A 57,259-nucleotide genomic window follows, 5' to 3' on the forward strand; every position below is an offset into this window, starting at 1 on the left:
GTTGCGCGAGTCCAGTGAACGGGAAGTTCGTGAAGCCCATTATGACCATCACCTGAAAAACTCGGTGCGCCACGGCGGCAATATCCCGGCCATCTGGGCTTACGCCAGCGGCGTGCAGACCCGGGTGCTGGGGCTGTCGTGGAGTGATGAGGTGCAGTTGATCCTGACCACCGCCGAAAGCGGCGTGAAGAGCATCCGCGATCTGAAGAATCGGCGATTCGGGGTGCCGAAATGGGCCAACGTGCAGATCGATTTCACCCGCGCCCAGGCGCTGCGTGGGCTGGAAAACGCGCTGAAGCTCGAAGGCCTGGAAGTGTCCGACGTCGAGTTGGTGGATTACCCGTATGGCGGCACCTACAGCGACGACCAGAAGCAACATGTGTTCGGCTCGGAAGTCAGCCTCGGTGTCACACGCTTCAGCCGCCGCAACAACGAATTGATCGGTCTGTTGCGCAACGACATCGACGCGATTTTCCTCAAGGGCGCGCACGCGGTGCACCTGGCCAACGAATTCGGTTTGCAGGTGGTGGTCGATACCGGTTCACATCCCGACCCACTGATTCGCTCGAACAACGGCACGCCCCGGACGCTTACCGTCGATACTCACTTGTTGCATGAGCATTTCGACGCCAGCGTGAAAATTGTCGATACCGTGCTGCGCACCGAGCAATGGGCCTGGGCCAACCCGGACGAAACCCGGCGTTTTCTTGCCCGTGAACTGAACACCAGCGAGTACTGGGTCGCCGCCGCCTACGGTGAAGATGCCCACCGGCGTCTGCGTACCACGCTCGATGCCCGCTCCATTGAAGCGCTGCAGGACTTCACCGATTTCCTGCATCGCTGGGATTTCATTCCGCGACGTTTCGACGTGCGCGACTGGATCGATTTCAGCGTGCTGGAACAGGTCATCGGCTCCACCTCTCGCGTGGCGGTCTGAGGTTATTTGTCGATTGTGAGGTCGCCATCGCCAGCAAGCCGGCTCCTACAGGTTTGCGCATGATCTGTAGGAGCCGGCTTGCTGGCGATGGCGTCCGCCAGACCAACAACTCTGCTTGCCTGGCAACACCCTTGCGCCCCACTCCTGCTGCTCCAGCAACACCCGCCAAACAACTTCCTGCTGAATACAAGACATGCACTTCGTACGCGACTGGATCCAACTAGTGCGACCACCGAAAAACCTTCTAAACTCAAACTTTTATAACCACTTAAATACATAATTTTCAACAACTTACCAAAACTAACACATCGATAAAAACACTTGGCACGATCTCTGCTCTTCCCCACTAGTGAAACTTTATTGGGGGAGACTTAAATGCATAAACTTAATCCAATTACGAAGAGTATCTGGCTGACCTTGTTGCTGGCCGGGGGTGGTGTCAGCGAGGGATTGCTGGCAGCAGAAACCACAGAAGCCGACAGCAAAACCACCACCGAACCGTCACTCAAGACCGTGACCGTCACCGCGCAACACCGCGAAGAAACCCTGCAAGAGGTTCCGGTGGCGGTGTCGGCGGTACAGGGCACCAGCCTGTTCGCCGATGGCGTGCGCAACATGGGTGACATCACCACCTTCGTTCCCAACGCTTCGGCGAAAAACCCGGATGGCGACGGTCGACCGCGTTGGTACATCCGGGGCCTGGGCACCGGGGATACCGGTGCCGCGACCGTGTACCCGGTGGGTATCTATGCCGACGACGTGTATCTGAACGCGCCGATTGCCGGCGGCGGGCCGTTGTTCGACCTGGAGCGCATCGAAATCCTGCGCGGGCCGCAAGGCACGCTGTACGGCAAGAACACCACCGCGGGCGCGGTCAATGTCATCTCCAAAAAACCGACCTTCGACACCGACGGCTTCGGCACAATCGGCTTTGGCACCAAGAACGAACGCATTGTCAGCGGCGCTCTGGGGGGAGCGTTGGTGGATGACAAACTCGCTGCCCGGATCGCACTGTATTCCGAAGAGCGAGACGGTTTCCAGGACAACCTGGTGGACGACAACACCTACGGCGACGTCAACAAGAAAGCCGTACGCCTGCAGTTTCTTGCGCAGATCAATGATGATCTCGAGGCGCTGCTCAAGATCCACAGCCGCGAATACAAAGGCGATGGCAGCAACGGCTCGCTGAGCGTAGGGCGCTACTACAACGTCGGCTACCAACGGCCCAGCGGGCGCGATATCGCAATCAATGTGAATGAAGACTCCAAGCTCAATCACGACGGCACGTCTCTGACCTTCAATTGGAACCTGGGCGACTACACCCTGACTTCCATCAGTGCCTATGACTACATTCGCGGACAGTCGACCAGCGACGCTGACTACACGCCTTATGAGGTCAACGGCGCGGCGATTGCCGATAACAAATACGCGCAATACTCGCAGGAATTGCGCCTGGCCTCGCCGCAACAGGAAAGCTTGCGCTGGTTGCTGGGTGCGCACTACTTCCACGAGGATCTCGACAGCTCTGCACAGCGCATCATCACCCCCGGCCCCACGCCTAACGGCACGGGTTCGAACCAAACCGGCGGCGCGACCGACTTCCGTGATCTGAGCTACGACCACACCACTGACAGCTACGCGTTGTTCGGCAACCTGACCTACGACTTCACCGATAACCTCTCCGTGACCGGCGGCCTGCGCTGGACCCAAGAGAAGAAAGACATTGACCTCGACCTGACCCAGCTCACCCGCCTTACCGCCAACGGCCCCCTGGTGCCGCTGGCCGGTGTGGGCACCAATGGCAATCGGCAGGAAGACAAGACCTGGGAAGCCTGGACCTACGACCTGACGCCGGAGTACCGGATCAACGACAACCTGCGCGTGTTCTTTCGCTATGCCCACGGCTTCCGTTCCGGTGGTTTCAACACCGGCCTGTCGACCAGCCTGTCGCAACTGACGACGGTGGATCCGGAACAGCTCGATGCGTATGAAATCGGCCTCAAGTCTGAATGGTTCGACCATCGCCTGACGGCCAACGCCAACATCTTCTATTACGACTATTCGGACATTCAGGTGAACCTGTTGACGGTCAACAACGGCGTGCTCACCACGGCGCTGACCAACGGTGCCAAGGGCAAGGTAAAGGGCGCCGAACTGGAACTCGAAGCCCAGCCCACCGACTACCTGCACCTGCGTGCGGCCGTGTCGTTCCTCGACACCGAATACACCGACTTCAAGAACACCAACCCCAACACCGGGGCGGTCACCGGTGATTACAGCGGTAACAGCTTCGTACGTTCGCCGCGCAACGTGGTAGCGCTCGGTGCCGACTACACCTTCCCGCTGGAGATCGGCGGCAAACTGGTGGCCGGCGGCGATGTGAGTTACCGCGACAAGGAATACTTCCTTGCCGACCGTCAGAGCAGCGCCGACAAGACGCTCAGCCAGCCGCACTACACGCTGGCCAATACCCGCCTGACCTGGTACAGCCCGGATGAAAAACTCAGCGTCACCGGCTTCGTCAACAACGTCACCGACCGCCGCTACCAGGTTCACGGCCGTCCGAACGGCACGTTGGGCCAATACGTCATCACCTACGGCGACCCGCGCACCGTCGGCCTGAGCCTGACCAGCCGCTTCTAACCCCAACCCGTAGGAGCCGGCTTGCTGGCGATGAGGGACATGAGCCTTGCATCGCCCCAACGGCCACCATCGCCAGCAAGCCGGCTCCTACAGAAGGCATTCGATTTCCGGGCTTCCGGTATCCACACACTCACCGTAGGAGCCGGCTTGCTGGCGATGAGGCCCTTGAGCCTTGCATCGCCCCAGCGGCCGCTATCGCCAGCAAGCCGGCTCCTACAACGTCTGGAAGGAATTAATTCATGTTTCACCAAACCCCGTTGGCCGGTGCTATCGCGCTGGTCATTGGCAGCCTTGCCGTGCCTGCGGCAGTTGCCGAAACCCAGCCCGCCGCCAGCGGCGATTACCTGGACACCGTGGTCGTACTCGGCACCCGCCGAAGCGATGTCACGGCACTGGAAAGTGCCGCACCGATTGACGTTTTGTCTGCAGCGCAACTGGAACAGACCGGCGCCAGCGACCTGTCCGGCGCCCTCTCCGCCCTGTCGCCGTCGTTCACCTATCCGCAATCACCCCAAGGTGCCTTCGCCGGATCCATCGCCCAAGGCGCGTCGTTGCGCGGCCTGGCATCCGATCAGGTGTTGGTGCTGGTCAATGGCAAGCGTCGCCACACCAGCGCCAACGTCACCCGGCAAAGCCTGGTCAATGGCCGTGGCGCGGCGGCGGTCGACTTGAGCCTGATCCCGTTGAGCTCGATCCAGCGCGTGGAGATTCTGCGCGACGGTGCGGCCGCGCAATACGGCTCCGACGCCATTGCCGGCGTGATCAACATCGTGCTCAAGGAAAAGGATGACGGCGGCAACCTCGGCTACCGCTTCGGCGGCTACGACAAGGGTGACGGCATCCAGCGTAAACTCAGCGGCTGGAAAGGTTTCGCCCTGCCCAACGACGGATTCCTGACCCTGGGTTTCGACGCCGGCAGCCAGGATCCGGCCAGCGACACCAACCCGGACAACCGGATCTTCTACCCCGGTTCCACCAGCATCAACACGCCGCGGGAGCAGAACAACCGCTACCGCACCTGGCGCTGGGGTTCGGGCAACATATCCGACCAATACAACTTCGCCGCCAACAGCGAAATCGGCATTGGTGAGGGTCTGACGGCCTACGGCTTTGCCACCTACTCGCACAAGAATACCGACGCCGAAGGGTTCTTCGACCCGCCCACGACGTTGCGCAACAACTACAGCAGCACCGCGTTGCAGCGCTACCCGGACGGCCGCCTGCCAATCACCCGCTACTCGCTCCAAGACTATGCGCTGACCGGCGGCCTGCGTTACGAAGATGACCTGCTGGGCAAATTCGATGTCGCCGTGAACCATGGCGACAACACCCTGAAGTCCACCGACCGCAACGCGATCAACCCGAGTTGGGGCGCCACCAGCCCGGAAAAAATCTACACGGGCGAACGCGACGCCGATCAGACTAACGTCACCCTGGACTGGGTAAGGGATTTGCCGACTGATCTGCTGTTCAAACCGCTGACCCTCTCGGCCGGCCTGGCCTGGCGCCAGGAAAACTACAAGTTGAGCGCGGGTGAAGCAGCCGGCTGGCAGAACGGTCCGTTGTTCAATACCGTCGACCCCGTGACCCGGCGGCGCATTCCGGGTTACTACTCGGGCATCACCCAGGTCGATGCCGCCTCGCTGGAGCGCAACGTCTTCGGCGCGTACATCGACATCGAAGGGCAGGTCACGGAAAAATTCCAGGCCGGCGTCGCGGTGCGAAGCGAGCACTATTCAGACTTCGGCGACACCACTAACGGCAAACTGTCCCTGCGCTATGATTTCACCCCCGAGATCGCCGCACGGGCCACCGCCAGTACAGGCTACCGTGCCCCTTCGCTGGTGCAGAGCGGTTTGTCATCGTTCAGCGTGCAGGTAGTGGAACAACCGCCCGGCAGTGGTAACTTTGTCGAAGTGCAGCAACGCACGTTGCGCGCCGACAGCCCGGAAGCGGCGCTGCTGGGTGGCCAGTCGCTGAAGCCGGAAGAGTCCACCAGCTACTCCATGGGCCTGGTGTGGCGCCCACTGCCCAATGCTTCGGTGACCCTGGACGCCTACCGTATCGACATCGACAATCGCATCACCCTGTCGGACCAGTTGCCCGCGTCGGTGGTCTCGCCGATCTTCGCCGGGACACCCTACTCGAACATCCAGAGTGCGGCCTTCTACACCAACGTCGCCGACACCCGCACCGACGGTGTGGAGTTGTCAGGCAACTATCAGCTTGACCTGCAACGCTGGGGGCAGTTGAACCTGAACGCCGGTGTCAGCCAGAACAACACGAAAATCACCGCGCTGCGCGACGTCGGCAACATTCCAGGTTCGCAGATCGTCGGCCGCACCACCCAGGGCCTGATCGAAGATGGCACTCCCGAAACCAAGCTGATCCTCAGCGCCAACTGGCTGTATGACGGCTGGGGTGTGACCGTGTCCCAGCGTCGTTATGGTGAATGGAAAAGCCTCAACTCCACCAACCCGAGCCTCGACCAGACCTACAGCCCCCAGTGGGTGACCGACCTGGACCTTTCGTACACCTTCAACAAAACCCTGAAGGTTTCACTGGGCGCGATCAACCTGTTCGACACCCATCCGGACAAGGCTGAGGGCGCGCAGCTGTACGGCGTGCCGAAATACTCGATCACCAGCCCGGAAGGCGCCCAGGGCGCGTTCTACTACACCAGCGTCAGCTACGACTTCTGATGAGACTGCTGGTGGGGTGTTGCTGGGGCAGCAACGATTGTTGATGAAGCACCAAAGCCGTTGTAGGAGCCGGCTTGCTGGCGATGGTGGACAGCACGATTTGTAATGTTGCACCGCCGCTATCGCCAGCAAGCCGGCTCCTACAGAAGGCAGCTGATTTCCGGGCCTGCGGGACCCACACACCCACCGTAGGAGCCGGCTTGCTGGCGATGAGGCACTTGAGCCTTGCATCGCCTCGACGGCCGAAATCGCCAGCAAGCCGGCTCCTACAGGTTTCATACAGTTTGATTTTCCGGCACTGGCACAGCTCTTGCGATACCCCTTCAGTACTTCGCCGAAATAAGACTTGCCATGCGTACTCAACGACTCTTGTCCTCCCTGACCTGGCTCATCTCCCCCCTGGCCCTGCTGGTGCTATGGGCTGTAGTGGCCGAGGCCGGAATCTTTCCGCGCAACCTGCTGGTGCCACCCGTGCAGGTGTGGCAGACCCTTGGACAGTTGCTAGCCAGCGGTGAGCTGCTCGAACACCTGCTCAACAGCCTGTCACGCCTGGGCCTGGGATTTTCCATCGGCTCGCTGCTGGGCCTGGCGTTCGGTGTGCTCATGGCCTTGTCGAAACATGTCGAGATCTACTGCTCGCCGCTGTTCCACACCCTGCGCCAGATTCCGAGTATCGCGCTGATCCCGATGTTCGTGCTGCTGTTCGGCATCGATGAAACCTTCAAGATCATCATCGTCGCCAAGACGGCGTTCTTCCCGGTAGCCCTGGCGGCCAGCGAAGGGGTCAAGGCCATTTCACGCAGCTACTTCGAAGTGGCCGACGTCTATCGCCTGCGCTGGCCGACGCTGGTACGCGAAATCGCCCTGCCCGCCGCCGCGCCGCCGATCATCACCGGTTTTCGCATCAGCCTGACCCGCGCCTGGGTAGTGCTGGTCGCCACTGAGCTGCTGGCCGCCGACAGCGGCCTGGGTCAGATGATCGAAATGAGCCGGCAGATGTTGCGCATCGATGTGGTGATGGTCGGGATCGTCGTCACCGGCCTCATCGGTTTCACCCTGGACTTCACTTTTCGCCAACTGGAACAGCGGCTGTTCCGCTGGCAGACCCGCTAGGAGTCGCTGATGTCTCGAATACTCGCCAAATCCCGAGGCCTGCTGTTGCCGCTGTTGCTGATCGGCGGCTGGGAATACCTGTCGCGCCAGGGTGCTGCCGGTGCTTACGCGTTCGTGCCGTTGTCGTCCATCGGCGCGGCATTGATCGAGTTGTTGGGCAACGGCGAACTGCTGATCAACCTCTGGGCGAGCCTGGCCCGCACCAGCACCGGCCTGGCCCTGGGCATCCTGTCTGGCGTGTTGCTCGGGGTGCTGATGGCGCTTTCAGCCATCGCCAACCGTTTGATCGGACCGCTGTTCCACTCGATTCGCCAGGTGCCGATGCTCGGCTGGATTCCACTGATCGCCATGTGGTTCGGCAACGGCGAGTTTTCCAAGGTGCTGATCGTCAGCCTCGCGGCGTTTTACCCGATGGTCCTCAACACCTATCAAGGCTTCAGTCATGTCGAGCAGCGCTACCGCGAAGTCGGCCATGTGCTGGCGCTGAGCCGCTGGCAACGCTTTCGCCACGTGCTGTTGCCAGCGGCGCTGCCGAGCATCGCCACCGGCGTGTTGCATGCACTGGCGTTTGCCTGGGTCACCGCCGTGGGCAGCGAGCTGTTCCTGTCATCCGGCGCCGGCCTGGGCAACCTGATGATGAATGCCGAGGCCGGTTCACGCATGGAAGTCATCGTCCTCAGCGTGCTGTGCATCGGACTCTGCGGTTACCTGATGACCCTGCTGTTTACCCTTCTGAGCCGCCACGTGCTGCGCTGGCGCAACATTCGTTGAAAGGTCACACCATGAACGCCATAGCCCAACATGCCCAGCTACACAGCACTCCATTGCAGTCCGGGGCACTGCAGATCCGCGGCCTGAGCAAGTCTTACCGAATCGAAGGCCAGCCACTGCCGGTGCTGCAAAACATCAACCTCGACGTGCGGCCCGGCGAATTCGTCAGCGTCGTCGGCGCCAGCGGCTGCGGCAAATCCACTTTGCTGCGGCTGATCGTCGGACTGGAAGCCGATTACCAGGGCGAGATTGTGCTGGACGCCAAACGCGTGGTCGCCACCAGCCTGGAACGTGGGATCGTGTTCCAGGACCACCGGCTCTTTCCGTGGATGACCCTGAGCCAGAACATCGCCCTGGCGCTGAAGAACCACCCGCTGTCCCCGGCGGAAAAAAAGCGGCTGGTGGCCGAACACATTGCCCTGGTCAACCTGCAAGGCTTCGAGAACGCCTATCCGCACCAGTTGTCCGGCGGCATGGCGCAACGGGCAGCCATCGCCCGGGCGCTGATCAACAAACCGAAAGTGCTGTTGCTCGACGAACCGCTGGGCGCTCTCGACGCCTTGACCCGTGTTCGCCTGCAACACGAGTTGCAACGCATCTGGGTGCAGCAACGCTGCACGGTGATCATGGTCACCCACGACATCGAAGAAGCGTTGTACCTGGGCGATCGGGTGATCGTCATGGACGCCCATCCAGGGCGGATCAAGCATGAAATCAGGGTCGACCTGCCCCATCCCCGGGACCGTACTTCAACGGTACTGCAAGGCTACAAGGAACAACTGCTCGAGGAGCTGGTGGGGCATTGAGCCCCACTGCACAGGCACGGCCAGTCCGTCGAAACGTGAAAAACTGTAGGTTCACAGGAGTTAACACATGGGCAATGTCCAAAGCCCCGCAATTCTGCCGCGGATATTCCAGCATCCGGAGCCGGGCGAGCTACTCAACCTCGGCCGGGTCTTCCGCGAGCCCCTGGCGTTGTCGCGCCTGCACAGCACACCCAAGCGGGTGTTGAGTCGCCGCGAAGTGGTGTTGCTGGGAGTGTTCGCACTGGTGTTGCATGGCGCAGTCATTGTCTGGGTCAACCAGACACCGGCGCCGCAGCTGCCGGTGGTGCCGCCGGAGATTCCGCCGATGACCATCGAGTTCTCGCAGCCGGCGCCGCCGGTGGTGGAGCCACCACCGCCCGAGCCGATTGTGCAACCGGTGGTCGAGCCGCCACCGCCGGTGGAAGATGAACTGGCGGTAAAACCACCGCCGCCCAAGCCGATTCCCAAGCCCAGGCCGGTGGTCAAACCGGTGGCAAAACCCGTCGCCAAACCGGTACCTCAGCAGCCTGCCCCGCCTGCGCCACCACAGCCGGTCGCCGCACCACCGGCTCCGCCCGCGCCTGCGCCGATTACCCCGGCTTCAGCCAATGCCGGCTATCTGCACAACCCGGCACCGGAGTACCCGTCAATCGCCATGCGCCGAGGTTGGCAGGGCACGGTGCTGTTGCGGGTACATGTGTTGGCCAGCGGCAAGCCGGGCGAAATCCAGATTCAGAAAAGCAGTGGTCGCGATCAACTCGATGACGCGGCGCTGGCGGCGGTAAAACGCTGGAGTTTCGTCCCGGCCAAGCAGGGCGATGTCGCCCAGGACGGCTGGGTCAGCGTGCCCATCGATTTCAAGATCAAATAGCGATCAGAACCGTACAAACCCTGGCAACAGCGGGCCACCCTACAAAAGGAGCACCGCCACTCAAGCACTCAACATCAGAGAACACCGACCATGAATCTTATCGCATCGCCTTTCGAATCCATCGAACACGCCGTTATCTGGCTGTTGATCATCTTCTCCGTGGCAACCTGGGGCCTGGCCCTGTTCAAAGGGCTGCAATTCGTCCGGCTGAAGACCCAGGACCGTAAATTCCATAAGCAATTCTGGGCCGCTTCCAGCCTGGAGTCGGCCGCCGAATTCGCCAACAGCCAACCCGGCGCAGCGGCTCGCGTGGCGCTGGCCGGCTATGCGGCAATTCAGGTGAGCGACCAGCAGAACACCGACCTGAGTCAGTCCATCAACCATCAGGACCGGCTCGAACGCGCCCTGCGCCAGCAGATCGTGCGTGAGCGACGTTCGCTGGAAAGCGGCCTGGCGATTCTTGCCAGCATCGGCAGCACGTCGCCCTTCATCGGTCTGTTCGGCACCGTGTGGGGCATCATGTCGGCGCTCAAAGGCATCAGCGCGGCGGGTTCGGCGAGCCTGGAAACCGTGGCCGGGCCGATCGGTGCGGCGCTTGTCGCCACCGGTGTCGGCATCGCCGTCGCGGTACCGGCGGTGCTGGTTTACAACTATTTCCTGCGGCGCCTGAAACTGACCGCCGCCGACCTGGATGACTTCGCCCACGACTTCTACAGCCTGGCGCAGAAGCATTCGTTCCGCGTGCTGTTGCATCCGGTATTGAGCAAGTCCGGCGCCACCGTCGCCGGGCAGAAAGTCAAGGAGGCTTCCTGATATGGCCTTCTCGACCCAGGACAGCGATGAAGTGCTGAGCGAAATCAACGTCACGCCGCTGGTGGACGTGATGTTGGTGCTGCTGGTGGTGTTCATCGTCACCGCGCCGCTGCTGACCAATGCGATCCCGATCAACCTGCCGAAGACCGAAGCGGTGGCGCCGGTGGAACAGAAAGATCCACTGGTGGTGAGCATCGACGACAAGGGCAAGGTGTTCATCAACAAGGATGAAATCCAGGCCGACTTGCTCGAGTTCAATCTGCAGGCAGCCAAGGCGAAAAACCCCGATGTGCGCGTGCAACTGCAAGCCGACAACGGGGTTAACTACGGAGAAGTGGCAAGGGCCATGGCATCCATCGAGCGAGCCGGAATCACCAAGTTGTCAGTGATAACCGCGAAATAAACCGCCCAAAACCACATCGCCAGCCAGCCCATCCCCCTTGTAGGAGCCGGCTTGCTGGCGATGCTGTCTTGAGCGCTCGTAGCGCCCATCATGGACGCACAGCGGCTATCAGCAATGCGCCCCGGCATGCTCCAGGCGATGAAACAAGCGGTTGAAATACACCAGGCTATCGCGCGGCTCGCGCACGCCGACCTTCGTCAGTTCCACGAACATCACCGAATGCGAGCCCACTTCCTTGCACTCGCTGATGCGCCCTTGCAGCTGCACCAGGGCATCGCGCAGTACCGGCACATCGGCGGCGCCGTCATCCCACAGGTCCCAGGCAAAGCGTTCTTCCATCGGCACCTTGGTCATGCCGGCGAAATGGCGGGCCAGCTCTTCCTGCTCGCCGCACAGCACGTTGACGCACAGATGGCCGTTGGTGCGGAACACGTCGTGGGTAGCGCTGTTGCGGTTGACGCAAACCAGCACGGTCGGTGGTGAATCGGTCACCGAACATACGGCACTGGCAGTGATGCCGCAGCGTCCGCCGGGGCCGTTGGTGGTGATGATGTTCACCGCAGCAGGCAGCTGCGCCATGGCGTTGCGAAAGTCGATTTGCTGCTGGCTCAGGTCGGCCATGTCGATGCCCCTTCCTTCAGGAGGACCGCCATTTGCGGCCCGTAGGTGATGGAACAAGACTAAGGCGGTAGCCGCGAGGCAACCATTCTGACGATCCCCATGGTGAGGTTGGGTTTCCGCTAGTCGACTAGGTGGTTTCTTTATCGCAAGGGCCGGCGACAGTGGGTATCCTGCTGACAGGCTCCAAAAAGATGAGCCGATGCGTGCCGCGCGTTCGCGTGCGAAAACAATAATTAGAAACTTTCGTGGCAGCCCTGATGGAAACCCGCAAACCGATTGTTTACATCGTTGACGACGACAAGGACCTGCGTACTTCACTGGCGTGGCTGCTGGAGTCCGTCAGCGTGCAGGCCCAGTGCTTTGCCGGCGCCGAAGAGTTCCTCAGCCAGTACGACCCACGGCAGCCCGCCTGCCTGGTGCTGGACGTGCGCATGCCGGAGACCAGTGGTTTCCAGCTGCAGGAGATCCTCAACCAGCGCGGCAGCACCCTGCCGACCATCTTCGTTTCGGCCCATGGCGACATTCCGATGTCGGTCACGGCGATGAAGAACGGTGCCCTGGACTTCGTCGAGAAGCCCTACAACCCGCAGCAGATGATCGACCGCATCCAGGCCGCGCTCAAGACTGCGGTGCACGCCCAGGCCGATCAGCAACAGCGGCAGAACCTGCAAGGCAAACTGGCGTTATTGACCAGCCGTGAACGGGAAGTGCTGATGCTGGTGATCGATGGCAAGGCCAGCAAGGTCATCGCCCGGGAGCTGAACATCAGCGTGAAAACCGTCGACGTGCATCGCACCAAGATCAAGGAAAAGATGGGCGTGACCAGCATCGCCATGCTGGTGCGCGAAGTGCTGCATCTGCCGGTTGAAGAGCCGGTGCGGCATTGAGGGATTTGTGGCGGTCACGAGGCCGCCATCGCCAGCAGGCTGGCTCCCACAGGGGATCTGCAGTGAACACAAATTCTGGGTACAACCGAGATCAACCTGTGGGAGCCAGCCTGCTGGCGATGAACGATAACGCGGTGTCAATGCTGGCTATACCGCTTGCGATAAGCCCCCGGCGATACGCCAAAGCGCGATTTGAAGGCTGACGAGAAGTAGCTCGAATCCGAGAACCCCCACGCATAACACAACGCCGAGAGCTTCAGCTCGACGTCGGCGCGGCGCAGGTTCTCCGCGCAGAAGTCCAGGCGACGGTGCTTGATGTATTGCGCCACCACCAGACCGCGCTTGGAGAACATCCGGTACAGGCCTCGCACCGAAACGCCGACCTCACGGGCGATCAGTTCGGGGCAGAGTTCTTCGTCGCGGATGTGCTGGTCGATGAAGGCGATGATCTTGCGAAATTGCCGCTCATGGGCGTCGCCGCCGCTGTCCTGGACGCTGATGCCCGGCAGCAACAGGCTGGCCAGCGCATCGAGCACGGCTTCGCTTTCCTGCATGTCCAGGCCTTCCTGCTGCCGCGTTTCCAGAACGAGTTTGTTGGCCATCGACGCCAGAGGGCTGCTGGCGGCGATGCGGGTGGCGCAATTGAGTGCGTTGAAATGCGACCCACGCTCGAACACCTGGCGCGGCAGAATCAGTGACAGCTGTCGGCAATCATCGTTGTAGATCATGTCACTCGGGCGGCTGGCGTCGATCAGGGCGATGTCGCCACAGCCCAGTTGGGCGCGGTTGTCGCCCTGTTCCAGCCGTGAACTGCCGCGCATCTGGAACACTGCGTAATAGTGGCCGTCGCTGCTGGTGCTGACATCCTTGCTGGTGCGGTACAAATGCACGTGCGCCATGTCGACCACACTGAGGTTGATTGCACCGCTGCGAAATTCCGCCAGTTCGCCGTAGAAGTCGGTGTCCAGCGCCCGGGCATCGAAACGCCCACAGGCCTGGTTCACCTGGCTCAACCAACTTTCGAACGCCTCGTTGCGCACCGTCGATGCTGTAGTCATGTCCGCAAAGCCTCACGTGTTTTTGTTGTTATTGCCGACCGCTTCGTCGAGCGGTTCGGTAAACCTGTTGCGTCTTGCACCATCGCCTCCCTCGATGGCCGCCGGGCGCCATTCAACAGGCTCCGGCGCACGCTTTCCAGTGAAGAAAGCGCTTAGATGTCCAATACCAGACGAGCGGAGAGCGCTCGGGAAACACAAGCGCAAATCTGCTTGTTGGAGGCCTTTTCCTTGTTCGACAGGCAGTTGTCGCGGTGCTCCGGCACGCCGTCCAGCACCTCGACGATGCAGGTGCCGCAAATGCCTTCACGGCACTCGGTGTCGATGTCGCAACCGTGGGCTTGCAGCACGTCGACCAGGCTGGTGTCGGCCGGTACTTGCAGCACCACGCCGGAGCTGGCCAGTTCCACTTCGAACGTGCCAGCCGGGGCGCTGTTGGCTGCCGGGTCCGCAGCGAAGTGTTCCAGGTGGATGGCATCGTCGGCGCGGCTGCGCGCGGCGACTTCCACCACTTTGTTCATGAACGGCGCCGGACCGCAGGTGTAGACGTGGGCTGCCGGACTGGCGCGATCCAGGCACGCACTCAAGGCAGCGTCCAGGTCCGCAGGCTCGATGCCGTAGTGAAATTCCACGTGATCGGCGAATTGCGTGGCCAACAGTTCGGTAAACGCTGCGTACTGCGCCGAACGCGCGAAGTAGTGCAAGCGATACGGCTGACCGCTTTCCGCGAGTTTATAGGCCATGCTCAGCAGCGGCGTCACGCCAATACCGGCGGCGAACAACACATGTTCGCTGGCACTTGCATCGAGACGGAACAGGTTGCGCGGCGCGCCCATTTCCAGCTCCATGCCCTCTTCCACTTGCTCGTGCAAGGCCAGCGAGCCACCGCGCGATTGCGCTTCTTTTTTTACCGCCACCAGATAGGCACGACGGTCCTGTGGCGGACTGCACAGTGAATACTGGCGGGTCACACCGGTCGGCCCGGTCAAATCGACATGGGCACCCGGCTCATAGGTGTCGAGCGGCTGGCCGTCACTGCGCACGAGGCGAAAGGAACGGATATCCAGCGCTTCGTCGACGATCCTTTCGATCTTCACCTTCATCATTGCATCACCTGAATTTACGTTGTTTGGTTATGTCTTGGGTCGTGCACGGATCTGTAGCCAGAAACTGACCTGTGGGAGCGAGCTTGCTCGCTCGCCACAATGGATCGAGTCATGGCAACAATCAGCGCATGAACAGTCCGCCATTGACGTCCAGGCATGCGCCCGTCACGGAAGTGGCGTTGTCGGCGATCAGCAGCAACACGCTGTCGGCGATGAACGTCGGATCACCGAGGGTGCCGGCCGGGATGATCTTGAGGATCTGTTCCAGACGCTCTGGAGCCACGGTTTCGCGGACCACCGGCAAGTCCAGCGGCCCCGGCGAAATGCTGTTGACCGTCACACCCTGGGGCGCCAGCTCCCGGGCGAAGACCTTGGTCAGGGTCGCCACGCCGCCCTTGGCCGCCGCATAGTGGGCGCCGGTGGCGGTGCCGCCGTTCTGCCCGGCCAGGGACGCGATGTTGACGATGCGCCCGAAGCCACGCTCGGCGAAGTGCGCGCCGAACACCTGGCAGGCCACGAAGGTGCCCCGCAGGTTGATCGCCATCGACTCGTCGAATTCTTCAGGCGTGATGTCCATCAGGGCCGCGACTTTCGACACCCCGGCGTTGTTCACCAGAATGTCAGTGCCGCCCCAGCGCTCGGTGAGCGTGTCGCGGGCACGCTGAAAATCTGCCTTGTTGCGCACATCCAGTTCGATAGCCATGGCAGTGGCACCACTGCTATCGAGTTCCAAAGCCAAGCGTTGCACGCCATCAAGGCGCACGTCCGCCAGTCCGACGCGATAACCCGCCGCATGCAGACGACGGGCGATGCACTCACCCAGTCCGCGCGAGGCACCCGTTACGAGGGCTACTCGACTCATGATGGTGCCCTCACAAAAGGAAGCCGAGCGCGCTCAGGCTGTCGGTGGAGTTGATCAGGCGCACCACTTTGCGCTCCAGGCTCGGCACGCCATCGGTGAAACGAATGCGGTGGTTCAGGTCGGCCACGAACGGCGTGTGCACGCCGCGCTTGTAGGCATACAGCAACTGCGCGGAATTCACTTCGACGATGTCACCGGCCGCTTCCACCAGGCGGAAACGCGACACCGTGCGAATGGTTTTCGCCGCGTCCACCGCCGACGGCGAGTAGCCGGCGGTCAGGCGTTCGATACGCAGGTCACGCATGCGCGCATCGTCGTAGGCGTAGTTGAGGGTCGCTTCAAAGTCTTCGGTGTCCGGATCGATCGGCACGATGTACTTGCCGCTTTCGCTCCACAAGGTCGCCCATTCGGCGTAGTGCTTGTGGTCAAGCAGTTCGGCTTCGCGCCAGATGAATTCGATGGCCTGGGCCAACGGGCCGGAAAAACCGTTCAGGGTGTCGTGATTGCTCATTGGCTCATCATCCTTTTCCACATGTCGTAGGCACCGCGCATGCCGCCCTCGTCGGTGGCGTGGCTGACCTTGTCGCCGTTTTCGGCAGTGATTTCGCGGTTCAGGCCGCGGTTGACCAGGATCGGCGCGTCGACACCCGCGTACGAACCGCGCTGCACGCGGTCCCAGGCTTCGGCGTCGTCAGGGCTGCCGAAACCGAACGGGCCCTGGAAGTGTTCGTGAATGCGCATGCGTTCGCGGTTGGCGATTTCCGGGCCGCCGTCCATGCCCAGGGCCACGTGGCGGATCTCGGTTTCAGTGACCGACACCGGGCGCAGCACCCGGAAGAACGACATCGACATCGCCACGTTGGGGAACAGGTTCAGGTTGAAACCGGCGCCGTGCAGCGAGCGCACGATGCGCCGCACCTGATCGGCCGGCAGGGTTTTCGACAGCTCTTCGGTGACGTGGGCGAAGCGTTCCTGCAACTGTTCGGTGCCGTCGTCGTGATCGAGATCGACGTGCTCCGGCACCATCACCATGACGCTGTGGCCGTTGCCCAGCGAGTGAGTCACGGCTTGTTCGTCGGTCATGAAGGAAAGCATTTCCGAGGTTTCTTCATCCACCGACGACATGAACGACTTGTGCACGATCGGGAAGTGATAGCCGTCGGTGGTGTTTTCCAGCTGGATCTTCCAGTTGCCCTTGAAACTGAACTTGTGTTCGCCCTGGGTCTTGATCGGGTAGCCGGCGCCCTGCTTCATGAACAGGTCCATCCAGTGTTTGGCGCCGCCGAGGAAGTCTTCCAGCGGTTCGATCTCGTCGTTGTAGCTGGCGAACACCATGCCGGCGTAGCTTTCGACGCGCAGGCTGGTCAGCGGCAATTCGGATTTTTCCAGGATGCCTTCGTAGCCATCCGGATACGGTAGCGCTCGCAGCTTGCCGTCCAGGCCATAGGACCAACTGTGGTAGGGGCAAGTGAAACCGGTGGCGTTGCCCTTGTGCTTCTCGCACACCGTGGCGCCACGGTGCCGGCAACGGTTTTCCAGGACATTGATGTTGTTCTTCTTGTCGCGCACCACGATCACCGGGCGATGGCCGATGGTGGCGGTCTTGAAGTCGCCGCTGTTGCGCACTTCGCTTTCGTGGGCGACCCACACCCAGGTGCGGTAGAAAATCTTTTCCAGTTCGGCTTCGAACAGCGCCGGATCGTTGTACAGCGAGACGTCGACACGGTCGTGCTGGACCAGCTCTTCGGGGCTTTTCGACGTCGCGATCAGCTGATATTCATGAGTGCTCATGCGGTTCTCCTCATGGCTTCTTTTTATGATTGATGGGTAGAGGCTTGGAGCTGCGCACCAAAGGCGCAGACCAGCTCGTCCTGGCCTTTACGGCCGATAATCTGCAGGCCGACTTTCAGCCCGCCGCCATCGAGTTCCACCGGCACTGTCAGCGCCGGATGGCCGCTGAGATTGAAGGGGCGGACCAGCGGGGTCATGCCGGCCACGGCTTTACTGCCGGCGCGGGCTTCGCTGAGGGTTGGCGGCAGGGTCGGCAGTGTCGGCAGCAGTAACACGGCAAAGTCTTCCAGCGCCGCATCCACCTGTTGCGTGAAACGCGTGCGCACGGCTTCGGCCTGGGCCAGTTCTTCGCGGGTGGTGCGGCTCGCGGCCAACAGACGGGTTTCGACATCGGCGCCGATCAGACCCTTGCCGGTCAGGTGACCGAAAGCCGCCCAGTTCTCGACATTGATCACCGTCAGGCCGGCGGCGAACGCCGCTTCAAACTCGCTTAAATGCACGTTGCTACGGTGCCAGCCAGCGCGGTCGGCGGCGGCACCGAGGGTCGCTTGCAGGTGCGCGTCGCAAGCCACTTCAAGGAAGCCGACCTTGGCGCCATCACCCGGCAAGCCTTGAATGGCAAAGCCCGGGCAGATCACCTGCATCGCTGCGATCAAGTCGTCCATGGTTCTGGCAAACGGCCCGACACAATCGAGGCTGGATTCCAGCGGATGGGCGCCGACACGGCTGACCCGGCCGTAAGTCGGCTTCAATCCGGCCACCCCGCAGCACGCCGCCGGGACCCGCACCGAACCCCCGGTGTCGGTGCCGATGGCGATGTCTGCCAGGCCAGCGGCGACGGCAGATGCCGAACCGCTGGACGAGCCGCCCGGCACGCGATCCGCTGCTTGCGGGTTGATCGGTGTGCCGGTCCAGTCGTTGATCCCGGTGACGCCAAACGCCAGTTCATGCAGGTTGGTCTTGCCGACGATCTGCCAGCCGGCGCTGAGGATCGCGTCAACCACTTCGGCGTTTTTGCTAGCCGCCGGTGCATCGGCAAACGCGCGGCTGCCCGAGCGGGTCGGGTGGCCGGCGATGTCGATGGAGTCCTTGATGGCCACGCGTTTGCCGCTGCCGCCGAGGAGGAATTCGCTGATGAAAGTACTCATGCATTCAGCTCCTTGTTGAACAGCCGTTGCGTGCGGAAATGCGCGATCAGCCAGACACCATCGACACAACTGAAATCGATGTTCAGTCGGGTGCCGAACAATTCGTTGCGGCCATCGGCGTAGGTGGAAATCTGCTGCATGATCCATTGCCCTTGCGCCCCCTCACCGTCGACCACGATCGATTCGCTGGTGAGGTAGTGCAGGTTCAGCCGGAAATGATCCGAAGGCGGCAGGTAACCACCGACAAATGCGGCCACCGCTTCACGTCCCCGATGCTGGCCAAAGGTCTGCGCGGTCACACTGCCAACGCCTTCCCAGATCGCATCGACCGTGAACAACCGGGCCAGCTCGCTGACAGAGGTCGGCGCCCGCGGCACATCGCACAGGTCCATGTAGCGCGCCATCAGGCGGCGCACTGCGCTTTCCCCTTCGAGCGTCGCCAGACGCTGCAGCACGGCCTCGTTCATGGCTTACACCTTGGCTGCATCGGGAATGGTCAACGGGCGACCGATGCGCGCTTCGATCTTGGCGTAGCGCCACAGGCTGTACTGGCCGACTGGCGTGGTGCGGAACAGGTTGCAGGCGTCGATTACCGATTGATGGCAGTCGACGTCGGCCATGATGTACACGGTCCACGGCGATGTGGTGGACGGGCCGACCATCAAGCGGTCGTCATCCATGGCGCCGAGTACGGTGATGCCGGGCATCGCACCGAGATCGCCCATCATCTGGCTGAAGCCTTTCCACACGCTCAGGCCTTCGCCGGTGGGCAAGTCGAAAAAGTTCTGGGTGATGCCGATGCAGAAGACGACGCGCAGCGGTTCCTGGGTAGCTTGGGACATGCTCTTGATCCTTTGAAAAAGTAATGAAATTCAGACGTAGCCCGGGAACGGCGGCACGCCGAGGAACACCGAGCCGGCGCCGTCGTACAGCCCTTCGCTGAGGAAGGCGTGCTGGGTCACCACCATCGAATCGCGCAGGTAGCGTTGCAACGGGTGGCGCAGGTAAATGGCGGTGGTCCCGGCCAGGCTGTAGGCGCTTTGCACCACTTCGGCACCGGCCTGGGACACGTGAATCGCGGACAATCGCAACAGGCTGGTCTGCTCCGGCGTGACCGGGTTGCCAGCGAGAATCGAGTTCCATACCTGTTCGGTGGCGTTGTAGAAGAAGCCGCGTGCAGCGCTGAGCTTGGCCTCGGCCTTGGCAATCTCGATGCGCACATATGCGCGGTCTGACAGTTTCGGTGCGCCGGTGATACCACTGCCACCCGCCATGCGGCTGATCTCATCGAGAGCAGCGCGGGCCAGGCCAAGGTTGACCACCGCCAGTACTTGCGCGGCATAGGCAATCGACGGGTAGCGGAACAACGGTTCGTCGATGGTCGCCGCACCGCCACGGATGAAGGTCCAGCGCTCGTCGACGCGCTTGTCGCTCACACGCAGGTCATGGCTGCCGGTGCCTTTGAGGCCGACCACGTCCCAGTTTTCAACGATCTCTACTTGTTCCGGGCGAAACACCGCGGTGCGTGGCTTGCCGCCCGCCGCGCCGATGCCGACACCGAGCAGGTCCGCGCCTTTGCAGCCGCTGGCGAACTTCCAGGTGCCATTGACCTGGTAACCACCCTCTACTGCTTCGGCCGGTTGCAATGGAAACAGGCCGCCGGCGAACACCAGGTCAGGGCTGTCGGCGTAGAGTTCAGCCAGGGTTTGCTTCGGCAACGCCGCCAGGTACACGCCGGCGCTGCCAAAACTGGCCACCCAGCCAGCGGAGCCGTCGGCTTCGGAGATACGCTCGATCATTTGCAGGAACAGGGCCGGTGCCAGGGCGTCGCCGCCGAAGCATTTCGGCGTGGCGGCACGGTAGATGCCCACTTGCTTGAAACGCTCGATCATGTCCCGTGGCACATGAGAGACCGCATCGAATTCTTCGCGACGCTGGCGCACTTCATCCAGCACCCGCGCAAAGGCCTGGCTGTCGACGACATTCTCGTCAACGCCGATTGATGCGTCTTGTTGCGCAACCGCTGAACGCAGCATGGGCATTCTCCGTTTTGATTATTGTTAGTAGGGCTGCACCGCACCGCTTTCTGTAGGAGCAAGGCTTGCCCGCGTTGGCACACTTGAGAACGCTATCGCGGGCAAGCCTTGCTCCTACAGAGGTCGGCGTGGAGCCCCTTGCATTGCGGTCCAGTGTAAAAACCGCACTGCGGCGCAACTATTGGTGCGTGCAGCCCCCGGACTAAAGAAAACCCCTAGGCCGACACCCCTTACCTCTGAGCGCATCCCCATGCGCGAGCGGGTATAAAACGCCATACTTCCGGCTCCACCGTCGGAACCCTCTGCCGCCAAGGGCTTTGCGATGTATTTGCCAAAACCGAACGACTTCCATGCGCTGATCGAAGCCATGCCGCTGTGCATCATTCTTCACGATGCGCACACCAAGGAAATCCTCTGGGCCAACGCCGCTGCCCTGGCGGCGCTGGGCTTTACCCTGGAGGAGCTGACACCCCTCAAAGCCCCGGACATGACCCGCGACGCGCCGAAATACCGGCGCTCGGTAGGTTTGCGTTGGCTCGAAGGCGCTGCGCGCACCGGTCAACGCGCCATCGAGTGGTGCTATCGCTCCAAGCAAGGGGTGGAGATTCTGTCCGAGGCCGTCGCGACGCTGGTGCACCTGGATGGCCGCGATGTATTGATGGTTCAGTTCCGCGATATCTCCAAAGAAGACAAGGTCAAACGCGACCTCAAGCGCTTTGAAAGTCGACTCAAGGCGTTCATGCAGGACTTGGCCGAAGGTGTGGCGGTGCTCGGCCCGCAGGGCGATATCCGTTTCATCAGCGACTCCGGCGCACACTTGCTCGCCAGCGAAGTGCGCCAACTGATGAGCAAGAATTTTCTGGCCTGGTGCGACGACGCTTCACGTCAGCGACTGTTGCAACAACTCGCCAACGAAACGCCGGAACACGCGCCGTTCAGCGTGCATTACAAAGTTCAGCGGCGTGACGGCGAGTGGCGCTGGCATGACGCAACCTGCCGCTACATCGAGATCGAGGACGACCTGGTCGGCCATCTGCTGCTGTTCCGCGATGTCACCGAGCAGGTGCAAGCCGAAGAGGCGCGGCGGGTCAGCGAACAGAAACTCGAATACCTGGCGCGTTACAACGCCATGGGTGAAATGGCCGTGGCCATCGCCCACGAATTGAGCCAACCGCTGGCGGCGACCCGCAATTTCATTGAAGGCACAGTGATTCGCCTGGGCAATACGGGCGACACCGACGAGGGCGTTGCCTGGGGTTTGCAGAATGCCGTGCGGCAGATCGAGCACGCCTCGGTGATCATCAAGAGCGTGCGCGATTACGTGGTCAAGCTTGAGCAGTCCGAAGAGCTGGTCGACCTCAATGAGCTGCTGCGCGAAACCCGCTACTTCATCAGTTTGCGCGCCGATCCGAGTCTGGTCCGGGTCGACGTCGTGACCTCCCCCGAGCCGCTGCGGGTGAGCTGCGAAAAAGTGCTGATCGGCCAGGTGATCCTCAACCTGGCCTTCAACGCCATTGAAGAAATGGCCGATCTACCCATCGAACGGCGGTTGTTGCGCATCCATGCCAGTAGCGACAACGGCGTGGCGCTGGTGCGTATCGAGGACTGTGGACGCGGCATCCAGGCCCAGGCGCAGGAGAAGCTGTTCGATGGCTTTTTCTCGTCCAAGGTCAGCGGCAACGGCATCGGCCTGGCGCTGTGCAAGAACATCATCGGTCGTCATCGTGGCGATATCTGGGCGCAGAACCTGGAACCCTGCGGCGCCGTGTTTACCTTCTCCCTCCCCCTCGCCACATGATCGTTCCCACGCTCCGCCTGGGAACGATCATAAATCCTGTGGCGAGGGAGCTCGCTCCCGTTCGATTGCCCAGCAATCGTAAAACCTTCCATCGCCTGCACCCATTCGGGGGCTGCTTCGCAGCCCAGCGGGAGCAAGCTCCCTCGCCACTGTGACACTGGCACAGATACACAAACACTTGGCAGGCAGGGCAATTCCCGGGGTTGGCGGGCGAGGCACTATTGAGTTGTCAGAATCTGCCCACTCACCCGCGATCCGCGTTACCAACAATTCAGGAAGTTCCCCTTATGCGAACAAACAGGATCTCCGTACAGTCAGCGCTAGGCCTGAGCCTGCTTGTACTCGGTTTGAACAGTGCCCGTGCGGACCTGCCCGCCGACACCGGCATCGGCCAGACCACCTTGGCGTTCCCCGCTGAACCGCACCGCGCGTTTGTCGTCGATGTCGAGTTCGAAAGCTTTGTCGCCGGCCGTGTCACCGTGGTCGACCCGGATCAGAAACGCGTGCTGGGCATGGTGCCAACCGGATTCGCCGCGCCTTCGACCCTGAGCCATGACGGCAAGCTGATCTACAGCGCCGACATCTGGTACTCCCGTGGCACCCGTGGCACCCGCACCGACGTGTTGACCGCTTGGGACAGCTCGACCCTGTCGCCGGCCTGGGAAGTGCTGATTCCGAACAAGCGCGCCGAGTCGCTGACCCAGCGCTACGGCCTGAAGACCAGCGGCGATGACCGTTTTGTCTACGTCTACAACTTCACCCCGTCGACCTCGGTGACAGTGGTCGACACCCAGACCAAGGCCGTCGCGACCGAAATCGCAATCCCTGGTTGCGTGCTCAACTACCCGGTCGGCAAACGCCGCTTCGCCTCACTGTGCGGCGACGGCAGCCTGCAAGTGGTGACGATCAACGACCAGGGCCAGGAAACAGCGCGCAACCGCACGCCATTCTTCGATCCGAATGCCGAGAAACTGGTGGAGCGTGCGGTCAACGTCGGTGACACCTACTACTTCACCACCACGACTGGCACCGTGCGCGCCGTGGACTTCTCCGGTGACACGCCGAAAATCCTGCCGAGCTGGTCGCTGACCACCGACGAGGAAAAGAAAGCCGGCTGGGCACCGGGTGGCTGGCAGCTGATGGCTGTCGCGCCGAAACTAAACCGCTTGTACGTGCTGATGCACGACGCTCACGAACCGATGAAGTGGGAAGACCCGAGCACTTTCATCTGGGCCTATGACCTCAAGACCCTGAAGAAAATCGCCACCCTGGAAGCCCCGGCACCGGTGTGGAGCATGCAGGCAACCGGTGACGACAAGCCGCTATTGCTGGGCACCGACGTTGAAGGTGGCTTGCAGATTTTCGATCTCAAAACCAACAAGCACACCGGCAGCATGGCAAAAGTCGCGAAGACCGCGACTCAGGTCATGAGCTACTGAACGAGGTTCGGCCATGCAATCAGATCCGATCTTCATCATTGCCAGCGCACTCGCCATTTCGGCGCTGCTGGCCAGTGCAGCGACCCACAAGCTGCGGGCACCGGCGCGCTTCGCCAAGCAGCTGGCGGACTATCAATTGCTGCCGGCGGCACTGGTGCGCCCGAGCGCACGGTTGATTCCGCTGCTGGAACTGGCCATCGCTTTCGCGCTGCTGGTCCCGTTCAGCCGGGGCTGGGCGGCGTTCGGTGCGGCCAGCCTGCTGGCGCTGTACGCCGCCGCTATCGGCATCAACCTGTGGCGCGGCCGCCGCGACATCGACTGCGGTTGTGCCGGGCCAGACCAGGCGCAACCGTTGCGTCCGGTCCTGCTGCTGCGCAACAGCGTGCTGGTGGCGCTGGCGCTGCTGGCCAGCGTGGCGCCGGTGGTGCGCGACATGACTGTGTTCGATGGCTTCGTGACCGTGGCCGCCGCCGCTGTCGCGCTGCTCATCTACGCCGCGGCCGATGGCCTGCTGGCGAACTCCCCTCTTCTGCTCAAATTGATTGGTAGGTAATCAAAATGGAAGGCTTGATAGTTTCCAACGTTCTGCTCTGGGTGTTGCTGGTGGCCGTGGCGTTTGTCGTCATGGGCCTGGTCCGTCAGATCGGTGTGCTGCATGGTCGTCTCGCCCCGGCCGGCGCGCTGATGGTCGACAAAGGCGTGGCCGTCAACGAAGCCGCACCGCAAATCACCGCCGCTGACCGTAAGGGTCGCCCGGTGAACTTCGGCTACGCCGGGGAAAAATCACAACTGCTGTTCTTCCTCTCGCCGACCTGCCCGATCTGCAAATCCTTGCTGCCGGCGATCAAATCCATCGCCAGGGAAAAGGCCGGCACCCTCGACGTGGTGTTCGTCAGCGACGGCGACATGGACGCCCAGCAAGCACTGATCCGCGAGCACAAACTGGAAGACGCCACCTACGTGGTCGGTCCGGAAGTGGGCATGACCTATCAGATCGGCAAGCTGCCATACGCCGCGCTGATCGACCAGTCCGGCACCCTGCGCGCCAAGGGCCTGGTCAATTCCCGCGAGCACCTGGACAGCCTGTTCGAGGTTGAACACTTGAAACACGCGACGCTGCAGCAGTACCTCAATGCTCAGCCCCACGACCACGCGCATGACCACAGCCACGGCCATAGCCACTGATTAAGGCAGGGAGACCTTCATGAAACTGCTGGATCTGTTGTTCGAGCGCTCGACGCGCCGTGTTGCCGACACCACCTCACGCCGCAAATTGCTGGCGCGCATGGGCTCGCTGATGGTGGCCGGTGCCGCCCTGCCCCTGCTGTTGCCACTGGATCGCACCAGCAAGGCGCTGGCCGCCACTGACCCGAAAGCCGGCGACCCTGGTGACCCGAACAGCTGCGACTACTGGCGCTACTGCTCCATCGACGGCTTCCTGTGCAGCTGCTGCGGTGGTTCGGTGACGTCCTGCCCACCGGGCACCGAAGCCTCGCAAGTAACCTGGATCGGCACCTGCCGCAACCCGGCCGATGGCAAGGACTACATCATTTCGTACAACGACTGCTGCGGTAAGCAAAGCTGCGCCCAGTGCGCCTGCACCCGTAACGACAGTGAGGAACCGGCCTACCGCCCGTTCAACAACAACGACGTGAACTGGTGCCTGGCCGCTAAATCGCACATCTATCACTGCACCGTTTCGATCATTCGCGGCGTCGCCGTTTAAGCACGCAATTTCCGCCGATTGCCCGTGCAACCGGCATTCTTTGCGTGTGTTTTTTCGTAGGCGCCAGGCTTGCCGGCGAAGGCGTTCTCATGGACGCCTTCGCCGGCAAGCCTGGCGCCTACAGGTTCGGTTTTCTCCTGTAGGGAAGATGTCATGCGTAAGTTGCTCATCCTTAGCCTGGCCTGCCTCATGACCACCCCGCTCGTCCATGCCCGGGCCATTCCCAATCCCAACCAGCGCCACGCCCCGGGCAACGAAGAACTGCAAAAACCCATCGCCGAAGCCAATTACAGCGTCGGCGTGAACTATCAATTGCAATGCGCCGGCTGCCATCTGGGCGACGGCAGCGGTTCCGCCGCCAATGACACACCACGGATGAAGGGCTTTGTCGGCAACTTCCTGAAAGTCCCCGGTGGCCGCGAATTCCTCGTGCGTGTGCCAGGCATGTCGCAATCGGCGTTGAACAACGCGCAATTGGCCGACTTGCTCAACTGGCTGATGCGCGAAGACGGTATGGCCGGTAACAGCGTGCCGAAGGATTACCAGCCGTACAGCGCCGAAGAAGTCGCGACTTTGCGGGCCAAGACCATGCTCAACCTGCCTGGCACCCGTGGTGAACTGATCAAGGCCATGCGCGCGCAAGGCATCGCGATTGATGACGGGATGAATTACTGAATCGGCTCGAACGCAACCTGCCTCAGTTGTCGGTACGCCTCGACCAATTGCCCAAGGCTGAACGCCAGGTTTCGCCCGCCGGGATTGGGCAAGACCCACAAAATCCTTGCGCATGAATCGCGCTTTTCGACAGGAGACAAAAACCGAAACCGTCAGCCTGAGCAGACGGTTTCGGTTTTTTCGGCAGCTGCGATCCAGCAGGTTTACGCGGCAGTCAACGGTACACTCGACGGTGCGTCGCGACGCTCGGCCTGATCAACCGCCTGGCCTGGAACGCGATCCACCGCTGGCGTCCACGCCGGCACGCTCGGCATTTCCTTACGCAGGCTGTGAATCAGCGTGTACGACATCACCAGCAGCAACATCGCAATCGGTAAACCGGCGGCGATACTCGCCATCTGAATCGCTTTCAGCCCACCCGCCAGCAGCAGGCCCGCAGCAATCGCCCCTTCCAGAATGCACCAGAGCAACCTGATCCAGTTCGGCGGGTTGGTGCTGCCCAAGGCACACAAGGTGCACAACACTTGGGTTCCGGCATCGGCCGTGGTGACGAAGTGCACACCCAGCAACACGCACACCAGTATCGACAGAACGGCGCCAACAGTAGGGCCATCCAGTGACTGGACCAGCGTGAACATCGCCGCCGTGGTTTCTTTCTTGGTCGCGAGCAGCACTGTGCCGCCTTCGAACTTCGGTTGTTCCTGACCCACCACCTGGCTGGCAACGGATGCCTGATAAGCCTGGCGATCCTGTTGTTCGTTTTTCAGCGCAGCGCCACCGAACACCGACATCCACAAAATGGTCACCATGGTCGGCACCACCAGGGCGCCGATCACCAGTTCACGAATGGTCCGGCCTTTGGAAATTCGCGCAATGAACAGACCGACAAACGGCCCCCAGGTCATCCACCACGGCCAGTAGAACGCCGTCCACCAGTTTTGCCATTCGCTGTCTTTCTGCGTGTCCATCCAGAAACTCAGGCCAACAATGTTCTGTACATAGTCGCCGGTGGATTCAAACATCAAGTTGAGAATGTAACGGGTCGGACCAATGGCAAGTACTGCCAGCATCAAAATGAATGACAAGTACATATTAAGTGTAGAGATTCGCTTCATGCCTTTGGACAAACCGGCCAGTAGCGAAATGCACGCAACAATACTCACAAACAGAATAATGGATAACTGCAAACCAACACTTACCGGAATACCGAATACCTGATGCAGACCGGTATTGATCTGTACAACGCCCAGGCCGAGTGATTGAGAAACACCGAAGGCCGTAATAACGACGCCCATGATATCGACCACATGACCGATCCATCCGTAGATGCGGTCGCCAATCAGCGGATACAGCAGCGAACGAAGCGCCAGCGGCAAACCTTTACGGTAGGCGAAATACGCCAGGCTCAAGCCGATCATGGAGAAGATCGCCCATGGGTGCAGGCCCCAGTGGAACAGCGTGATGCGCATCGCCAGGGTGGCCGACTCGTCCGTCAAACCCTTGGAAAACGGGTTGTCGGCGTAATGCAGCATGGGTTCGGCGACGGACCAGAAGATCAAACCGATGCCCATTCCCGCACTGAACAGCATGGCGATCCATGACGCGAAACTGAACTCGGGCCGGTCGTGTTCAGCGCCCAGTTTGAGATTGCCGAAACGGCTGACGGAGATGTACAGCAGCAAACCGAGTACGCCACTGATCAAGGCGAGGTAATACCACTTGAAGTTATGCAGGATAAATATCGAAGCCATTTCGAAGGCTTTGGCAGCCTGCTCATCCTTGAATGCACAAAATAGAACAAACGAAATCACCGCCAATATCGAAGCGACGGTCACATTCGGGTTCAAGCCTTTTAACATGCCTGATTGCGCACGCATTGTTTTCCCCTTTTGTTTTTGTTTAAGGGTTTTAGAGAGTATTCCGCAACATAGCTATCGCCTGATATCTGACGTCAGCACGCTGTTTATCTGCAGATTTAATCCGGTCTAACTCGGTTTTGGCAGCATCGCCAAGATGATTGAAACCTGACCTTCGTTCAAACCATTTTTAGTCACCGACTCATGAGAAAAACGCATCAATAAAACCGCTCCTCCTTCCTCCATTCAGCGCCGATCCGTGCACTCACTTACGGGGTCAGCCAAAGACACCAGGTTAGAGCTGGCAATGCCGTTGGGTGTCGATGGGTGTTGAAGCGGCGCGTCCTGTTGCAGGTGCTTGCCCGTGACTTTCGCCTGGCCCACGCACAGTGCGAGCAGCGCGGCACTGCCGGCATAGAAAAAGTAAAAACTTGAAGTGCCGAAGCATTCCATCAACACACCTGCAATCAGCGGTCCGAAACAGGCGCCGACGCCAAAGGTGATCAACAGCATGCCCGACAGTGAAACGCGCAACTGCGGTTCCATGTTGTCGTTGGCCAACGCTACACCGAGCGGATACAGGCAGAATTGCAAAAAGCCGATCGCCGAACCGAACCACAGCAGTGTCACGAACGAAGGCGCTTGATTGAAACCCAGCGGCAGGCAGACGAGCACCAGCAAAACTGCCACCGCGCGAATCAGACTCGCACGGGACAATCGATCCGAGAGCCAGCCCAAAGGCAACTGAGCCAGCAAGCCCGCGCCGATGGTCAACGCCATGAACTGGCCAACCTGCGCCGTTTCCAGTCCCTGTTTGCTCGCATAGATCGCGGCCAGCCCGTAGAAGCTGCCGTTGATCATGCCGGACACCAGAATCGTCATCAGAGACTGCGGAATACGCCGCACGAACACCCGCAGGTCGATCGAGGCAGCGGGCACCGCCGTGGGATGTGCACTGCGAGTAAGTGCCACCGGCACCGAGCACAGCGCAAATACCATCGCCACACCCAGCAGAGCGCGGATGCCCAGCCCCTCGTCGAGACTCAAGGCCAGTTGGCCGAGCATCATCCCGACGTAACTGGCGACCATGTACAGCGCCAGCACACTGCCGCGCTGCTCGGTGCGCGCCTGATCGTTGAGCCAGCTTTCCAGCACCATCAATTGGCACATCATGGCCAGCCCGACCAACCCGCGCAGCACCAGCCAGAACGCCAGGGACGTGCTGAACTCATGGGCCAATACCGCCGCTGCAATCAGCCCGGCGCACGCCGCATAGGTTCGAATATGCCCGACCTGTGCGATCAAGCTGCGTCCGACCCAGCCGCCCAACACCATGCCCAAGGCATTGGCGGCCATCAACGCACCACCTGCGGTTTCGCTCGCCCCCAAGGCATTCAGGCGCAGCGCCAGATAGGTCATCAGCAAGGTCGATCCCAACTGCATCAGCAAGCTGGCCAGATACAGCGCACCGAAAGTTTTTGTCAGTCTTATCACCGTGCCGGTCCCCGGATAATTTACAACTCAAGCCAAGCCGTGAAGTTGCTTCCAGTTGCCGGGATGCACCACATACCCGAACAAGGCATGCCCGCCGTACACCAGTTCGGTGCCTTCGGGTATCCATAGCAATTGCCCGGGCGTGACTTGAAACAGCTCGTCGCCGACGCGCAATTCGAAGCAACCCTCGATGACGAAAATCACTTCGTCGTAGAGCACCGTCCAGGCGACCTGCGCGCCTTCCCAGCGGGCGAAGCCCACGCCGATGTTCGGCGAGACTTCGTTGCTGATGGCCCGCGCCACATAAGCGGCGCCGGGCGGACCACCACGGAAGGTGAAGTCCAGGTCGTAATGGTCGATGCGCAGCACCGGACCTTTGCCTTTGGCCAATTGGCTCATAGCTCGCTCCGGCTGTTCCAGGCCGCCAGATGAATGCGCGAGCGAACGCCCAGGCCAAGGAATGGTTCTGGCGGGTTGAGCGACGGCATGCCGGTCACCGCCCGAATATCGTTCAACTGTGCCGAGTCGGCACCCACCGCGAGATCGGCGAGCATCGTTCCGGAGATGGTGCCCCACGCGGCACCGACACCGTTGTCGCAGGCTGACGCATGAACACCCGGCTCCAGCTCACCGAAGAAGTTGGTGAAGTTGCGCGAGATCGCATAGACGCCACCCCAGGTATGGCTGAACGGCACGTCGGCCAGCTGCGGGAAGCGCGCCAGGAATGCCTTGCGGTGCGCATCCCGCACTTTCGAACGCATGCCATCACTGGTGCTGCGACCGTACTTGGGCACGTGCTTGTAGGTGTTGCGGATGATCAACCGACGATCCTGGGTCATGCGCACCGTCGTGCCGGCGTGATCGGCCGGGGTCAGCCCCCAGTCCAGCTGGCCGCCATAAATGGCCAGCTCTGCATCGCTCAGCGGTCGGGTCCAGCTGGCGAAGGTCATCACCGGCAGCAGACGATTGCGCAGATAACCGAACTCCTGGGTGAAGATGCTGGTGCCCAGGAGCAATTGCGGCGTGCGAATCAGCCCCGCCGTGCCGTGCAGAATCCAGCCGCCACGGCCGTCACGTTCCAGACGCTGGATGGGCGACTCTTCGAGCAGCTCGACATTGCCCGGCAACGAGCGAGCCAGCCCCGTCACCAGCGCCGCCGGTTGCATCAGATAGCAGCCGGGCGTGTAGATGGCGCCACTGTAATGGCCAGTGCCCAGGACCTTTGCCAGTTCGGCGGAATCGGCCCTGCGGAACGGCTCTCCAAGGTCACTCATCAGGCGTTCGAAGTGATCGAGATAAGCCAGGCCACGTGCACCGACGGCGCCCTGATACTTGCCTGCATGGGACCATTGGCAATCGATGCCATGGTTTTGCACCAGGCCTTGCAACTGTGAAATAGCGGCGCGGTTGAGCGACAGCAAACGCTGTTTGTGCGCAGGGTCCGGATGCTCCAGGGCAAACTTGTGCGGCAGGTCGATGACAAAACCGGAGTTGCGCCCCGAGGCACCCTGGGCGACCCGTTGCGCATCCACCAGCAGAATACGCGCCTGGGGATGATGTTCGGCCAAGCGACGGGCGGCGGCAAGGCCGGCGAAGCCCGCGCCAATCACCGCGTAATCCGCACGCTGTTCGCCCGACAGACGCTTGCACGCCGGTTGCTCGGGCAATGCTGAATACCAGCCGCAGCTCGTGTCATCGAATGGCAGGTTGATGATGTTTTTCATGGTTCGGGCCTCAGGCTACAGCCTGCTGAGAATGCTGACAGGACTGCAGCAATGCGCTGCGTTGCGTTTGCGCTTGGCGACCGAGCAGGACAAAGCCATTGAGCTTGCCCGCCGCGTCGTAGAACCCGGCACTCAAGCCATCTTCGGTCGGCGTGCAGCGCCACTCACCTTCGCTGGCGATGGCAGGCGCCAACAGGCACAGCGGTGCGGCCGGCGTTTTCACCGTCACCGGCATCAACGGGTAGTCGACAGCCGTGGATTGCCCGAGCAATGTCTTGCTCAACGCCTGAATGCCCTGATTGATCGGTGCCAGGTACGGCAGCAGTTGTCCATCGATCTCGATGCAGTCGCCCAAGGCGTAGATGCCCGGTGCAGAAGTTTGCAACTGAGCATTCACCTGAATACCTCGTCCAACCGCCAGACCGGCACTCTCTGCCAGGCTCAGGTCAGGACGCAGGCCAACCGCCGACAACACCAGATCCGCCTCGAGGGTTTGGCCATTGGCGAGTTGCAGGCGATAACCTTGAGGCGTGGATTCAATGGCTTCCAAGGTGTTTTGCAGATGCCATTTCACCCCCAGATCACTCAAAGCGTTTTGCAGCACCTGCCCGGCCTCGGCCGGCAACAGACGCTCCATCGGCCAACGCCCCAGACCGATGACATCAACGCTGAAACCGTTGTGGGCCAAGTCATTGGCAAACTCGCAACCAATCAACCCATCCCCCAGGATCGCGACACGGCGCACACCGGTCAGGCGCTCACGAAAGCCGTGGTAATCCTGCAAATTATTGACGCTGATCAGCGCTGAGCTATCGCCCTGGATCGGCAAGCGAATCGGTTGCGCACCGCTGGCAAGCACCAACTGGCCGTAAGCCATTTCACCGAAGCTGGTGCGCAAGCGTCGTGTCGAACTGTCGATGCCCAGCACCTTGCAGTGCGGGTACACGCGGATGTTCAAACGCTGTTCGATGGCCAGCGGCGATTCACCGGACAACGCCTCGGCGCTTTTGCCCTGGGACAAACCGATCGACAGTGCCGGTTTCGAGTACAGGTGCCCGGACTCTTGCGTCAGCACGCGGATCTCGACCTTGGGATCTGCCTTGCGCAGCGCCTGGGCCAGGCCGTAACCGGCATAGCCGCTGCCGATGATGACGATCGGCTGGCGCGTTACCGCAGCCACCACAGGCGTCGCCACCGCTGGTGGCGGTGCGCTGACAGCGGTGACCGCCTGCGTGTGTTCACTGATATCGAGCATCTCGAAGTCTGCCTTGCCGACGTGGCATTCGGGGCAGACCCAATCCTGGGGAACATCCTCCCAGCGCGTGCCGGCAAGGATGCCATCTTCCGGCCAGCCCAGCGCCTCGTCGTAGATCAGACCGCAAACGATGCAAAGCCAAGTCTTGAACATGCCGTTCACTCCCCAGCAATCCGGATCGCTACGTTCTTGGTGCGCACGTAGCTGTACAAGGCTTCCTGGCCCTTCTCGCGACCGAAGCCCGACAAGCCGACGCCGCCGAACGGCGTTTCGATGCCGCCGGCGTACCATTCGTTGACGAACACCTGACCGGATTTCAGTTGACGCGTGCAGCGCATGGCGCGGCTGATGTCCTGGGTGAACACCCCGGCCACCAGGCCGAACTCGGTGCCGTTGGCAATCGCGATGGCTTCTTCTTCGGTGTCGAAAGGCATGATCGCCAGCACTGGCCCGAACACTTCCTCCTGGGCGATGCACATGTCGGCAGTGACGTCGCGGAACACCGTCGGGCGCATGAAATGTCCGGCTCGGTCGGCAAACGCTTCGCCACCGGTAACCGCCACGGCGCCGTCTTCCATCGCTCGCCGGCACAACGCCTCGATGCCCGCCAGTTGCCCGGCGCTGACGACCGGCGTGAGGTCGGCGTTATCCTGGCCTACGCCAACGCTGAGGCCTTCGGCCATGGCAACGACTGCCTCGACCACTTCTTCATAAATCTCGCGCTGCACCAGCAACCGCGACATCGCCGAACACACCTGGCCGGCATTGAAGAAAATCCCTGACTGAACGCTCGCCAGCAATTGCTCGCGATCGGCATCGGCGAAGGCAATGGCGGCCGACTTGCCACCCAACTCCATGACGCTCGGAATCGCATGCTGTGCGGCGTCGCGCAGAATCGACTGGCCGGTTGGCACGGAGCCAGTGAACACGATCTGGTCGACACTACGATGGCTGACCAGATACGAACCGACCTCGCGACCACGGCCGCAAATCAGGTTGACCGCCCCATCGGGCAAACCGGCCTTGGCGATGGCGCGGATCAGCACGCACATGCCCAGTGGCGAAAGTTCGGGGGACTTGATCACCACCGCGTTGCCCGCCGCCAGTGCCGGCGCCAGCGAGCGGGCACAGATCGACACCGGGAAATTCCACGGCACGATCTGCGCCGAGACACCCATCGGATCGTACAGGGTGAAGTCCATGTAGCCGTTGCCCAACGGGATCGAGGTGCCCTCGATCTTGTCCGCCATGCCAGCGTAATACTCGAAGTAGCGCGCGGCTTCGATGAACTCGTCTTTGGCGTCGCTCAGGCGCTTGCCGTTTTCCTGGCACAGCACCCAGGCGCCCTCGTTCGCCACGGCGCGGATTTCCTCGGCAATGCGCAGTAGCCAGGTCACGCGTTGCGCCGGACGAGCGCGAGTCAGTACGCCGCTGTCGGCGCAGCGGCGAGCGGCCAGCAACGCACGCTCGGCATCGGCCACGGTGGCCTGGGCGATAGTCGCGACCGGCTCAGCGGTGCCGGGGTTGTTGACCGTCAGGCGCTGGACGCTGTCGCTCCATTGCCCGTCGATATAGTTGAGCCAGTGAGAGGCGATCGGATACATGGACCTCTCCTCAGGCGGACGGCGTGGTGGCAAGCAACTGACGTGCGGCCCACTGGTGGAAGAAATGCGTCGGGATGTCCATTTCCGGTGAGAACGCGCCACCTTTGTAGCCAGGGGAATGCCGGCCTTTCTGCATGCCTTCGACCGAGCTGATGTCTTCGGCGAACACCACTTTCCAGGACTCCAGAATCGCCTCGCGGCAGGCACTGAACTCGTCGCTGCTGGCGGCTTCGTCGCCAACATAGAACAGGCGCAAGTGCTCGATGGTGCGTCCCGGTGCAACCGGCTCAAGCTGCATGGCGAAGGCATGGTCAGCCTGGATGCCGAGCAATACGTTAGGGAAGAACGCGACGTATTCGGCATTTTTCAGACGGTCCAGCGGCCAGGCCGGGAATGTCGGCAGGTGCGTACCGGCGACGTCCGAGAGGTTGTAGGCGTAGCTGCCCTGGCCGGCGAAGTGCTCATCAAAAATAATGTTGTAGTGGTCTTCCAGACGCGAGTAGGAGTTCAGGCTCGGGTGAACCCACGGCAAGTGATAAGCCTCGCAGTAATTCTCGACCGCCAGTTTCCAGTTGCAATTGATGTCCAGAGTGGTGGCGTCGTGGCCCGGGCGGCGGCGCATCAGGCTCATGCCGTCTTCACCGAGGAATTGGGTCCAGCGTTGGGTCAACGGCGCCAGCATGTCTTCCAGCGGCTGCGCATCGCCGGACAGGTTGATGAACACCATGTCCATCCAGATCGCGCTGCGGATGGCTTTCAAGCCATGTTTTTCACAGGCGAAGCGCTCGTCTTTGTGCTGGTCGATGCCGCCAACGTGCGGCGTTCCGCGCAGCCCGCCGTTAAGGTCGTAAGTCCAAGAGTGGTAAGGGCAGCGAATCACGCCCTGCACTTCACCGGCCTCTTCCACCAACTTCATGCCGCGGTGACTGCACACGTTGTGGAACACCTGCACCAGGCCTTCGCGGTTACGCATTAGCAACAATGGCAAGCCCATGAAGTCGATGGGCTTGACCGAACCGGCCTTGCCCAGGTCGCTGGCGAAACCGACGCAGGCCCAGGTCTTGCCCAGGACCTGATCGCGCTCGAGTTCGAAGTAACGTTGCTCGGTGTAGAACTCGTTGCTCAGGCCGGTCGCTTCGTGGATCGGATTGAGGACGGTTTCCAGGTGATGCACAGGAATTTGTTGGATGGTGTTCATTATTGTTCTCCCCTGCTGGGCACGGTATTGAATGATCGGCAGGCTCGTTGGCCAGGGTCCGCTGGCGGCAAGTTTGGGAAAACAGGGTGGGTCTCGACAAACGATATTTCCGGCGCGATTCATGACTTATTGTCATAAATATCGAGCGTATGTTTTTATGCTTGCGAGCATTTTCCCGGGGCAAAAAAAATCGCCCGGCATCGAAATGCCGGGCGATTCAGATTGAAATTCGACCCCGTTGACGGCGTTACAGGACGTCCTCCGCTGGCGGAAGCTGGTTCAACAACCAGCTGCGGAAACGTTTAACGCTCTGGCGCATCCCGCCACGGGCCAAGGGCTCCAGCAAACAGAATTGCGCATCGGTTCTCAATACCGTATCGAGCGGTCGGATGAGTGCGCCACTGTGCAGGTGATCATCGACAAGGTTGGACCAGGCCAGCGCTATGCCCTGCCCGCTGATCGCCGACTGGATCAGCATCGAGTAACTGTTGATATTGATCCGGCGTTTCGGTTCGACCTTTTTCAGGCCCTGGCTGTGGAACCATTCCGGCCAGCCGATCCAGTCCCGTTGCGGGTCGTCGAGAAACAGCCAGGTGCAGGCTGCCAGGTCTTCAGGGGTATTCAAGGCGGGATGCTTGGCAAGATAGGCCGGGCTGCAAACCGGGTAAACCTCTTCGGAAAACAACGGCGTGACCTGCATGTCCCTAGGCGGTGTCTTGCAGTAATACAGCGCCAGGTCGCAATCGAGCCGGGAGAAATCCTTGACCTGATCATGGGCGATGATCCGCAGGTCGATCTCTTCGTTCTCCCGCTGAAACTCGGTCACTTTAGGCAAAAGCCACAACGAGGCCATTGCGGTACTGGTGGCGACCGTCACCTGTTCGGCGCCCTGCCAATGGCGAATCTCACCGGTGGCCTGCGCCACCTGCATCAACGCCGCACGCACCGTTTCATAGTACTGACTGGCTGCCGGGCTCAGTTGAATCGTACGAGTGGTCCGCTCGAACAGAACCTTGCCCAGATAGTCTTCCAGCAAACGAACCTGTCGACTGATTGCACCTTGCGTCACGTTCAACTCATGGGCAGCCAAGGTGAAACTCAAATGACGCGCCGCCGCTTCAAACGCGACCAGACTGTTGAGTGGCGGTAATGGGTGGATTTTCATACAAGGCAGGTCACGTCGTTATTTTGGTTATCGCCGCAGTTTAGCCCTTGGCGCTGGACGTGGACAGCGCAGGTTCCCGACCATACCCCTAATCCTGTAGGGGCATGGCTTGCCCGCGATGGCGTCACGACATTCAGCATCGCTGGTGCCTGACACCCCGCTTGACCCGGCCTACACCCGAGACGCTTCCTTCAATTTCGGCAACATCGGTTCAGTCGTCATTGCAGATGGCGCAAACACAGCCTCAGGCTTTTCCACCTCAACCTCACCATTCAAGGCCTTGTGCATTTTCACCGTGTCCAGCGCTCCGACCCATTTGGCAATCGCCATGGTGCCAACGCCATTACCTATGGTGTTGGTGATCGCCCGCGCTTCCGACATGAAACGGTCGACACCCAGCAGCAACACCATCCCCGCCACCGGAATGGTCCCGAGGGACGACAACGTGGCCGCCAGAATGATGAAGCCGGAACCGGTGACCCCCGCCGAGCCCTTGGAAGTGAACATCAGCACCGCCAGGACGATCAATTGGTCGGTCAGGGTCAGTGGCGTGTTGGTCGCCTGGGCGATGAAGATCGCGGCGATGGTGTAATAGATCGCCTGCCCGTCCGGGTTGAAGGTCAGACCGGAGGGGATGATCATCCCGGCCACGGGTTTTGATACACCAGCCTTTTCCATCTTGGAAATCATCTGCGGCAGTACCGATTCCGAAGAGCTGGTACCCAGCACGGTGAACAGTTCTTCCTTGATGAACTTGAGGAACTTCCACAGGCTGAACCCGCTGTAGCGGCAGATCGGGCCGAGAACAAAGATCACGAACACGGCACAGGTCAGGTACACGCAGGCCATCAGTTTGCCCAAGGAGAACAGCGAGCCGAAACCGTACTTGCCGATGGTAAACGCGATTGCACCAAATGCGCCGATCGGTGCCAGGCGCATGACCATGTTGACGATGCGAAACATGCCCTGCATCAGGCTGTCCAGCGTATCGACAAAGACTTTGCCGCGCGGCCCGACATGCGCCAGGGCGATGCCGAGCAGGATCGAAAAGAGCAAGATCTGCAGTACGTTGCCCTTGGCGAAGGCGTCGACAATGGTGTCGGGGATGATGTTCATGACGAAGTCCATGAACGAAGCGTGTTTCACCGCCGAGGTGTAGGTGGCCAGACTGGAGGTGTCGAGCGTCGCGACATCGATGTTCATGCCCGCGCCGGGCTTGAACACATCGACCACCACCAGGCCGACCACCAGTGCCAGCGTCGACACCACCTCGAAATACAGCAACGCGCGAAAGCCGACGCGCCCCAGTTCCTTCATGTTTTCCATGCGGGCGATGCCCGTGACCACGGTCAGGAAGATCACCGGTGCAAGGAGCATTTTGATCAGTTTGATGAACGCATCGCCCAGGGGTTTGAGCGCCGTTCCGGTTTCGGGAACGAACACCCCGACGATGGCGCCGAGGATCACCGCGATGAGCACTTGTACGTAGAGTTTGCCAAGTATTCTTTTCATGACAGGGCCCTGATTTTTTATTGTTGTCAGGAAATGCCCAGGGGTCGGATCCACCGATCCGCCCCTTGGCGTTGTGCCGCAGTACTACTTTGAATCGCCGGGAAAGATCAGCGGTTGATCAGCGCGAGTACCGCGTCGGTGATCTGGCGGGTGGTGGCGTTGCCGCCGAGGTCCGGGGTGTGCAGACCGCTTTCGGTCACCGCTTCGATGGCTGACATCAAGTGTTTGGCCGCGGCGGCCTCACCCAGGTGTTCCAGCATCATGGCCGCGGTCCAGAACGTCGCGATCGGGTTGGCGACGCCTTTACCGGTGATGTCGAAGGCTGAGCCGTGGATCGGTTCGAACATCGAAGGAAACTTGCGTGACGGGTTGAGATTGGCGGTCGGTGCGATACCCAGGCTACCGGACAGCGCGGCAGCCAGGTCGGAGAGGATGTCGGCGTGCAGGTTGGTGGCGACGATCACGTCCAGGGTCGATGGCTTGAGCACCATGCGCGTGGTCACGGCGTCGACCAGTTCCTTGTCGATCTTCACATCCGGAAAATCCTTGGCCACTTCATAGAAGATTTCGTCCCACAGCACCATGCCGTGGCGCTGGGCGTTGGACTTGGTGACCATGGTCAGGTGCTTGCGTGGGCGGCTTTGCGCCAGTTCGAAAGCGAAGCGGTGAATGCGCTCGACCCCGGCCCGGGTGAACACCGACACTTCGGTGGCGACTTCTTCCGGCAAGCCGCGATGCACACGACCGCCGTTGCCGGAGTACTCGCCTTCGGAGTTCTCGCGCACCACGACCCAGTCAATCTGGTCACCGTTATGCAGCGGACTTTTCACCCCCGGCAGGACACGGGCCGGGCGTACGTTGGCGTACTGGTCGAACCCTTGGCAGATCGGCAGGCGCAAGCCCCACAGGGAAATGTGATCCGGCACGTTGAGCGCACCGACCGCGCCGAAGAAGATCGCGTCGAAGGTTTTCAGTTCTTCCAGGCCACCTTCGGGAATGTAGTAGCCGTTCTTCAGGTAGTTGTCGGAGTTCCAGTCGAAATGTTTGAAATCCAGTTCGAAGCCGGTTTTTTTCGACAGGGCCTGCAGTACCTCGACGCCTGCGGCGATCACTTCCACACCAATGCCGTCACCGGGTACTGCAGCAATTTTGTATGCGCTCATTGTTGACTCCACTCTCATCGATTTCTTGTTGTTCCCGCTGTTCAGGCGGGGTGTGAGCGGAGTATATGTAGTGAACAAATAGCTGTGAGTTCCTCAAAATCACTACATAAATAACTTTGAGTTACGAATGAACCAGACCCTGGATTTATCGTTTTTTTACCTGTTGGCCAACAAAGGCAGCCTTGCCGCCACCGCCCGGGAGCTGGGTATCACCCCACCGGCAGTGAGCAAACGCCTGACGGCGCTGGAAGCCCGGTTGGGTATTCGCCTGGTCAACCGCACCACGCGCTCGATGAGCCTGACGTCCGAGGGCGAGCTGTATTTCTCCCAGGCCGCGCGCATCCTCACCCAGATCAACGAGCTCGAACAGTTGGTGAGCAGCAGCCGGGCCACGCCCAAGGGGCTGATTCGGGTCAATGCTTCGCTGGGCTTCGGCCGACGGCATATCGGCCCTGCCCTCGCCGCGTTCTACGCCCGCTATCCCGAAGTGGAAATCCAACTGGAGATCAGCGACCACCCGCTGGACCTGACCACCCACGGCTTCGATCTGGGGATTCGCTTCGGCACCTTGCCGGATGCCGCTTTCCACGCGCGCAAGATCGCCTCCAACCGGCGCTTGCTATGTGCCTCGCCGCTGTACCTGGACAAGTACGGCACCCCGCAAAAACTCGCGGAGCTGCAGCACCACAACTGCATTTTCATCCGCCAGAACGAATCACCCTATGGCGTCTGGAGCTTCACCAACGGCGGTCACACGGAAAACATCAAAGTGCATGGCGCCCTTGGCTGCAACGATGGAGAGGTAGCGCTGAATTGGGCGCTGGATGGGCATGGCATCCTGCTTCGGGCGGAGTGGGACATCGCCCGTTATGTGCGCAGTGGCCGATTACGCCTGGTGCTGGAAGACCAGACGCCGACCCGGGCCGATGTGTATGCGGTGTACCCGCAGCAGCTGCATTTGTCAGCGCGGGTACGCAGCCTGATCGACTTTCTGATCGAGCGGTTCAAGCACATTGATAATGTCGAGGAAGGTTGAGGTTCACCTCTGCCCGGTGAACTGGACGCTTTCAGGTCCTGGCGATGGTGCTCCCGAATCCGTCGCCAGGACCTTTTTTTACCTAAGCGTCAGCTTGCCATACGCTTGCGCTTTACAGGGTCAGTGCGCCCACTGCGGTGCAATGAGGGTATTGGGGCGTTTGGCTCGCTCAGTCAGCGCCAGCATCGTCAAGAAGCCCAGCACGATCAGCACCGGGTAGGCCATCAAGAGTTCGGAGAGAGAGTATTTCCAGGCCAGCGGTCGTCCGACACCCAGCATGGCGGCATACATCCAGGACACTGCCGACAGCGAACCACAAAAAAGAGCCATCATTCGGGCGCTGAACCCGAGCTCGAGCAAGGAGCCGGCCTTCTGCAGAGCGGGCAATACCAGGCGGTGTAGCAGAATGCCGTTGTAGGTCAGCAGCAAAACAATAATCACTTTGGCGTGAAGCTTCGGATTCATGAAATATTCCGTGCCTTTGCCCAGGTAATCGATGCCGATGATGGCAGCGCCCGTCACCCACAGACCGATCAATGCCAGAACCACAGACTTCTGCAGACTTTCCATGTGCGCATGATCGTGTTCAGTGAATGCCTTGCGTTTCCACATATCCCTGACCATTGCAATGTCACTGGTCAACACCAAACCGATCGCCACGCAACAAGCGACCAAATGAACGTACACCACGCCCAGCCGCAAAAACTCCATGAATTCTTTATGTTCGATCAGGCTCATGATTGTATTTATTGCCACGGTATTTTCTCCACCTTATTCGACAGTACACTTCAGGGGCTTATTAAATAACCCTGAGCGACCTTACTCATACAAGAAAACCAAACCATAGGTTTATTATTTGAAACCCTATTGATTAGATTAGGAAATTGATGTCAGCTTAGTTGTTACCTCTTGAATTCAGGATAAAAAAATCCCCATTTGCAATCACTGCATTTGAGGTCGCGTTTCCACTTCTTTTTTTTACGATTTCGCTAGCATGTCATGATGCCATGCTGGAGAGTCTGAGGCCCGTAGCCGCGAAATGTTCATTTTTCAGGCATGCCACCGACAAGCGGTCGCCAGTTGGAAATACCATTGGCTCCACGTTAAGCGAGCAACTTACTCGTCAAGCCCCATTCTAGCTGAGGCGCTTGAATTACATGACCTTTGACATTACTGATTGGATCCACTAGTTGTCATGACAGCAAAAAAACACGACTGATAGCGAGCCATTGTCATTTACGCCCCCAGCAACTAAAACAGTCATACTATTTATCGAGCCAGATCCACACTCAACTCACGTCGAACAGAGGCAGCGAACTGCGCATTTCCTTCTCAATACTGAGTCAGAGGGATCATAAAGATTGGTGAGCTTCTTTCAAACTTAAACTTACCTTATTGTCGTCGATGAGGTCCTGGCAATACGGCTATTAAAACAACCTTCGCCAGGACCTTTTTTATTTCAACTCAAACGAGCTTGACCTCGACATTAATATTGTTGCGCGTGGCTTTTGAGTACGGGCAGTACTTGTGGCCGGTTTCCACGAGTTTTTGTGCAGTTTCGCGATCCAGTCCCGGCAGGCTGACATTAAGTCGAGCTTGCAACAGGTAACCGCCTTCATTGGTGCCCAGATCGACTTCGGTGTCGACCGCTACATCCTTGGGCAGTGCGACCTTCAGCTCCTTGGCCGCCACCCCCATCGCGCCGATGAAACACGCCGACCAACCGGCGGCGAACAGTTGCTCGGGATTGGTGCCGCCGGCGTTCGTGCCCGGGGACGACAGCTTGACGTCCAGAATGCCGTCGGAGCTGCGGGAGGCGCCATCCCGGCCGCCAGTGGTGTGGGTTTTGGCGGTGTACAGTACTTTGTCGAGCTGGGTCATGATGATCTCCTGATTGAAAGGTTGTTTGCACAATTTCAGGTGAATCAGAAAAACGGGCGTCAGACCCGACGCCTCTCAGTCATGATTAATGCTGAACCTGCGACGGACCCGGCCTTTCAATATAGTCGGCGTGCGTCAACCCGTAGGCCAATCCGACCAAGGCCTGCTTCGGCACTTCATTTCCTGGCCAACTTGTACTTCACACAATCATCATAAAAACTCTGCCGCACCGCCGCCGGCTTGATCCGCGTCGGGCTGTCGTAAGTCTGCTCGGTAATGCCCATCGCCATCATGCGCATCCACGATTTGTCGAACTTGTAGTGCTGGATTTTTTGCCGCGCGGCGTAAAGAGAAACCCCGGACAACTTGAGTTCCTGCGCTCTGGCCGCCGTGCCCGCCCCCCAGCTGCACATATAACGATCATTGGGTTTCAGTTCCCTTGCCTGGGCAGACACAGCCAGCCCCGCAACGCTGACAGCGATCAGCGCGCCCCAAACATTGCGCATATGCGTTCCACCTAACCAACTGAAAATAAAGTGATTCTGGCGACAGACGAGCAATCTGGGGGCCAGCATAATGCCTCTTCTGCAATATCCCTTGAAGACGCATCGGCTGCCGGGCATTTCTTGCGGCATTTCAATACTTTGCTATAGCTAACACTGCTTTGACCAACTAACGAGGCAGCGCATGTCAGTCGCAAAGAAAATGAGTGTGGGGCAACTGACCATGTTGACTGCGGTGAACATGTTGGGCTCGGGGATTGTGTTGCTCCCCTCGAAACTCGCGGAAGTCGGCGCCATTTCGATTCTTTCCTGGCTGGTGACGGCCACCGGCTCACTCGCGCTGGCCTACGCCTTTGCGCGATGCGGCATGCTCAGTCGAAAAACCGGTGGCATGGGCGGATATGCCGAATACGCCTTCGGCAAGGCCGGCAACTACCTGACGAACTACACCTACGGCCTTTCACTGTTGATTGCCAATGTCGCGATCAGTGTCACTGCGGTGGGCTACATACAAGAACTGTTCGATCTGCGCCTTGACTCGCTGCAAGTGGGCCTGGCGACCATTGCGTTGCTATGGATGACCACATTCGCCAATTTCGGTGGCGCGCGGATTACCGGGCGGATCGGTGCGGTCACGGTATGGGGGGTAATTGCGCCGGTGCTGCTGGTCTCGACCATTGGCTGGTTCTGGTTCGACAGCAGTATTTATGTGGCTGGCTGGAACCCCCACGACAAGAGCTGGTTCGAAGCGGCCGGGGCATCCGTGGCGATAACATTGTGGGCCTTTCTGGGCCTGGAATCGGCGTGCGCCAACTCCGACGCGGTGGAGAACCCCGAGAGGAACGTACCGATTGCCGTGCTCGGCGGAACCCTCGGTGCTGCGGTGATTTACATCCTGTCCACCAATGTCATCGCCGGCATCATCGACAATCCTGAGCTGGCCGCCTCCACCGCACCGTTCGGCCTGGTGTTCGCGAAAATGTTCACCCCTGCGGTCGGCAATATCGTCATGGGCCTGCTGGTGCTGGCGTGCATCGGTTCACTGCTGGGTTGGCAATTCACCATCGCTCAGGTCTACAAGAGCTCGGCGGACACCGGTTACTTCCTGCCGATATTCGCGCGGACCAACAAGGCAGGCACGCCGATTGCCGGCATGCTGATCCTGCTGGCGGTACAAACGGCGCTGGGCCTGTTCACCATTGATCCCAACCTGAGTAATCAATTCGACACCCTGGTCAACCTCGCGGTGGTCACCAATCTGGTGCCGTACATCCTCTCCATGGCCGCCTTGATGGCGATACAAAAGGCCCGCGGCGTGCCGGCGCGCAAGGCGCTGACCACCAACATCGTTGCCTGGGTGGCGTCGGCCTACAGCTATCTGGCGCTATTCAGTTCCGGCGAACAGGCGCTGATGCTCGGCGGCGTGGTCACCCTCCTCGGCTTCACACTGTTCGGTTTTGTCAGCAACCGCCTGATCCGCTCTGAATCACTCGATAAAACCCTTGAAAGCCCTATGGGCAAACCCGAACGCAGCGCTCTATGATTGAACCCCATGACCACCTCTGCGCCGATCCGCCAACCCTGTCCGCCCGGTGCCTGCGATTGCGGGCGTGACCCATTGCTCGAAACCCCGGGCGCGGACGTGCGCATCCTGTTTCTGACGCGCACCGAAGAAAAACGCCTGATCGAACGTCTGGAAAACCTTTCGAGCCTTCAGGACCTGGAGCACCTGCAACGGCGGATGTTCGAACAACTGGGCATCCGCGTCGACATCGTCCCGAGTCTCAACGAAGTGCGCACCATGCGCGGCATCGGCATTTACGTCGCTGAACTGCCGGGGTTGTGCCGCAAGACCCGCGCATCGATTCCGGCGGCGATTCGCCGCGCCATGGAAAAGCGCCCGGAGATCGCCTATGAAGTGCTTAACGCCAATGACTTGTTGCGCGATGCCTGAGTAACACCGGGATTTCGGTGAGTTCAGGGCATGGGGACCACGGTGTAGTAAACACCGTTGGCGCCGTACGCAGGGCGCACCCACGAATTGCCGCATTGATAAAAAGTGCCCGCAGACACTGTCCTCAATCCACAGCCCGAAGGAAGACTGGCAAACGTCGCACCCATCGGCATGGTGGGGGGAGCGGACGCCATCATGCCGGCGTTGTAGCCCTGGCTCCAGGCATTGTTATTGACGTTCTGATCAGTCGAGTCAGCGATCGCGCTACCGGCCACGACCCCGGCGGCCGCTGCCGCAGCAGGATTGACGCCGTCATTGTAACCGCAGTAGTAACAACCGCTGCTGGCATACACTGCCGTCGGGGGATGGTAGTAGCTCGTGCCATAGGTCTGCGGACGATAGACCGTCGTGCCATAGCCATCGGCACGGTACCCGCTGGCAGTGGCGCCATTCTCACCTTCGGCGTGCCACGCGCCCTCGCCGCCATAAGCCGTGCCACCTTCGGCACCTGTGCCCCGCCACGAGCCCTCGCCACCTGAGGCGCTACCGCCGTTTTCGCCACTGGCGCTCCAGCTACCGCCACCACCGGAAGCCGAACCACCGCGATAGCCCGAACCACTCCAGCTACCATCACCGCCCGAAACCGAACCACCACGATTGCTTTGACCGCTCCAGCTGCCACCACCGCCTGAAGCCGAACCAAACGCCCCTGAATGGCTCCAGGAGTCAGCGCCGCCGAACGAGCGTCCAAAACCGGCAGCATGGTACCAGGCCGACGCTTGCTCACAACTCAGCAGCGCGACCATCAACCCTGCAAACTTCAATGTGGGTCCATGCATGTTTGAAGCTCCTCCCTCAGGGTCTGGCAACCGGCTGTTTAACCCCTTCAGGGGCACGCAAGTCGGAAGGCGGTGCAAACTGGATGCGGTGCGCATTTTCAATGTGTTGTGGTTTGAAGAAATCTGCCGACAACGCTGATTCGAGCTTCCAGTCACTGAATGCCACCTGATGCCGGGATTGTGTCGGATCATCACGGAACACCGCCCGCAACATGCGCGGCAACTTGTCTTGCGTACCTATCCAGGCCTGGACAAACACCACGTCGTTGGCATAGGCGATCACATCGGTCGCGGTATCGCCGACCACCGTTGACTGACCGATATAGAACGCCAAGCGCATATCCCTGGCCAGATCCTTGTAGGGGTCGGAAACGATCACATCGGTGAAGGGAAAATATATAGCCGCCCGCTGATACGCCGCCTCGAGGGTTGCATCGATGGTGGGCGGTGCGTCAGCTTGCGCCATCAGGTTCTCCTTCGGTTCAACGGCCCAGGCTTGCTTGCCGTTGTAGTAGAACTGGGTCGCAGGGCCATCGCCGGAGGTCAGAACACGCAAGCGATCGGGGCGCTGAACATTGACCAGCGCCACGGTGTTGTACGCCAGGGGTGGCCCCAGACGACTGGGGCGCTCATAAGTGGTGGTAGCTTTGAAACTCATGCCCTGAACGCCGGCCAATCTGGCGCTCATGGCCTTGAGGATCTCCAGCGCTTTGGGTTCCAGCTGATTTTTCGGCGCATCGACCGCAACAGGCTCGGCCGCCAGCAAGGGAACGGCGAGCAATCCGGTGACCAGGCCGAAAAACAACCTCCGAACACGCTGAAGCTGAAGTGACATCGCTTGCTCCCCGAACAGATGAGGTCAGGTTTAAAGCGTAGCAACTGAAATACAGGCGTAACCGAATAATTAACCGACTGATTCCTCCGGTCGCGGTTTCCGTTTGTTGATCGGTGAACGCATTAAACAGCGACACTTGATTGGCAACTCGCTCTGGATAATTCGTGTTTAAAACCTACGCTCTTGTCTCACGCTACGGACGCTGACGCACAGGCGCTGCGGCAACGGCTATGACACTTGGGCGTGACGACGGCAGATGTGCGTGTCGGATGGTAATCGAACATTCACAGTGCATTACGCCAAGAGCCACCTATGCTCTGAACAATGACGTGGCGTTGCTGCTTTCTGCGCCCGATAAAACGATTTCACTCAAGGAGCACACTGCACTATGAACCTGTCCCGAAACCTGCTGATCGGCGTCGCATTGACCGGGCTCCTGCTCGGAGGTTGTACCTCCAAAGTTACCGACAAGGCGCAGTATTCCGGTTACCTGACCGACTACAACAATCTTCAGGAAGTCGAAACGCCCAGCGGCGGCACGGCGATGCGTTGGGTGAGCCCATCGTGGAACCCCGATGCCTATAACACCGTGGCATTCAACCGACTGGAACTGTATCCGGCGCCAAAGCCCAACGAGCGGGTCAATCAGCAAACGCTCAATGACATCCAGAACTACATGACCACAAAGGCGAAAACCACACTGGGACAGAAATACCGCGTGGTTTCCAGCCCGAACGCAGCACCGGCCGGTTCGAAAACCCTGGTCATGCGTGCCGCCATCACTGGCGTGAGCGCTTCCAATGAAGGCATGAAATGGTATGAAGTCGTGCCCATCGCCGCCGTCGTCGGTGCAACGCAAGCCGCTACCGGTCATCGGGATCAGGACACCGAACTGTTTATCGAAGCCGAGTTCATAGACGCCAAAACCAACCAGACCATGGCCAAAGTCGTGCGCAAGGTGTTTGGCAAACAACTTTCCAACGAAAGCCAGAAGATCACGGCGCAGGATTTCAAAGCGGCGATCGACAAACTGGGCACTGATTTCCAGGCGTTCATCAACAAGTAATACCCGGTCTGTGCAGGAACTGCCGCAGGCTGAGAACTGTTGAGCTTGTTGTTCAGATCAACAGATTGCAGCCTGCGGCAGCTTCAACCGGGCACGTCAGGTTTTTTTCATGCCGACCCGTCGCCGCATTTCGGCAGTAATGGTTTGCCGGGTTTTCTTCATGTCCGCCCAAGGCCCGTCGCCCACTTCCTCCAGGCGTTCATGCACGTTGTGGATGTTCCACTGATTGCCGCCCTTGAGCTGTACGATTTCTTCGCGATAGATCGGCACCGACACCGGCAGGCCTTCGCGGGTGCGCGCAGCGTAAGCGCAAATGGTCGTCGCGCCGAGACCGTTTCGCAGGTAGTCGATGAAGATCCGCCCTACCCGATTCTTCGGCCCCGACACCGCGGAAAAGCGCTCCGGCAGCATTTTGGCCATGTGGGTGACGATCGCGTGACTGAAGTCCTTGACCTCATCCCAACCGAGTTTGCGGGTCAGCGGCACCACCAAGTGAATGCCCTTGCCGCCACTGGTCTTGAGAAAGGCCTTGAGCCCCAACTCATCGAGCACCGTCAGGGTCAATTGGGTGGCTTCGATCATGCGTTTCCATGGCAACGCCGGGTCCGGGTCAAGGTCGAGGACGAAGCGATCGGGTTTGTCGAGATTGTCCGAGGTAGCGTTCCAGGTGTGCATTTCCACGGTGCTCATCTGCACCGCACCCACCAGCGCTTCGGCGTTGTTGATGACCATCATCGGCTGGCCCGTCAGTTTCTGGTCCAGGGTGGTGATGCCGGGGATGGCCAGGCGCTCGGCGTTTTTCTGGAAAAACAGCTCACCGGCAATCCCGTCCGGCGCGCGTACCAGCGCCACCGGGCGGTCCTTGAGCTGCGGCAGGATCCATTCGGCGACACTGGCGTAGTACTGCGCCAGTTGCACTTTGGTGGTACCACTCGTGGCATCGATGACCCGGTCCGGATGGGTGATACGCACTTTGCCCTGAGCCAAGCCGATTTGTGACGGCGCCGCTTCAGCTTTCTTCGGCGCTGCAGATGACTTGGCGGCGGCTTTTTTTGCGGAGGTGGTTTTCACGGCTTTCGGACGCTCCTCAGTGATGTCTTGGGCAGGCTTATCGTCACGCAGACCATGGAACACTGCATGCCGTACCGAACCGTCCTTGGTCATTTCTGCGAAGGCCACTTCGGCCAACAGTTGCGGCTTCATCCAATGCACGCCCTTGAATTCCGCCCCGCTCGGTGGATTGACCACGGCCGGTTTTTTCGTTTGCAAAGGTTTGAGTTGTGCATGGATGCTGCCCAGAGTGGCCTCGGTGAACCCGGTGCCGACCTTACCGGCATAGCGCAGCTCGCCGCTGTCGCGATCATGCAGCCCCAGCAGCAACGCACCGAAGGCACTGCGTGTACCTTTGGGATCGGTGAAACCAACGATGACAAACTCCTGGCGGTGTTTGCACTTGAGTTTGATCCAGTCGCTGCTGCGCCGGGACACGTAAGGCGAACCCAGGCGCTTGCCGATCAAGCCCTCCATGCGCATCTGACAGGCACTGTTGAGCAAGGCTTCGGGGTCTTCGCCAAAAGCGTCGGAGAAACGCAGCATCGGATCTTTGCTCGTCTTCAGCACCGTCGCCAGCGCGGCCCTCCTTTCTTCGACCGGCACCTCGCGCAAATCCACACCGTTGAGGTAGGGCAAGTCGAACAGGTAATAAAGAATGTTCACGCTGCGACCGGCGTCAAAGGCGTTTTGCAACGCTTGAAAATCCGGAATGCCCTGCTCATCCGCCACGACCATTTCGCCATCGAGCCATGCCGACTCCAAGCCCAGGCCGGCTAGAGCCTTGGCCTGCTCAGGCAACTTGTGCGTCCAGTCGTGGCCGTTACGGGTGAAGAGTTTGACGTCGTCGTGGTCGATGCGCGCCATGATTCGATAGCCATCGAACTTGACCTCATAACTCCACTGCCCGCCCGGGGCCTTTTCCACCAGCGTCGCCAGTTCCGGTTTGATCTGGTCGGGCAGTTTGGCTTTGTGCGCGCCGGTGAGTGGCGCGGATTTTTCCTTGCGTGCCGGGGGGCCTGGTCGCTTGACCGCCTTGGGTTTGGCTGATTTGGTAATGATGGTGCGCTCGCTGAGTACGCTATCGGGTTCGGCAGCGACGACGTCGTAGTCGCTTTCGGCTCTGGCGGCGCCGTCCTGATGCTTGATCAAGAACCACTGCTCCTGCTTGCCCGGCATGTGAGTGCGCACCAGGTTCCACAGGCCTGCGAGCTTCTCGCCTTGCAGTTCGAACTTGAGCCGCCCCTTGGCATAAGCCTTGGCCGGGTCTTCCTGGGGAATCCACACCCCGCGGTCCCAGACGATCACATCGCCCGCGCCGTAGTGGCCTTCGGGGATGCTGCCCTCGAAGGTGGCATAGTCCAGCGGATGGTCTTCGACATGCACCGCCAGGCGCTTGACCTTGGGGTCCAGTGACGGCCCTTTGGGCACCGCCCAGCTCTTCAGCGCGCCGTCGAGTTCCAGGCGGAAATCGTAGTGCAGGCGCGAGGCATCATGCTTCTGGATGCAGAATTGCAGCGCATGATCCTTGGCTTTCCTGCGGCCGGCTCGCTTGACGGCAGCCGGCTCAGACGTCGCCGAAAAATCGCGCATGCGGTTGTAGTCGTCGAGATTCTTGTTCATGGCTCACCTGCGGGTCGCTGCAGGGCGCTGGATCAGCACGTCCCTCCCTCAGCAGAGCGAGTCATCACGAAAAAAATTCCATCGTCGTCAAAATTACCCGGACCAACGGCCCTGCGGCGCGGCTGTCGGCAGACGTTCAAAGGCCTACAATCGGCAGGTGCAGCCTCATCCCCGGAGAGCAATCATGCGCACGGTTCACGTCCTCCAAGCCCCACCGGCATCGGTCAACGTCGTGGGCGAGACGATCACGGTCCTCGCGGGCGGCGATATGAGCAAACCCTTCGAAATGCATATCCAGGAAGGCGTGCAGGGAGGCGGCCCGCCACCGCACTTTCACCCTTGGGACGAGGCGTTCTACGTGGTTGACGGGCAGGTCGAGGTCACCGTCGAAGGCAAATCCACCACCGTCTCGGCCGGGGGCTACGTGCATATCCCGGCAGGATCCGTTCATGCCTACAAGAACATCAGCAGCACCGCGAAGATGATCGGCGTTGTGTCCGATCCGCGCGGCGGGCAGTTTTTCACGGCGATGGACCAGTTCAAGGTGCCCGAGGATCTGCCGCGGATATTCGAAGTGGCCGAGCGTTTCGGGGTGACGTTTCTGGTCCCCAAGCCGCAGGGTTCTTGAGCGGCCCCTAGACGGTTCCACCCTTGGCCTGCTGTTCCAGATGCACCTGCAAATCCGGTTCGATCTGCAATGCCGCCGCCAGCTCATCCAGGTAAGTGCGCTCGGCATCCTGCTGATCATCCACCAGCATCACGCTGGCCAGGTACATTTCCGCAGCCATGGCTTGATCTGTTGCCGACTGCGCCACGTCGTCGGGATCCAGCGGCTTGGCAACTTCCTCATCGAGCCATTGCTGTAATTGCGGGTCGTCAGTGTGGCGGGCGATTTCGGCGTTGATCAGCTGTTTTTCAGCGTCGTCGAACCGGCCATCAGCCTTGGCTGCCGCAATCAAGGCACGCAGGATCGCATGGCTGTGCTCTTCGACTTCCGGCCCGGCCAGCATATCCACGGTGCGCATCGCCTGTTGCGGCGCCTGTTGTTGCTGCGAAGCCTGACTGCGTTGCCAGGCTTGATACGCCTGGAACGCCATCATCCCCAGAGAGGCGAGCGCGGCGTAGTGCGTGCCACCGCCGGAGCGCGATTGCGCTGCACCGCCCATCGGTGAACCACCTCCGAGCAAACCGCCAAGCAAGCCGCCGAGCCCGCCCATGCCACCGGCGCCGGCACCGCTGGTGCCGCTACCGCCCCCCAATAAGCCACCGAGCAGCCCGCCCAAGTCACCGAGGCCACCTTGAGCCGACGTCCCACCGCCGCCCTGTCGCGCCATCGAGCCTTGGCCCGCGCGCAGTAATTGTTCGAGCAGATCGCTGGTGTTCATGACGATGTCCTCATCGAAGGGGGGGATCAGTCAGGCAACGATAGTCCTCGCCGGTAAATGCGCCACCACCGTTTGGCTGACACAGCGCCGATTTTTGCGCGGTATTTTTTTCCGGCGCAGCTAAGATTCATAGGCGGTGAACCTTATTCCCGGATGCCCGGTCGATACCTGCAACCCGAACCGGTTTGCCGCCGCCCGCCAGATGAGGGCGATGACTGGCATGCTTCACTTTCTGGAGAACGCCCCCGTGATTTCAACTTTACACATCGCCAGGCTCAAAGCATGGGGTGCCCATGGATTCACTGCTACCGGCGTGGTCACTGCCTTCCTCGCAACGCTTGCCCTGCTGGATAACCAGCCGACCAGTTGCCTGCTGTGGCTGGGCGTGGCCCTGATCGTCGACGGACTGGACGGTGCGCTGGCGCGCAAGGTCAACGTGCAGTCGGTGTTGCCGAGCTTCGACGGCTCGATTCTCGATCTGGTGATCGACTATCTGACCTACGTGTTCATTCCGGCACTGTTCATCTATCGCTACATTCCGCTGCCGGACTACACGCTGCTGCTGACCGTGTCGCTGATCCTGGTGTCGTCGCTGTTCTGCTTCTGCAACGTCAACATGAAAAGCAAAGACAACTACTTCCAGGGCTTTCCCGCCGCGTGGAACGTGGTCGCCCTGTGCCTGTACATCATCGCGCCTTCGCCCTGGATCACCTTCCTCACGGTGATTGGCCTAGCCCTGTTGACACTGACCCGGATGAAATTCCTGCATCCATTCCGGGTGCGGCGCTTCATGCCGATCAACATTGCCGTGACTGCAATCTGGTTGCTGTGCAGTTTGTCACTGGTCATCAATCATCCGGTGATCAACCCGTTGGTGATGGGCCTGTGGCTGCTGATGTCGGCGTATTTTCTGGGGATCTGCTTCTGGCGCACGGCGCTGGAGTGGTTCGACGGATCGCGGCTCAAATAACCCATGCCGGTCCATATCGTTCGACTTGGCTCACCTCGCCGCCCCGGCGAAGGCCTGCGCCTGGGCACTGTGCGCCGCCCGCCCCGGGGTGTTCCAAAAGCCGAGTTTGCCAGCCGGGATTTCTACGATGTATGGCAGCCATTGCTGTCACCCAGCCAGGCGCTGGTGCACCAAGCCCAGACCGCCGAAGATGAAAAAGCCTGGCAAGCCTTCAAGCGCAAGTTCAAAGCCGAAATGAACCAGCCTGCTGCCAGCCAGTTGCTAGATCTGCTGGCGGCGCTTTCTCATCACACTTCACTGGCCGTTGGCTGCTATTGCGAGGAAGAAGCGCATTGTCATCGGTCGGTGTTGCGCGAGTTGCTGGCGATGCGCGGCGCTGAGGTTATTTAGATTGGGTGGGGTTCAGGTTGTGCGAGGGGCAATGCTGCGATGACTGCATTGCGGGCATATCCGTTGTTGCCGCGACGGATATGCCTGCGCAAGATCAATGAGAGTTCAACGACACCGACATGAACTGGCTAATGCGCGAACGCAGCCAGCGCTCCGCCGGATCATTGTCATGCACTCCGCTCCAGGCCATCGACAACTGGGCGGCCTCGATCTCGAACGGCGGGTCTTCTGCCCGCAAGCCGCAACCTTCGACCAGCGCGCAGGCTGCATAATCCGGCACGGTGGCTATCATCTCGGTGCCCGCCAGCAATGCCCGCAACCCGCTGAATTGCGGAACCCCGAGCACCACCTTGCGGCACCGTCCGATTTTGGCCAGATCCAGATCGATATTGCCGCTCAGGTCACCGGAAAACGACACCATTGCATGCGGCCGCGCGCAGTACTCGTCAAGCGTCAAAGGACCAGGCCGGTCGTCTCCGCGCAGCACTTTGCAAGGAATATCACGCAACTTCTTGCGCTTGGCATTGGCCGGCAGTTCGGTGGTGTAACTGACTCCGACGGAAATCTCCCCGGACGCCAGCAACGCTGGCATCAGCAGGTAATTGGCTCGCCGCACCACCACGACAATGCCCGGTGCCTCTGCCTGCAACTGACGCAACAACGGTGGAAACAATCCGAACTCGGCATCGTCCGACAGCCCGATGCGAAACACATCGCAACTGGTTGCCGGATCGAATTCCTTGGCCCGGCTGACCGCTCCGGAAATCACGTCCATCGCCGGTTGCAGCTCCTTGAGAATCACCAGCGCCCGCGCGGTGGGCTCCATGGCGCGACCGTTGCGCAACAGCAATGGATCGTCGAACAGATCGCGCAACCGGCCAAGGGCAGCACTCACCGCGGGTTGGCCCATGAACAGCTTTTCTGCAACGCGGGTCAGGTTCTTTTCGAACATCAGCGCTTCGAAAATCACCAACAGGTTCATGTCGACGCGGCGCAGATCGTTTCGGTTCATAGACACGGGTTCCTTGTGAGTTCAGTCAGGCGCAAGTGTGACGATTGTGTCTGACTTTACTCAAGACTTCCCACTGCACAGAAGGAATTAACAACGATTAACTCGCAAGCCAGAGCCCTGGGATCAAAGAATGAAGCCTACCGACACGGACATTGTTCATGGCTCACTTGCAGCAAAACGCCGCCCGCGCGACAGCCACTGAAGCGCCAAAGAAAAACGCCGGTGGCCTCAGCCCTCAACGCCAACAGTTGGTCAGACAACTGATCCTCGAACGCCTCGATGAACCCCTGGAGGTGACTGAACTGGCCCAGGCCTGTGGATTGTCACGCAGTCATTTTTCCCGCGCCTTCAAATCCAGCATCGGTTACTCGCCCCAGGACTGGATTCGCCAGCAACGCATCGCCCGCGCCAAGCGGTTGATTCAACATACCGACCTGAGCCTCACGCAAATCAGCCTGGAATGCGGATTCTGCGACCAGGCGCATTTCTGTCACATGTTTACCCGCAGCGAAGGGATCAATCCCTTTGCCTGGCGGTGTCGGGTCATGCGGGACATAACCCCTCCTGTGGGAGCGAGCCTGCTCGCGATGAAGCCGGCACATTCGACATAGAGGTCGCCTGCCCGTCAGCCATCGTTTGCAGGCTCGCGCCTACAGGGGTTCAAGCGTTGCTTCAGCCCAACGGCACCAGCCGCTCCAACGCCTCGGCCACACCACGACCATAAGCCGGGTCGGCCTTGGTGCAGTTATCGATATGCCGCTGACGAATCAACTGCGGAACACCATTCATGGCCCGTGCGGTGTTTTCAAACAACAGTTGCTGACGCGCCGGGTTCAGGAGACGGAACAGATTGCCCGGCTGTTCGTAATGATCCTCTTCAAGCCGATGATCATAGTGCTGGGCAAAGCCTTCCAGCGGCAGCGGCGGTTCTGACAACTCCTTGGAATCCTCCCATTCGCCGACGCTGTTCGGGAAATAGCTGGCCGTGCCGCCAAGGTTGCCGTCGGTGCGCATAGCGCCGTCGCGGTGGTAACTGTGATGCGGGCAGCGCGGTGCGTTGACCGGGATGTGATTGAAGTTCACCCCCAGTCGATAGCGCTGGGCGTCACCATAGGAAAACAGCCGTGCCTGCAGCATGCGGTCCGGCGAGAAGCTGACGCCGGGCACCACGTTGGCGGGCGAAAATGCCGCTTGTTCGATTTCTGCAAAATGGTTCTCGGCGTTGCGGTTGAGTTCCATGGTGCCGACTTCGATCAGCGGGAATTCGCCGTGTGGCCAGACTTTGGTCAAGTCGAACGGGTTGTGCCGATAGTGGATGGCCTGCTCCTCTTCCATCACCTGAATGCACAGTTTCCAGCGCGGGAAATGGCCCTGTTCGATACTCTCGTACAAATCCCGAAGATTGCTTTCCCGGTCCTTGCCGACCACCACGGCGGCCTCGGCATCCGAGAGGTTTTCGATGCCTTGCTGGCAGACGAAATGAAACTTCACCCACACCCGCTGATTGTCACGGTCGATCAGACTGAAGGTATGGCTGCCGAAGCCGTGCATGTGGCGGAAACTGGTGGGAATCCCACGATCACTCATGACAATCGTCACCTGATGCAACGCCTCGGGCAGCAGGGTCCAGAAATCCCAATTGCTGGTGGCATTGCGCAGGCCGGTACGCGGGTCACGCTTGACCACGTGGTTGAGGTCAGAAAAACGCAGCGGATCGCGAAAGAAAAACACCGGGGTATTGTTGCCGACGATGTCCCAATTGCCTTCATCGGTGTAGAACTTCACGGCGAAACCACGGATGTCGCGTTCGGCATCCGCGGCGCCGCGTTCACCGGCCACCGAGGAAAACCGGACGAACAGCGGGGTTTGTTTGCCCACCGAGCTGAAGATATTGGCTTTCGTGTAACGAGTGATGTCATTGGTCACGGTAAAGGTGCCATAAGCACCTGCGCCTTTGGCGTGCATGCGTCGCTCAGGAATTAGCTCGCGGTCGAAGTGAGCGAGTTTTTCCAGCAACCAGATGTCTTGCAGGAGCGCCGGGCCGCGAGGTCCGGCGGTCTGGATATTGAGGTTATCGGCGACCGGGGCACCGGTGGCGTTCGTCAGCTTTTTCATCGGTGGATTCTCAATGGACTGCTGCTCATCAGGAGCGAAAACCGCTGCAGATATTCGTCCGCGTCGGAATTTAACAACCCTTGGGTAACGCCGTCGGCGCATCGGGGCAAACACTCAGCGTAGAACCTTTCCAGGATCTTGCTGGCGCGATGACCGATGCCCCGATGCGGATCAATCGATTTGGCGTGTACGCGGCAGTCGAAACAGGCACCGGGCAGTCATCCCGAGATCACGTTGCAGGAATGAAAAAATCTCGGGAACATGCTCGCAAACCGCGAACTAGACGGATGCAGGCAGGAGTGAGTCGTTGAGCTTTTCCCACGAGCGGGCTGTGCATTTCGGCCCCTACAGAATCTATCCCGAGCAGCGCCTGGTGATGGAGGCTGACCAACCCCTGCGCCTGGGTCGACGGGCCATGGACATTCTGCTGATCCTGTTGAAGCACGCGGGAAACGTGGTCAGCAAGCAGCAACTGATCGCCGATGTCTGGCCCAACAGCGTGGTTGAAGACATCAACCTGCGCGTGCACATGGCGGCCCTGCGCAAAGCCCTCGGCGACGGTCAGGCCGGACAGCGCTACATCGTTACCGTGGCCCAACGCGGGTACAGTTTTGTCGCGCCCTACTCGCTGGAACAGGCCGAGCTGCATCCGGCCAACCCTGCCACGCCATCGAACGGCCATAACCTGCCTTTGCGTCGCACCCGCCTGATCGGCCGCCAGGCGTTGGTCGACAGTCTGGTGGCGCATCTGCCGCGGCAACGCTTCATCACGCTGGTGGGCCCCGGTGGCATCGGCAAGACCACCGTGGCCCTGCGCGTCGCCGAACAATTGATCGGCCATTACTGCGATGGCATTCGTTTGCTCGACCTGGCTCCCATCAACGATCCGCGGTTGATTGCCGGGCATCTGGCGGCACTGCTCGACCTGTCCCTGCACGACAACGAACCCCTGAGCGGTCTCGCGAACTTCCTGCGCGAGCGGCAAATGTTGCTGGTGATCGACAACTGCGAACACCTGATCGACAGCGTGGCGCTGCTCTGTGAAAGCCTGCTGCGCGGCGCACCACGGGTACATATTCTGACGACCAGCCGCGAGAGCCTGCGGGCCGAGGGCGAATACGTGCAGCGCCTGGAGTCGCTGGACTGCCCTCCTGCCGTCGCCAAGCCGGACCGCGCCCAGGCGCTGACCTTTTCTGCGTTGCAGCTGTTCGTCGAACGCGCCATGGCCAGCCATGACAGCTTCGAACTGAGCGATGCCGAGTTGCCGCTGGTGATCGACATCTGCCGGCGCCTCGACGGTATTCCATTGGCCCTGGAACTGGCGGCAGCACAGGTCGCCAGCCTCGGCCTCGACGGTTTGTTGACGCAACTGCAAGACAGCTTTCGCCTGCTGACCCACAGCAGCCAGACGACGCTGGCCCGGCAC

At 60.3% G+C, this 57,259-nt stretch carries 54 protein-coding genes and 2 pseudogenes (2 of these 56 only partly in view); 25 read left to right on the forward strand and 31 right to left on the reverse strand.

From position 1 onward, the window contains the following. The 9 genes from D8U73_RS02795 to D8U73_RS02840 all read left to right on the forward strand — a co-directional run. Positions 1-937, forward strand: partial view of an ABC transporter substrate-binding protein gene (locus D8U73_RS02795; protein WP_130903680.1) — the 3' portion only. The gene continues 122 nt to the left of window position 1, outside the view; 937 of the gene's 1,059 nt are visible here — the last part of the coding sequence; its start codon lies off the left edge, out of view; the stop codon is at positions 935-937. Between the two features lie 375 nt (positions 938-1,312). After that, positions 1,313-3,580 carry a TonB-dependent receptor gene (locus D8U73_RS02800; RefSeq protein WP_130903681.1) on the forward strand — a complete coding sequence of 756 codons (2,268 nt, stop codon included), beginning with the start codon at positions 1,313-1,315 and terminating at the stop codon, positions 3,578-3,580. A 239-nt stretch (positions 3,581-3,819) separates the two neighbouring features. Beyond that, entirely contained in the window at positions 3,820-6,282 is a 2,463-nt protein-coding gene (locus D8U73_RS02810) for a TonB-dependent receptor (protein WP_130903683.1), read from the forward strand. 351 nt (positions 6,283-6,633) lie between these two features. Beyond that, positions 6,634-7,395, forward strand: a complete 762-nt coding sequence (locus tag D8U73_RS02815; RefSeq protein WP_130903684.1) for an ABC transporter permease — start codon at positions 6,634-6,636, stop codon at positions 7,393-7,395. 9 nt (positions 7,396-7,404) lie between these two features. Further along, positions 7,405-8,166, forward strand: a complete 762-nt coding sequence (locus D8U73_RS02820) for an ABC transporter permease (RefSeq protein WP_130903685.1) — start codon at positions 7,405-7,407, stop codon at positions 8,164-8,166. Between the two features lie 11 nt (positions 8,167-8,177). Then, complete coding sequence (locus tag D8U73_RS02825) at positions 8,178-8,972, forward strand: ABC transporter ATP-binding protein (protein WP_130903686.1); 795 nt, start codon at positions 8,178-8,180, stop codon at positions 8,970-8,972. A 67-nt stretch (positions 8,973-9,039) separates the two neighbouring features. Further along, on the forward strand, positions 9,040-9,843 hold the full coding sequence (locus tag D8U73_RS02830) for an energy transducer TonB (protein ID WP_130903687.1): 804 nt from the start codon (positions 9,040-9,042) through the stop codon (positions 9,841-9,843). Between the two features lie 90 nt (positions 9,844-9,933). Further along, a complete protein-coding gene (locus tag D8U73_RS02835; RefSeq protein WP_130903688.1) occupies positions 9,934-10,656 on the forward strand; it encodes a MotA/TolQ/ExbB proton channel family protein in 723 nt (240 codons plus the stop codon). 1 nt (position 10,657) lies between these two features. Next, a complete protein-coding gene (locus D8U73_RS02840) occupies positions 10,658-11,059 on the forward strand; it encodes a biopolymer transporter ExbD (protein ID WP_128869506.1) in 402 nt (133 codons plus the stop codon). Positions 11,060-11,167: 108 nt separating this feature from the next. Here the strand turns inward: D8U73_RS02840 and hpaC are convergent, their stop codons facing one another. Next, positions 11,168-11,680, reverse strand: a complete 513-nt coding sequence (hpaC, locus tag D8U73_RS02845; RefSeq protein ID WP_130903689.1) for a 4-hydroxyphenylacetate 3-monooxygenase, reductase component — start codon at positions 11,678-11,680, stop codon at positions 11,168-11,170. Between the two features lie 257 nt (positions 11,681-11,937). Here hpaC and D8U73_RS02850 point away from each other — a divergent pair, with 257 nt between their 5' ends. Further along, positions 11,938-12,567, forward strand: coding sequence for a response regulator (locus D8U73_RS02850; protein ID WP_130903690.1), 630 nt, complete (start codon positions 11,938-11,940; stop codon positions 12,565-12,567). A gap of 137 nt (positions 12,568-12,704) precedes the next feature. Here the strand turns inward: D8U73_RS02850 and feaR are convergent, their stop codons facing one another. The 9 genes from feaR to D8U73_RS02895 form a co-directional block, all read right to left on the reverse strand. Next, positions 12,705-13,625 carry a transcriptional regulator FeaR gene (feaR, locus tag D8U73_RS02855; protein WP_130903691.1) on the reverse strand — a complete coding sequence of 307 codons (921 nt, stop codon included), beginning with the start codon at positions 13,623-13,625 and terminating at the stop codon, positions 12,705-12,707. 152 nt (positions 13,626-13,777) lie between these two features. Beyond that, entirely contained in the window at positions 13,778-14,728 is a 951-nt protein-coding gene (locus tag D8U73_RS02860) for a PDR/VanB family oxidoreductase (protein ID WP_130903692.1), read from the reverse strand. Between the two features lie 121 nt (positions 14,729-14,849). Continuing rightward, a complete protein-coding gene (locus D8U73_RS02865; RefSeq protein WP_130903693.1) occupies positions 14,850-15,590 on the reverse strand; it encodes an SDR family oxidoreductase in 741 nt (246 codons plus the stop codon). A gap of 10 nt (positions 15,591-15,600) precedes the next feature. After that, entirely contained in the window at positions 15,601-16,101 is a 501-nt protein-coding gene (locus tag D8U73_RS02870; RefSeq protein ID WP_056853758.1) for an aromatic-ring-hydroxylating dioxygenase subunit beta, read from the reverse strand. After that, entirely contained in the window at positions 16,098-17,381 is a 1,284-nt protein-coding gene (locus D8U73_RS02875; RefSeq protein WP_130903694.1) for an aromatic ring-hydroxylating dioxygenase subunit alpha, read from the reverse strand. Before D8U73_RS02875 ends, D8U73_RS02870 begins: the two co-directional genes overlap by 4 nt. Positions 17,382-17,404: 23 nt before the next feature. After that, positions 17,405-18,529 (reverse strand): amidase, encoded by a 1,125-nt coding sequence (locus D8U73_RS02880; RefSeq protein ID WP_130903695.1) that lies wholly within the window; start codon positions 18,527-18,529, stop codon positions 17,405-17,407. Then, positions 18,526-18,996 (reverse strand): nuclear transport factor 2 family protein, encoded by a 471-nt coding sequence (locus D8U73_RS02885; RefSeq protein ID WP_130903696.1) that lies wholly within the window; start codon positions 18,994-18,996, stop codon positions 18,526-18,528. The genes D8U73_RS02880 and D8U73_RS02885 overlap by 4 nt, the downstream gene beginning before the upstream one ends. 3 nt (positions 18,997-18,999) lie before the next feature. Then, positions 19,000-19,371, reverse strand: a complete 372-nt coding sequence (locus tag D8U73_RS02890) for a hypothetical protein (RefSeq protein ID WP_046040355.1) — start codon at positions 19,369-19,371, stop codon at positions 19,000-19,002. A gap of 30 nt (positions 19,372-19,401) precedes the next feature. Next, on the reverse strand, positions 19,402-20,565 hold the full coding sequence (locus tag D8U73_RS02895; RefSeq protein WP_130903697.1) for an acyl-CoA dehydrogenase family protein: 1,164 nt from the start codon (positions 20,563-20,565) through the stop codon (positions 19,402-19,404). Between the two features lie 322 nt (positions 20,566-20,887). On the opposite strand from D8U73_RS02895, the gene D8U73_RS02900 reads away from it, so the two are divergent. The 6 genes from D8U73_RS02900 (at position 20,888) to D8U73_RS02930 (ending at position 26,203) form a co-directional block, all read left to right on the forward strand. Beyond that, on the forward strand, positions 20,888-22,363 hold the full coding sequence (locus D8U73_RS02900) for an ATP-binding protein (protein WP_056853763.1): 1,476 nt from the start codon (positions 20,888-20,890) through the stop codon (positions 22,361-22,363). Between the two features lie 287 nt (positions 22,364-22,650). Beyond that, on the forward strand, positions 22,651-23,802 hold the full coding sequence (locus D8U73_RS02910; RefSeq protein ID WP_130903699.1) for an amine dehydrogenase large subunit: 1,152 nt from the start codon (positions 22,651-22,653) through the stop codon (positions 23,800-23,802). A 13-nt stretch (positions 23,803-23,815) separates the two neighbouring features. Continuing rightward, the gene (locus D8U73_RS02915; protein ID WP_130903700.1) at positions 23,816-24,355 is read left to right on the forward strand and encodes a MauE/DoxX family redox-associated membrane protein; all 540 of its coding nucleotides are present in this window, start codon (positions 23,816-23,818) and stop codon (positions 24,353-24,355) included. Between the two features lie 5 nt (positions 24,356-24,360). Further along, positions 24,361-24,987 (forward strand): methylamine dehydrogenase accessory protein MauD, encoded by a 627-nt coding sequence (mauD, locus tag D8U73_RS02920; RefSeq protein ID WP_056853766.1) that lies wholly within the window; start codon positions 24,361-24,363, stop codon positions 24,985-24,987. 19 nt (positions 24,988-25,006) lie between these two features. Further along, positions 25,007-25,528, forward strand: a complete 522-nt coding sequence (locus D8U73_RS02925) for a methylamine dehydrogenase light chain (RefSeq protein WP_056853767.1) — start codon at positions 25,007-25,009, stop codon at positions 25,526-25,528. Between the two features lie 153 nt (positions 25,529-25,681). Further along, the gene (locus D8U73_RS02930) at positions 25,682-26,203 is read left to right on the forward strand and encodes a hypothetical protein (protein WP_056853768.1); all 522 of its coding nucleotides are present in this window, start codon (positions 25,682-25,684) and stop codon (positions 26,201-26,203) included. Here D8U73_RS02930 and D8U73_RS29390 read toward each other — a convergent pair. From D8U73_RS29390 to D8U73_RS02985, 12 genes and pseudogenes are all read right to left on the reverse strand, one after another. Next, positions 26,197-26,304 (reverse strand): annotated as a pseudogene (locus tag D8U73_RS29390) (G/U mismatch-specific DNA glycosylase); the annotation flags it as partial. The gene D8U73_RS02930 and the pseudogene D8U73_RS29390 overlap by 7 nt on opposite strands. Before the next feature lie 102 nt (positions 26,305-26,406). Beyond that, entirely contained in the window at positions 26,407-28,080 is a 1,674-nt protein-coding gene (locus D8U73_RS02940) for a BCCT family transporter (RefSeq protein ID WP_056853769.1), read from the reverse strand. 225 nt (positions 28,081-28,305) lie between these two features. Further along, entirely contained in the window at positions 28,306-29,553 is a 1,248-nt protein-coding gene (locus D8U73_RS02945; RefSeq protein WP_177435505.1) for an MFS transporter, read from the reverse strand. A 27-nt stretch (positions 29,554-29,580) separates the two neighbouring features. After that, positions 29,581-29,952 (reverse strand): ethanolamine utilization protein EutQ, encoded by a 372-nt coding sequence (locus D8U73_RS02950; RefSeq protein WP_056853770.1) that lies wholly within the window; start codon positions 29,950-29,952, stop codon positions 29,581-29,583. Continuing rightward, complete coding sequence (locus D8U73_RS02955) at positions 29,949-31,277, reverse strand: FAD-dependent oxidoreductase (RefSeq protein WP_056853771.1); 1,329 nt, start codon at positions 31,275-31,277, stop codon at positions 29,949-29,951. Before D8U73_RS02955 ends, D8U73_RS02950 begins: the two co-directional genes overlap by 4 nt. A 10-nt stretch (positions 31,278-31,287) precedes the next feature. After that, the gene (locus tag D8U73_RS02960; RefSeq protein ID WP_236708435.1) at positions 31,288-32,532 is read right to left on the reverse strand and encodes an FAD-dependent oxidoreductase; all 1,245 of its coding nucleotides are present in this window, start codon (positions 32,530-32,532) and stop codon (positions 31,288-31,290) included. Further along, positions 32,521-32,685: pseudogene (locus D8U73_RS29395) on the reverse strand (rubredoxin); the annotation flags it as partial. The pseudogene D8U73_RS29395 and the gene D8U73_RS02960, both read right to left, overlap by 12 nt. A gap of 5 nt (positions 32,686-32,690) precedes the next feature. Then, a complete protein-coding gene (locus D8U73_RS02965; RefSeq protein ID WP_130903701.1) occupies positions 32,691-34,136 on the reverse strand; it encodes an aldehyde dehydrogenase family protein in 1,446 nt (481 codons plus the stop codon). 10 nt (positions 34,137-34,146) lie between these two features. Further along, positions 34,147-35,334, reverse strand: coding sequence for an aromatic ring-hydroxylating dioxygenase subunit alpha (locus D8U73_RS02970; protein ID WP_177435506.1), 1,188 nt, complete (start codon positions 35,332-35,334; stop codon positions 34,147-34,149). A gap of 247 nt (positions 35,335-35,581) precedes the next feature. After that, positions 35,582-36,499: a LysR substrate-binding domain-containing protein gene (locus D8U73_RS02975; protein WP_056853773.1), complete on the reverse strand. Its 918-nt coding sequence runs from the start codon at positions 36,497-36,499 to the stop codon at positions 35,582-35,584. Between the two features lie 171 nt (positions 36,500-36,670). Next, complete coding sequence (locus tag D8U73_RS02980; RefSeq protein WP_056853774.1) at positions 36,671-38,011, reverse strand: dicarboxylate/amino acid:cation symporter; 1,341 nt, start codon at positions 38,009-38,011, stop codon at positions 36,671-36,673. A 107-nt stretch (positions 38,012-38,118) separates the two neighbouring features. Beyond that, positions 38,119-39,174 (reverse strand): tartrate dehydrogenase, encoded by a 1,056-nt coding sequence (locus tag D8U73_RS02985; RefSeq protein ID WP_056853775.1) that lies wholly within the window; start codon positions 39,172-39,174, stop codon positions 38,119-38,121. Between the two features lie 127 nt (positions 39,175-39,301). On the opposite strand from D8U73_RS02985, the gene D8U73_RS02990 reads away from it, so the two are divergent. Then, positions 39,302-40,210, forward strand: a complete 909-nt coding sequence (locus D8U73_RS02990; RefSeq protein ID WP_056853776.1) for a LysR family transcriptional regulator — start codon at positions 39,302-39,304, stop codon at positions 40,208-40,210. 120 nt (positions 40,211-40,330) lie between these two features. Here D8U73_RS02990 and D8U73_RS02995 read toward each other — a convergent pair whose 3' ends face one another. The 3 genes from D8U73_RS02995 to D8U73_RS03005 all read right to left on the reverse strand — a co-directional run bounded on the left by D8U73_RS02995 (position 40,331) and on the right by D8U73_RS03005 (position 42,597). Beyond that, positions 40,331-40,966, reverse strand: coding sequence for a hypothetical protein (locus tag D8U73_RS02995; protein WP_056853777.1), 636 nt, complete (start codon positions 40,964-40,966; stop codon positions 40,331-40,333). Between the two features lie 708 nt (positions 40,967-41,674). Further along, a complete protein-coding gene (locus tag D8U73_RS03000; RefSeq protein ID WP_130903702.1) occupies positions 41,675-42,091 on the reverse strand; it encodes an organic hydroperoxide resistance protein in 417 nt (138 codons plus the stop codon). 176 nt (positions 42,092-42,267) lie between these two features. Continuing rightward, positions 42,268-42,597 carry a hypothetical protein gene (locus tag D8U73_RS03005; RefSeq protein ID WP_056853779.1) on the reverse strand — a complete coding sequence of 110 codons (330 nt, stop codon included), beginning with the start codon at positions 42,595-42,597 and terminating at the stop codon, positions 42,268-42,270. A 181-nt stretch (positions 42,598-42,778) separates the two neighbouring features. Between D8U73_RS03005 and potE the strand changes: the two genes are divergently transcribed. Together potE and D8U73_RS03015 are read left to right on the forward strand one after the other, a co-directional pair. Next, positions 42,779-44,137 carry a putrescine-ornithine antiporter gene (gene potE / locus D8U73_RS03010; RefSeq protein ID WP_056853780.1) on the forward strand — a complete coding sequence of 453 codons (1,359 nt, stop codon included), beginning with the start codon at positions 42,779-42,781 and terminating at the stop codon, positions 44,135-44,137. A gap of 9 nt (positions 44,138-44,146) precedes the next feature. Further along, positions 44,147-44,548, forward strand: coding sequence for a hypothetical protein (locus D8U73_RS03015; protein WP_056853781.1), 402 nt, complete (start codon positions 44,147-44,149; stop codon positions 44,546-44,548). A gap of 23 nt (positions 44,549-44,571) precedes the next feature. Here D8U73_RS03015 and D8U73_RS03020 read toward each other — a convergent pair whose 3' ends face one another. Both D8U73_RS03020 and D8U73_RS03025 read right to left on the reverse strand, forming a co-directional pair. Continuing rightward, positions 44,572-45,387, reverse strand: coding sequence for a hypothetical protein (locus D8U73_RS03020; protein ID WP_130903703.1), 816 nt, complete (start codon positions 45,385-45,387; stop codon positions 44,572-44,574). Positions 45,388-45,403: 16 nt separating this feature from the next. Beyond that, a complete protein-coding gene (locus D8U73_RS03025) occupies positions 45,404-46,222 on the reverse strand; it encodes a DUF2092 domain-containing protein (protein WP_130903704.1) in 819 nt (272 codons plus the stop codon). A 388-nt stretch (positions 46,223-46,610) separates the two neighbouring features. Here D8U73_RS03025 and D8U73_RS03030 point away from each other — a divergent pair, with 388 nt between their 5' ends. Further along, positions 46,611-47,288, forward strand: a complete 678-nt coding sequence (locus D8U73_RS03030; protein ID WP_056853784.1) for a DUF3313 domain-containing protein — start codon at positions 46,611-46,613, stop codon at positions 47,286-47,288. 96 nt (positions 47,289-47,384) lie between these two features. On the opposite strand, the gene ligD is transcribed toward D8U73_RS03030, so the two are convergent. Further along, complete coding sequence (ligD, locus tag D8U73_RS03035; protein WP_130903705.1) at positions 47,385-49,961, reverse strand: DNA ligase D; 2,577 nt, start codon at positions 49,959-49,961, stop codon at positions 47,385-47,387. A 184-nt stretch (positions 49,962-50,145) separates the two neighbouring features. On the opposite strand from ligD, the gene D8U73_RS03040 reads away from it, so the two are divergent. Further along, entirely contained in the window at positions 50,146-50,589 is a 444-nt protein-coding gene (locus D8U73_RS03040) for a cupin domain-containing protein (RefSeq protein ID WP_056853786.1), read from the forward strand. Positions 50,590-50,596: 7 nt separating this feature from the next. Here D8U73_RS03040 and D8U73_RS03045 read toward each other — a convergent pair whose 3' ends face one another. Beyond that, the gene (locus D8U73_RS03045; RefSeq protein WP_056853787.1) at positions 50,597-51,346 is read right to left on the reverse strand and encodes a tellurite resistance TerB family protein; all 750 of its coding nucleotides are present in this window, start codon (positions 51,344-51,346) and stop codon (positions 50,597-50,599) included. A gap of 247 nt (positions 51,347-51,593) precedes the next feature. Here D8U73_RS03045 and pcsA point away from each other — a divergent pair, with 247 nt between their 5' ends. Together pcsA and D8U73_RS03055 are read left to right on the forward strand one after the other, a co-directional pair. Then, positions 51,594-52,316 carry a phosphatidylcholine synthase gene (gene pcsA, locus D8U73_RS03050; RefSeq protein ID WP_056853798.1) on the forward strand — a complete coding sequence of 241 codons (723 nt, stop codon included), beginning with the start codon at positions 51,594-51,596 and terminating at the stop codon, positions 52,314-52,316. 3 nt (positions 52,317-52,319) lie between these two features. Beyond that, positions 52,320-52,706 (forward strand): DUF488 family protein, encoded by a 387-nt coding sequence (locus D8U73_RS03055; RefSeq protein ID WP_056853788.1) that lies wholly within the window; start codon positions 52,320-52,322, stop codon positions 52,704-52,706. 94 nt (positions 52,707-52,800) lie between these two features. Here D8U73_RS03055 and D8U73_RS03060 read toward each other — a convergent pair whose 3' ends face one another. Then, the gene (locus D8U73_RS03060) at positions 52,801-53,718 is read right to left on the reverse strand and encodes a LysR family transcriptional regulator (protein WP_130903706.1); all 918 of its coding nucleotides are present in this window, start codon (positions 53,716-53,718) and stop codon (positions 52,801-52,803) included. 158 nt (positions 53,719-53,876) lie between these two features. Here D8U73_RS03060 and D8U73_RS03065 point away from each other — a divergent pair, with 158 nt between their 5' ends. Then, positions 53,877-54,329 carry an AraC family transcriptional regulator gene (locus tag D8U73_RS03065; RefSeq protein WP_056853790.1) on the forward strand — a complete coding sequence of 151 codons (453 nt, stop codon included), beginning with the start codon at positions 53,877-53,879 and terminating at the stop codon, positions 54,327-54,329. A 61-nt stretch (positions 54,330-54,390) separates the two neighbouring features. Here the strand turns inward: D8U73_RS03065 and D8U73_RS03070 are convergent, their stop codons facing one another. Continuing rightward, positions 54,391-55,833 carry a catalase gene (locus D8U73_RS03070; RefSeq protein ID WP_056853791.1) on the reverse strand — a complete coding sequence of 481 codons (1,443 nt, stop codon included), beginning with the start codon at positions 55,831-55,833 and terminating at the stop codon, positions 54,391-54,393. A gap of 307 nt (positions 55,834-56,140) precedes the next feature. Here D8U73_RS03070 and D8U73_RS03075 point away from each other — a divergent pair, with 307 nt between their 5' ends. Continuing rightward, positions 56,141-57,259, forward strand: the beginning of a protein-coding gene (locus tag D8U73_RS03075) for a winged helix-turn-helix domain-containing protein (protein ID WP_130903707.1). It continues 1,686 nt past the right edge of the window; the window shows 1,119 of its 2,805 coding nt (coding positions 1-1,119); the start codon lies at positions 56,141-56,143; the stop codon falls past the right edge of the window.

Origin of the sequence: Pseudomonas sp. Sample_22 (assembly GCF_004307635.1) — a bacterium.
Taxonomy (GTDB): domain Bacteria; phylum Pseudomonadota; class Gammaproteobacteria; order Pseudomonadales; family Pseudomonadaceae; genus Aquipseudomonas.

Bases quoted from the DNA above. Each gene is read 5' to 3' on its own strand.
- D8U73_RS02800 (WP_130903681.1), top strand. From the start codon at position 1,313: ATGCATAAACTTAATCCAATTACGAAGAGTATCTGGCTGACCTTGTTG.
- D8U73_RS02810 (WP_130903683.1), top strand. From the start codon at position 3,820: ATGTTTCACCAAACCCCGTTGGCCGGTGCTATCGCGCTGGTCATTGGC.
- D8U73_RS02815 (WP_130903684.1), top strand. From the start codon at position 6,634: ATGCGTACTCAACGACTCTTGTCCTCCCTGACCTGGCTCATCTCCCCC.
- D8U73_RS02820 (WP_130903685.1), top strand. From the start codon at position 7,405: ATGTCTCGAATACTCGCCAAATCCCGAGGCCTGCTGTTGCCGCTGTTG.
- D8U73_RS02825 (WP_130903686.1), top strand. From the start codon at position 8,178: ATGAACGCCATAGCCCAACATGCCCAGCTACACAGCACTCCATTGCAG.
- D8U73_RS02830 (WP_130903687.1), top strand. From the start codon at position 9,040: ATGGGCAATGTCCAAAGCCCCGCAATTCTGCCGCGGATATTCCAGCAT.
- D8U73_RS02835 (WP_130903688.1), top strand. From the start codon at position 9,934: ATGAATCTTATCGCATCGCCTTTCGAATCCATCGAACACGCCGTTATC.
- D8U73_RS02840 (WP_128869506.1), top strand. From the start codon at position 10,658: ATGGCCTTCTCGACCCAGGACAGCGATGAAGTGCTGAGCGAAATCAAC.
- hpaC (WP_130903689.1), bottom strand. From the start codon at position 11,680: ATGGCCGACCTGAGCCAGCAGCAAATCGACTTTCGCAACGCCATGGCG.
- D8U73_RS02850 (WP_130903690.1), top strand. From the start codon at position 11,938: ATGGAAACCCGCAAACCGATTGTTTACATCGTTGACGACGACAAGGAC.
- feaR (WP_130903691.1), bottom strand. From the start codon at position 13,625: ATGACTACAGCATCGACGGTGCGCAACGAGGCGTTCGAAAGTTGGTTG.
- D8U73_RS02860 (WP_130903692.1), bottom strand. From the start codon at position 14,728: ATGATGAAGGTGAAGATCGAAAGGATCGTCGACGAAGCGCTGGATATC.
- D8U73_RS02865 (WP_130903693.1), bottom strand. From the start codon at position 15,590: ATGAGTCGAGTAGCCCTCGTAACGGGTGCCTCGCGCGGACTGGGTGAG.
- D8U73_RS02870 (WP_056853758.1), bottom strand. From the start codon at position 16,101: ATGAGCAATCACGACACCCTGAACGGTTTTTCCGGCCCGTTGGCCCAG.
- D8U73_RS02875 (WP_130903694.1), bottom strand. From the start codon at position 17,381: ATGAGCACTCATGAATATCAGCTGATCGCGACGTCGAAAAGCCCCGAA.
- D8U73_RS02880 (WP_130903695.1), bottom strand. From the start codon at position 18,529: ATGAGTACTTTCATCAGCGAATTCCTCCTCGGCGGCAGCGGCAAACGC.
- D8U73_RS02885 (WP_130903696.1), bottom strand. From the start codon at position 18,996: ATGAACGAGGCCGTGCTGCAGCGTCTGGCGACGCTCGAAGGGGAAAGC.
- D8U73_RS02890 (WP_046040355.1), bottom strand. From the start codon at position 19,371: ATGTCCCAAGCTACCCAGGAACCGCTGCGCGTCGTCTTCTGCATCGGC.
- D8U73_RS02895 (WP_130903697.1), bottom strand. From the start codon at position 20,565: ATGCTGCGTTCAGCGGTTGCGCAACAAGACGCATCAATCGGCGTTGAC.
- D8U73_RS02900 (WP_056853763.1), top strand. From the start codon at position 20,888: ATGTATTTGCCAAAACCGAACGACTTCCATGCGCTGATCGAAGCCATG.
- D8U73_RS02910 (WP_130903699.1), top strand. From the start codon at position 22,651: ATGCGAACAAACAGGATCTCCGTACAGTCAGCGCTAGGCCTGAGCCTG.
- D8U73_RS02915 (WP_130903700.1), top strand. From the start codon at position 23,816: ATGCAATCAGATCCGATCTTCATCATTGCCAGCGCACTCGCCATTTCG.
- mauD (WP_056853766.1), top strand. From the start codon at position 24,361: ATGGAAGGCTTGATAGTTTCCAACGTTCTGCTCTGGGTGTTGCTGGTG.
- D8U73_RS02925 (WP_056853767.1), top strand. From the start codon at position 25,007: ATGAAACTGCTGGATCTGTTGTTCGAGCGCTCGACGCGCCGTGTTGCC.
- D8U73_RS02930 (WP_056853768.1), top strand. From the start codon at position 25,682: ATGCGTAAGTTGCTCATCCTTAGCCTGGCCTGCCTCATGACCACCCCG.
- D8U73_RS02940 (WP_056853769.1), bottom strand. From the start codon at position 28,080: ATGCGTGCGCAATCAGGCATGTTAAAAGGCTTGAACCCGAATGTGACC.
- D8U73_RS02950 (WP_056853770.1), bottom strand. From the start codon at position 29,952: ATGAGCCAATTGGCCAAAGGCAAAGGTCCGGTGCTGCGCATCGACCAT.
- D8U73_RS02955 (WP_056853771.1), bottom strand. From the start codon at position 31,277: ATGAAAAACATCATCAACCTGCCATTCGATGACACGAGCTGCGGCTGG.
- D8U73_RS02960 (WP_236708435.1), bottom strand. From the start codon at position 32,532: ATGCTCGATATCAGTGAACACACGCAGGCGGTCACCGCTGTCAGCGCA.
- D8U73_RS02965 (WP_130903701.1), bottom strand. From the start codon at position 34,136: ATGTATCCGATCGCCTCTCACTGGCTCAACTATATCGACGGGCAATGG.
- D8U73_RS02970 (WP_177435506.1), bottom strand. From the start codon at position 35,334: ATGAACACCATCCAACAAATTCCTGTGCATCACCTGGAAACCGTCCTC.
- D8U73_RS02975 (WP_056853773.1), bottom strand. From the start codon at position 36,499: ATGAAAATCCACCCATTACCGCCACTCAACAGTCTGGTCGCGTTTGAA.
- D8U73_RS02980 (WP_056853774.1), bottom strand. From the start codon at position 38,011: ATGAAAAGAATACTTGGCAAACTCTACGTACAAGTGCTCATCGCGGTG.
- D8U73_RS02985 (WP_056853775.1), bottom strand. From the start codon at position 39,174: ATGAGCGCATACAAAATTGCTGCAGTACCCGGTGACGGCATTGGTGTG.
- D8U73_RS02990 (WP_056853776.1), top strand. From the start codon at position 39,302: ATGAACCAGACCCTGGATTTATCGTTTTTTTACCTGTTGGCCAACAAA.
- D8U73_RS03000 (WP_130903702.1), bottom strand. From the start codon at position 42,091: ATGACCCAGCTCGACAAAGTACTGTACACCGCCAAAACCCACACCACT.
- D8U73_RS03005 (WP_056853779.1), bottom strand. From the start codon at position 42,597: ATGCGCAATGTTTGGGGCGCGCTGATCGCTGTCAGCGTTGCGGGGCTG.
- potE (WP_056853780.1), top strand. From the start codon at position 42,779: ATGTCAGTCGCAAAGAAAATGAGTGTGGGGCAACTGACCATGTTGACT.
- D8U73_RS03015 (WP_056853781.1), top strand. From the start codon at position 44,147: ATGACCACCTCTGCGCCGATCCGCCAACCCTGTCCGCCCGGTGCCTGC.
- D8U73_RS03020 (WP_130903703.1), bottom strand. From the start codon at position 45,387: ATGCATGGACCCACATTGAAGTTTGCAGGGTTGATGGTCGCGCTGCTG.
- D8U73_RS03025 (WP_130903704.1), bottom strand. From the start codon at position 46,222: ATGTCACTTCAGCTTCAGCGTGTTCGGAGGTTGTTTTTCGGCCTGGTC.
- D8U73_RS03030 (WP_056853784.1), top strand. From the start codon at position 46,611: ATGAACCTGTCCCGAAACCTGCTGATCGGCGTCGCATTGACCGGGCTC.
- ligD (WP_130903705.1), bottom strand. From the start codon at position 49,961: ATGAACAAGAATCTCGACGACTACAACCGCATGCGCGATTTTTCGGCG.
- D8U73_RS03040 (WP_056853786.1), top strand. From the start codon at position 50,146: ATGCGCACGGTTCACGTCCTCCAAGCCCCACCGGCATCGGTCAACGTC.
- D8U73_RS03045 (WP_056853787.1), bottom strand. From the start codon at position 51,346: ATGAACACCAGCGATCTGCTCGAACAATTACTGCGCGCGGGCCAAGGC.
- D8U73_RS03055 (WP_056853788.1), top strand. From the start codon at position 52,320: ATGCCGGTCCATATCGTTCGACTTGGCTCACCTCGCCGCCCCGGCGAA.
- D8U73_RS03060 (WP_130903706.1), bottom strand. From the start codon at position 53,718: ATGAACCGAAACGATCTGCGCCGCGTCGACATGAACCTGTTGGTGATT.
- D8U73_RS03065 (WP_056853790.1), top strand. From the start codon at position 53,877: ATGGCTCACTTGCAGCAAAACGCCGCCCGCGCGACAGCCACTGAAGCG.
- D8U73_RS03070 (WP_056853791.1), bottom strand. From the start codon at position 55,833: ATGAAAAAGCTGACGAACGCCACCGGTGCCCCGGTCGCCGATAACCTC.